The sequence below is a fragment of the Planktothrix rubescens CCAP 1459/22 genome, from assembly GCA_904830895.1.
Classification (GTDB): Bacteria; Cyanobacteriota; Cyanobacteriia; order Cyanobacteriales; family Microcoleaceae; genus Planktothrix; species Planktothrix agardhii.
Genome location: LR882958.1, coordinates 748,163 through 795,000 on the forward strand (window position 1 = coordinate 748,163; position 46,838 = coordinate 795,000).

Here is a 46,838-nt window from a genome sequence, read left to right on the forward strand (position 1 = left end):
TCCTTGGTAAAAATCCGGTAAACCCGGGCTAGTGATTTTAATTAAGGTTTGGGATAGGGAATTAAATATCCCATAAAAGGCTATTTTTTGTTTGAATTTTCTGAACTCTTGTAAAAACTTATTGTTCTCAGAAGGGTTCAAAATTTTATCAATAAAAGCTAGATAACCTTCCTCATAAACCGAGTCAGGACGTAACCAAGCCGTATGAAATTTCGCTTCTCGGACAGCTTTAATCGCAAACTGTTTGACCCGTTCTACAAATTCGGGATATTCGATTTCATCAAAGGGATAGGAACCGATTAAATTTTGATACAAGAAATATTCATCATTGCCATCAGGAATAATTCGTCCATTGGTTTCTGTTTTCTGATCACGATTTAATGCCATCCAAGTTCTAACTTGGGCTTCCCATTCATCAGGAATTTCAGAAATAACGTTTAACCTGGCGCGTAAATCTTCGCTGCGTTTAGTATCATGGGTTGAGGTGGTATTCATTGTGTGAGGCAAACTTTTTGCCCGTTTTTTATTAAATTGATGCAGGGTATCGGGACTAATCCCAAAATGATTTGGTGCGCCCCCGACTTCATTTAAAGAAACAAAACGGTTATAAACATAAAATAGGGTATCTTCCACTCCTTTTGCAGTTAATGGCCCGGAAAATTGTTGAAATTTCATCACAAAATGTAGCCATATTTTTTTGTTTTCCTTACTTAAATAGGGGTCATATTCTAGTAATAAAAACTTTTCAATTAAATTGAGTTCGTTAATCAGTTCAGGATGTTTTCCTTTGGCTTCTTGAACCGCAAACTGAACATAATATCGATCTGCTTCGCTGACTTGTCCTTCATTAATATAGGTTCGATAGACGGGAAAGCGAACTAATACTTCTAAAATTGCAGTTTGTAACCCATGTAAAGTTAAGTCTCGTCCATAACGATATTGACCAGCAATGCGTTTGAGTAATCCAGCTAAATTATCAGCATCTCCGGCTAAGTTGCGATCGGCAATTAAGCGTTTTTTAGCAATTAATAATTGTTTAAATGAGGCAGTTAACCCCGTGGCATCTCGATAAATTTGGCTAAAGCGATCTTCATTTTTGCCTTGACAAAACAAACTATTAACATAAATTAAAAATTCATAACCGGAAGTTCCTTCAATCGGCCAAGCGCTGGGTAATTCTTCCTCAATCTCTAAAATTTTCTCGACGGTTAGATAAACATTTCCGACTTTTTCTCGGATGGATTGTAAATATTGTAGCGGGTTATAAAGTCCATCAATATGATCAATTCTGAGTCCTGTAAATTTCCCTGACCTGACTAATTTAAAAATTAGATCATGGGTTTTATTAAAAACTTTTTCATCTTCTACTTTGACACTAATTAATTCGTTGACTGTAAAAAAGCGTCGATAGTTTAATTCTTCCGCACCCACTTTCCAATAGGATAATCGGAAAATTTGTTGAGAAAGTAGTTGATCTAAGTCGTTTAAACTTTCTGGATCGTCTGTTTTTCCATTCAAATATTCAATATTTTCATCAACAAATTTATTAATATCGGTATTTTCTTGATACAGTTCCCAAAGTAATCCTTTAGCAAATAACGCTTGTGATCGCCGATCTTGAATAGATTTTTCATTGGGAATATTTTTCAGAACATACAATACTCCTAACAGTTTAATTACATTCGGGTGTCTTCTTCCTAACCTTCCTTCTAATTCTTTGAGGCGATGACTGACTAAATAAGTGTAGGATTCAATTTTTAAAGGGAATTTTAGGCTATAATAATTTACATATAATACCTCGTCTTCGTAAGAAATAGTTAATTGTCCATTTTCTAAACAATTGCCATAAAAATCCCCTAATAAGGGGGCTAAAACCCGACCTCTAAGGTCATCATGGGGATGTTCCCAATCAATATCAAAAAAATCTAAATAATCCGAATCAGCACCATATTCAAAGATATCCGTTAAATATTTATTTTGGCTATCATAGGCCATGTGATTAGGGACAATATCCTGTAACCATCCCATTCCCTGATTTTTGATTTTTTCCATTAATTGATCAAAGTCTTCCTGTTTTCCCAGTTCTGGGTTTAATTGATTTTGATCAACAATATCATAGCCATGAGTGCTTCCAATTCTAGCTTTGAAAATGGGAGACGCATACAGGTCAGAAATTCCTAATTCATACAAGTAATCAATAATCTCGTTAGCATGATTAAAAGGAAAATCTCTATTAAACTGAATTCGATAGGTAGCTACAGGAATCCTCATAATAATTTTGAGATAAAGTTAAATTACAGATGATAATTTGATGTTAGCACTGATTTTTCATTCTGGTTATCTATCTAAAGATTGAAAATATTATTTTAGCTTGTAAATTTCAAATATGATTGGATTTTTTAACCCTTTGATTTTAACCTCTTAAACTTTTTTAGTTATCTGCAATATATTTGGGGTTTAGAAAATTTATGGCAAGTACCAATACAAGCTATGATGCGAGGAATTAAGTAGGTAGTCATAAATAAAGTAACAAGTTTGTTGTTGGGCTTTAGCCCTCCCTAGAGGGCTAAAGCCCAACAACGAAATCAATAATTATGACCACCTACTTAATAGACAGATATCTCGTTGGAATTCATTAAACCAAATAACAATTAAGTTTCATACAGGACAAAACTTTCTGGAACTAAGGTTAATTCGGAAGAATTAGTTAATGTTTCAGGTAAATTTGATCCTGAACCTAGCCATTTTTTATCGTTAGAATCTAAACGTTTTTGCCAAGTTTTACCGATTAAATTAGGACTGTAGGAAACCGGATTTTTGCTGAAATTAAGCAGACATAAAACCTGATGATCTTCAAACCAACGCCGGAAGACTAATAATTTATCTTCCTCAATACAGTGAACTTCTTGATGGGTGCGATCGCGTAATTTCAACGCGGGAATATTCCGCCTCAATCGGATCAATATTTGATATAATTCCCATAATACTTGATGTTTTCCTTGCCGTTTTAATTGCCAATTTAACTTACATTGATTAAAAGTTTCTTGACTTTGAGGGTCTGGAGAATCACCCGCTAGATGAAAGGCCTCAAATTCCGCTTTTCTTCCCTTTCGCACCCCTTCAATTAAATCCTGATCGGAGTGACTAATAAAATATTGAAAAGGTGCAGGTTCCCCATATTCTTCCCCCATAAATAATAGGGGAATATAGGGCGATAATAATACCGTTGCGGCGGCTAATTTTAACCCTTCATAGGAGATTAAAGCTGTTAATCTTTCCCCTAATAAACGGTTGCCAATTTGGTCATGATTTTGACTACAAACTAAGAATTGATGGGGGGGACAATCGGCCACCGACTCCCCATGAAAGCGTTTTCGATTCTGAGAATAATCCCAGGTATAAACAAAGCTTTCTCTATAGGATTTTGCTAACTGTTCGCAGCGACCATAATCTTGATAATACCCGATATTTTCACCCGTTAATACCGTATGAATAGCATGGTGAAAATCATCACACCACTGCCCATCTAAACCATAACCTCCTACGGCTTTTGAACGGATTAATTTACCATCGTTTAAATCCGTTTCAGCCATCAAATAAAACTTCCTTCCTTGCTGTTGAGAAAGTTGATTGACTTGTTCAGCTAATTCCTGTAAAATATGTTTAGCACCGAGATCAAAAATATTATCAGCCGCATCCAATCTTAACGCATCAATATGGAAATCCCGTAACCAATAGAGGGCATTTTCAATAATAAAATTCCTCACACCCTGACAATAGGCTTGATCATAATTAATCGCTGAACCCCAAGGAGTTTGATACCTTTCAGTAAAATAGGGGCCGAATTGTGCGATATAATTTCCTTCTGGGCCAAAGTGATTATAAACCACATCTAAAATCACCGCCATGCCTTGTTGATGGCAAGCATTGACCAACTGTTTTAACCCTTCTACCCCGCCATAACAATTCTGAGGAGCATAGAGATAAGTACCATCATAACCCCAATTGCGATAGCCTGGAAACTGACTAATAGGCATTAATTCAATCGCATTAATTCCTAACTCTAATAACTCCGAAATTCGAGGAATAATTGCGGTAAATGTTCCCTCTGGGGTAAAGGTTCCAACGTGCAGTTCATAAACAATTAATTCATCTAAGGAAATACTTTTCCAGTTGTTATCCTGCCAAATAAAGCAATTTTGATCAATCACTTCCGAGGCTTGATGAACTCCATCCGGTTGGGAATAGGATGCTGGATCGGGATGGTTAAATTTTCGATCTAATTGATAAAAATAACGGCTTCCTGGGGGGATATTTTCAACCGTTGCACGACCGTATCCCTGTTGATCAAATTCTAAATCAATTAACCGTTCTTCCGGGGATATAATCTTAACAGCAACGCTTTCACGCAAGGGCGACCAAACTTTAAATTCACAGCAATTGTTTCCTAAATAATTTGCACCGATTTTCATAAGAAATTTTGGGGTAAATTACAGTTCAGGGTGTAGAGATGGGTTTTTACTTGTTTCTACCTGGTTGATTTTTACAGGTAACTCCAGGGAATTTGCCTCTGCTGGTTGTAATAAATTGGCTTCTGGTTGAGATGGGGTAAAATCCTGAGAACCTTTGATTTTAAACTTTTCAGCCAAGGTTTCCCGTTGATTCACCAAATAGATACTTACTAATGTTAAGCCGACTCCCATTGATTGTAACGGACTGAGGACTTCTTGTAAAAAGAAATTTCCAAATAAGAGGGCAAAAACTGGGGTCAGAAACGTCAAAGAACTCAAGCTAGTCAGACTTCCACTAGATGCAAAATAGAAAAATAATCCGTAGGATATGGCACTGCCAAATATGGTAGAATAACCCATAGCCACCCAACCGGAAAGATCAATATTTTGCCACTGTTGAGTTTCTGAAATAGCCGATAACCCAAATAAAGGTAAACCCCCAATAATCATGTGCCATCCAGTGCCGACAACCGGATCAGCATAGCGACAAACCCACCGGACTAATACAGTTCCAGTTGCCATTGATAGCGCGGCTAATAACATTAATAATTGCCCACTATTAAACAATTGAGAAATATCAATAGAATTCACTAATAATTCCGCATTAAATAACCCTAAAATCCAATCATCGGGTAAACCAATAAAACTAATTCCCATAATGCCAATAGCTAACCCTAACCATCCCCAAAATCCAATGGTTTCTTGAAATAACCATAAAGATAAAATTGCCACGGCTAGGGGTTGGGAGTCGATCATCACCGATCCTAACCCGGCCCCGGTTCTAACTAACCCTTGGGCTAAAAATCCTTGAAATAAGGTAGCATCCACTAACCCAAAAATTGATATCCATAGCCATGCTTGCCAGCCCTTCGGTTGCGGACGCCCCGACAATATCCCCGCCAATATTACCAAAACCCCTGCGGGGACTAACCGAACTCCCGCCATAAAAAACGGTGTGGTATGGGGTAGGAGTCCCTTCATCGCCACCATCGCCGTCCCCCAAAAGAAGAAGGGGGCAATTAACAATAGGGGTTGAAAGGGTAATTTAGCCTGGGTTTCCGGCTGCTGCATTCGGTTCTCCATTGAGTATGTACTTTTATTAAGGAGTTTATACAATATTATGGACTTAATATAGTTTTGTCATTAACCATGATTTGGCCATTTAAACCCAGCTACCGCAAACAAATCGCCCGCATAGAAATTAATGGTGCCATTGGTTCAGAGACCCGCAAACGGGTGTTGGAAGACCTAAAAACCGTGGAAGAACGGAAATTTCCCGCCCTACTCTTGAGAATTGATAGCCCTGGGGGAACCGTTGGCGACTCCCAAGAGATTTATAGCGCCCTGAAACGGTTACAGAAAAAAGTCAAAATTGTGGCGAGTTTCGGGAATATTTCTGCCTCCGGGGGTGTGTATATTGGCATGGGAGCCGAACATATTATGGCAAACCCAGGTACGATTACCGGAAGTATTGGAGTAATTTTACGAGGTAATAATATAGAACGGTTATTAGAAAAAATTGGCATATCTTTTAAGGTGATTAAATCCGGGCCTTATAAAGATATTTTATCTTTTGATCGAGAATTAACTGAACCCGAACAACATATTTTACAGGAATTAATTGATACCAGTTATCAACAATTTGTGCAAACTGTTGCTGAGTCTCGAAACTTGAGTCATGACACCGTGAGGAGTTTTGCCGATGGTCGAATTTTTACCGGACAACAGGCGGTGGAATTGGGAATAGTAGACCGTTTAGGAACGGAAGAAGATGCCCGGTGTTGGGCGGCGGAATTAGTTAAACTAGATCCCAAAAAAACCGAGTGTTTCACCTTTGAAAAACCCAAACCTTTTGTGAGTCGATTTACAGGTAATAGTTTAACTCCAAATAGCATTATTGCGGCTAACCGTTGGCTAGAATTTGAGTTATCTACCAGTGGTTTACCCCTGTGGATGTATCGACCTTGACATCCGCCCCGCCGTGAACGGGCGGGGATTCCATCTATATAACGACTTTAACACTTAAAATTGTTGTGACGGTAGGGTGAATTATGAAGCGGGATGAGGTTCTCAGTATTTTGGCGCAGCATCGGATGGTACTAAAAGACTTGGGAGTCAAGTTGTTGGCAATATTCGGTTCTGTTGCCAGGGATGAAGCTAGACCTGATAGTGATGTGGATATTTTAGTAGAGTTTGAGGGTTCAGTTACATTTGACCGTTATATGGATGTAAAATTCTACCTCGAAGATTTACTAGAAACGCGGGTAGACTTGGTAAGTCAGCGATCGCTTAAACCTCTGATTCGCTCTACTGTAGAACAGGAAGCCATTTATGTCGCGTAGTATTCGCCTCTATTTGGAGGATATCCTCACTTCTGGAGTCAAAGTCAGACGGTACACACAAGGAATGAGCTTTGAGGATTTCCAAGCTGATGAGCGTACTTATGATGCGGTTGTGCGTAATTTGCAGATTATTGGGGAAGCAGTTAAAAATATTCCCCAGGAAATTCGTTTAAAGTATTCAGAGGTTGAATGGCGAAAAATAGCTGGATTACGTGATATTTTAGCTCACGCTTATTTTAGCATTGAAGATGAGATTGTCTGGGATATTGTGGAAACTAAAATACCCCCATTACTAATAATAGTAGAGCGAATTTTAGAGGCAGAGTTTAGGGATGAATAACATTATAAAAAAGGGAGAACGATCGCTATTTTAACTCAATCCCGTCTTTCAACAATACATCCCTTTTTATATCAGTTTTATCAGGGTTTCGGTGAGATTGAATTACTTTAACACTTGCATTCTGCCCTTAAATGTGCTAATAAAACATCAATAAACTAGAGTTTTCACGCAGAAACCATGCAAGCGCAAAACTTCAAACAAAAATTTAAGCACACGGTACAAACCTGCGTCGCCTCGGACGTCACCGCATTGTATGGGAGTATGCTGTTGCGAACCTCTAGTATATTCACCTGTCTAGCCCTAGCAACGGCCCATCCCTTAACCACACAAGCCGCCAGCGTTGTAGATTGGAAAATTGATCCCAATACGGGAATTGTCGAGGTCGAACTGCCGCCAGGGAATCAGCCCCAATTATCGGTTTATAACCTTCCCCCGCGCCTAATCCTAGACCTTCCAAATACGGAAGTTAAAGTGAATATTACCGAACGCTATGAGACAGGCGTTGTTAGTCAAGTCAGTTTAATTCAAACTAAACCGCAACAGGCTCAATTAGTGGTAGAGTTCACCCCCGGTATCACCATTGACCCCCAAACCCTCGATTTACGGCAAATTGGGATTGATAACCTCTGGGTCTTGCGTCCTACCCTACAAACCCTACCCCCCGAACCCCCTGTAACTCCTCCGAATAGCGTGGCGACCGCCCAACCCCAAACGACTCCAACTCCTTCCCCCACTCGAACTGCCACCGCTACTCAAACCACTGCCACTGTTAAACCGACCGCACCCCAAAAACCTCCTCAATATTCTGTCCGTCAATACGACCCCCGACAAACGGTTTTACCCAACCCCCAACCGACCAGAGATTCGAGTTTAGATGTGGTGCGGGTTCCGGTGAGTCAACCTCGCCAAGCCCAACTGTTCCCCACCGTTCCCCCACCTCCTCAAACCACCGCCTATCGCCCTCCTATTCAGGTATCACAGGGGTTTGCGGCGGCCCCCAATCCTCAATACAGTGGGACAGCATCCCTACCCCAAGCGGTTCCCTTTGGTCAACCTTTGCCCCCAGGACAGCGGCAATCCTATCTTAATCCTCGTGCTCCGGCGATTCTGCTTCCGACCGGAACCGATTTAACCCTACTTTATCCCACGGAAGATCAGGTGCGTTTAACCCGCCGTTCTGAACGTCAGGATGTGTTGTTATTACAGGGAGGAATTGTTGATAGTTTGGGCAATTATATTGTGCCGCCAGATACGCCGATTGTCGGAGAATTTGAAACCACGACAAAAGGTAGTCGGTTTATTGCTCAAGCAATTAATTTAGACGGTCGTAGTATCCCAATTCAAGGTCAATCGAACTGGATTCCAGGGTCATTAGAAGTCCGTCCTGAACGGGTAGGAATTGGTACGGGTGCGGGGAGTTTAGCCGGGTTTTTAATTAGTGGTTTTACCGGAGTTGGGGCTTTAGTCGGTGCAATTGCTGGGGCCGGAATTGGGATTGGGACTTCTCCCTCACCCACGACTTTACAACCTGGTCAAATCATTTCTATTCAGTTAACCCAAGATTTGACAACTCCTAATTTCTTTCTAGTCAATCAATAGGTTAATTGGGGATAAAACCCTAAATTCCCCTCCCCTGTCCCCCTTGCTTTCCTATATGGACTTACTCCGATCGCTTCCCATTGGACTATATTTAGAACAACCGATTACTGGGTTACATCGTCTTGATGCCCGGGTTAAGTTTATTTGGTTAATGAGCTTTTTAGTAGCTCCTTTATTAGCTAACCCGGAGTGGCGATTAGTCTTAGTTGGGTTATTAATTTTAATCACCCTATTGGCGCGAATTCCTCTGCGGGTTTGGAAGCGACAAATGGGCTGGTTACTAATGTTTTGTGGGTTACTCTTTCTGTTAAGTTGTATTATGCCCGATGGTTTGGCGATCAACCATCAACCTCGACTTCCTGAACAGGAATTAACCTTTAATCAATCAGGATCAACAGAACCCTTACCTCAACCCACTTCCTATAGATATGTCTTATTTTCCCAAGGGCCAATAGAAATTACTCGCTATTCCGTCGATTTAGCGATCAGGACAAGTACCCTATTATTTACCCTGGTTTATAGTACAAATCTATATTTATTAACCACCGCTTCTGAAGAAATTGCCATGGCTTTAGAAAGCCTCATGGAACCTTTAAGACGTTTAAAATTACCCGTTACAGAAATAGCCTTAACCCTGACTTTATCCCTACGATTTTTTCCCTTAGTTTTAGAGGAAATTCAAAATTTAATTCGTTCTGTCAGAACCCGTGCCATTAATTGGAAAAAACTAGGACTACGAGGAACTACCCAGGTCTGGTTAACCTTGGCGGAACGGCTTTTACAAAACCTATTATTACGTGCCGAACAAATTGCCAACGCTATGCAGGTTCGAGGGTTCACCAGTCCAGATCAACATCGGGTAGAATGGCATCAACTTCGCTTTAAAGCTTGGGATGGAGTCGCCCTGATTGGTCTAGTGGTATTCTGGAGTATCCGGTTAATTTGGGGAGGAGCAATTTGAAAGGGTTGATCCCTTGCCTACACCCGGACAAAGTTTACCCAATCAACCTAAAATAGTTCTGTATCCTAAATCAAGCCATTATTTGTTAGTTGTGAAATTGAATGACCACAGAAACTTACATGAATCATCCCAACTTTGGGTTATTGTTCAAAATATGCTCAGTTGAGGATCATCAAGAATTATTCACAACCCTTTACGCCCAGCGCCTATTTTTTTTAGTGACTCAGGGGCCACCAGGATTAAAATTTGAACCCATTAGTCGTTCTGATGCCAAACTTTTGCTGGAAATTCGTCTCAGAATGCTCCGCCGCACCGGACAGGGCGAGGAATATAAAAAACTCCAAGAAGTCCATCGTAATACGTTTCTTTAGCTAAAACCACCAACGGCCAAATTACTTAACATGACTGATTGGATCACCGAACAGATTGCTAAAATTCGAGGCTCTATTCCTGAGTCGGTGCGGTTAATTGCGGTAACAAAAACAGTTTCCGTTGAAGCCATGCGGGTCGCTTATCAAGCTGGAATTCGAGATTTTGCAGAAAATCGAGTTCAAGAAGCGTCGGAAAAATATCCTCAGTTACAAGATCTTAGCGATATTACTTGGCATTTAATCGGTAATTTGCAAACCAATAAAGCCACAAAAGCATTACAACTGTTTCAATGGATTCAATCGGTAGATAGTCTAAAGTTGGCTTTACGTTTAGATCATCTAGCCGGGGAATTAGGATGTCAGCCCCAAGTTTGTCTTCAAGTTAAAATTATCCCCGATCCTAATAAGTTTGGTTGGACTATCCCCGAACTTTTGGCAGAATTACCCCACTTAAACGACTGTCAGCACCTCAAAATTCAAGGCTTAATGACTATTCCCCCCTTGGGGTTAACCGAGTCCGAAACCCTGGATGTTTTTGAACGCACCCGGGAATTAGCAGAAACCATTCGACAACAGAATTGGACTAATATTAGGATGCAGGAATTATCAATGGGAATGTCGGAAGATTATTCTCTAGCAGTTCAAAAAGGTGCTACCATGATTCGACTAGGACGGATAATTTTTGGTCAAAGGAGGAGTTAAATACAACAATTCAGATTGACACTCCCACGGGTGAACCGCGTGGGATTCTCCTGTCTAGCCCCGATTGCTCGGTATTCATGGAGTTGCCCCCTACTGTTTCCAGAATTGCTTCACAGCAATATTAGAGGAGAGTACGAGACTCTGAGGAATGCCAAGTACCTCGTCCCAAGTAAAATAGGCGAGTCTTACACAAATTCAATATAACCTAGACCCTCAACCCCTCTAAACTGGAAGTTGAGTTGAAATTCTAAAATCGTCAGTGATGGAGAATAGACCGTGAACATTTTTAATAGACTAAAAGATTTTGTAGGGTTCAATGACTCTGTAGACTACGATTACGAATACGATGAAGCGGAGGGGAATCGTTACCAGGGTAACTATCCCCCCCCGCAAGAACAACCTGCCCCGGCTGTGGCGGCAGAAGACCCCCGGGTGTCTCGTCGTTCACAACGGTCTGTTGGATCTATTAATACTGGTGTAATGTCTGAAGTTGGAATCGGATCAACAATGAGTAATGTTATCGGAATGCCCGGCGCTCTGAATGGAATTTCTGAAGTAGTGGTGATGGAACCCCGCACCTTTGAAGAAATGCCTACGGCTATTCGCGCCCTGAAAGAACGCAAATCTGTAGTTCTAAATTTAACTTTAATGGATCCTGATCAGGCCCAAAGAGCCGTTGATTTCGTCGCGGGTGGAACTTTTGCCCTCGATGGCCACCAAGAACGGATCGGAGAAAGCATTTTCCTGTTTACTCCTAGTTGCGTTCAGGTCAGAACCCCAGGTGCTGGCGTTGTCCACGAAGGCATCCCCCAAGCCCGCACCCCCCGCACAAGCAACCCAGTAGCCCCCCCCTGGCAGCCTGAAAGAACCCAGGCTATTCAGTAAATTAACCGATGTAGAGGCGTTAATTTAAACGTCTCTGCAACTAAAAAAAACTTTCCATTATTTTTTTTTACCCATAACCTATTCGTAATTCGTAATTCGTAATTCCCTCATTAAATATTTATGTTTAAATTAGGTGTAATTGGTGGCGGGGTGATGGCAGAAGCTATTATATCCCGCCTAATTTCTGCTAAGATTTATCAACCTGCTGAAATTATTATTAGTGACCCACAATTAGAGCGTCGTAATTACTTAGCCCAACATTATGGTGTGGCGATCGCAGATAATAATAAACAAACAACCCAGGCGACAGCGGCCCTTTTATTAGCCATTAAACCCCAAATTTTTAGCGCGATCGCAACCGAATTAGCCGAGGCTGAAACCCTATCAAAAAATACCGTTATTTTGTCTATTTTAGCGGGAGTTACCTTAAATAAATTAGAAGCCGCTTTTCCTCACCATCCTGTAATTAGAATTATGCCCAATACTCCGGCGACTGTGGGGGCGGGGATCAGTGCGATCGCCTCTGGAAAATTGGTACAACCCTCCCATTTAGATATCACCAGAGGCATTTTTCAGGCCGTTGGGGACGTGGTAGAGGTGGCAGAGACGTTGATGGATGCCGTCACCGGATTATCGGGTTCTGGCCCCGCTTATGTGGCGATTTTAATTGAAGCCTTAGCCGATGGTGGCGTCGCCTCTGGACTGCCTAGAGCTATTGCTTCCCAATTAGCATTATCAACGGTATTAGGAACGGCCCAACTCCTATCGGAATCAAAGTTACATCCGGCCGAATTAAAAGACCGTGTTACCAGTCCGGGGGGAACAACAATTGCTGGGGTTTGTCAACTGGAAAAAGCCGGATTTCGTTCGGCATTAATTGAGGCCGTAAAAGCTGCAACTCAACGGTCAAAAGAGTTAGGAAGTTAGAATGTAGTAAGCCCTTTAGGGCTGAATGAGGCGTGAACCGGGCAACTATTCCAAACTCCCCTGTTTTCCTAAATGAATACTAAATGAATAATAGCATCGGCTTGAAATTGCGATCGCAACCAATAATAAAACGCCAAATAATCCGGTGTGGGTTCTCAATCCGGGGCATGATAATTCAAAAATAAAGTTAATCCCGATCCTGATCCCGATGTACAATATTGGGAGAAAAAGCAGGAAGACAAACTGCCATATATTCCGCACCATCTTCGGTCGGCGTACTATAACGCACCCATTCCCCTTTATTAGTAATCACTGCTTGTCCGGCTTGAATATCCATTTGACCGCCTTCATATTCGACTCGCAATAATCCTTTTAAAACGACTGTAAATTCATCAAATTCAGGTCGTTGTCCTGGTTCCATCCATCCCCCCGGAGAACGCATATAGGCAACACTTGCCGTGTCCGTTTGACTATTAACTCGTCCAATATATTCATCAATTAATTTGGGTTTATTTCCCGCCGCCGTAATCCGACTCGGCTGTTCAATAAAATCTGGCATAGTGATTGTATGACGAAAGTTTAAGATTTCATAATTTATACAAATTTTGACCGATTGTATCATAATTTGAGGTGACAGATCAATACAAATTTGCCACAATCAAGACTAGAAAAACGAGTTCTTAAGTTTTGACAGGGTTTGTATGCTTAACACAGTTCTTCGCAACCGTTATAAAATCATCTATTCCATTGCGAGTGGGGGATTTGGCGAAACCTACCTAGCGAAAGATTTAGATTTACCAGGACATCCCCAATGTGTTGTTAAGCAACTCAAACCTCAGTCTTCCAAACCTGGCATTTTAAATACTGCTCGTCGTTTATTTGAAACAGAAGCTCAAACCCTTTATCTGTTAGGAGAACATTCTCAAATTCCTCGTTTATTAGCCCACTTTGAAGAAAATAATGAGTTTTATTTAGTGCAAGAATTTATTGATGGTTGGGATTTACGTCAGGAATTGATCTCTGAATCCTATGGCGATGAAATCAAAGTTATTAATCTCCTCCAAGATCTGTTGAAAATTCTCGATTTTGTCCATGATCATAACGTGATTCACCGAGATATTAAACCCTCTAATTTAATGCGTCGCAATCAAGATCAAAAGCTGGTTTTAATTGATTTTGGTGCGGTCAAAAAAATTATGCTTGAAACTGCTAATTCTGAAGCAGTAATCCCCTCTAGTATTGCTATTGGAACTTCGGGTTATATGCCACCAGAACAAACCCAGGGTAAACCTCGATTCTGTAGTGATATTTACGCGGTAGGGATGTTAGCAATTCAAGCATTAACAGGAGTATTACCCCATCAACTTCCTGAAAATCCCCAAACTCATGAAATTCAGTGGAGATCCCTGCTGTTAAAAAATAATACTCAAACTCAACTTCCGCTTTTATATGATATTTTAGATAAAATGGTGCGTTATGATTTTCGCGATCGCTATCAAACTGTAACAGAAGTTTTACAAGACTTATCTGGATTAATAGATCCCACTCCTTCGGTTAAATCTTCGTTTCTACCCAACAAAATCAGAGAAGAATTAGAATATTTCCCCTCTGAGTTAAATAATCGTCAAACTCTAGCAACTATTGTTTTTACGGATGCCGTTGAATTTAGTGCCAGAATGTCTAAAGATGAAGTGGTGACTCTAACTTTAATCCGTCGTGATTTGCACCGAATGAGAACATTATGTCAGGAGTTTAATGGATTTGTAATTAAATCTACAGGGGATGGATTATTAATGTATTTTTCTAGTGCAATTCAAGCGGTTAACTGTGCAATTGAAATTCAAGAATATTTAGCAAAAACCGCACAAAACTTACCAGAAAATGAGGTTTTATTACATCGAATTGGCATCCATTTAGGGGATGTTTTCATTCAAGATCAAGATGTCATGGGAAATGGAGTTAATATTGCTGCACGTTTAGAAGGAAAAGCTCAACCTGGGGGAATTTGTATTTCTCAAGTTGTTTATGATGTGGTCAAACATAATTTAAACGTTCCTATTCGTTATTTAGGAGAATTAGAATTAAAAAATATTTCTGAACCTATGCCAAGTTATTTAATATTACCGACTTCATTTTCAATTCAAACTCCAGTAAAAATCCCAGTTAAACCTGTAAATCAATCTTTCCTTAAATCGACATCTCAAAATAATCGAGATCGACATATTTTACTTAATAAAGTTAAGAATTTTTGGGTAAAAGGAGTTTTAGAAACATCCTTATATGGTCGAGCAATTATAGAATTAGGTTTAGAATTTCGTTTAGATTTGGTTGAAAGACCTTGGGATATTTTATGGGGAACTCCTGATGATCATCAACAGCGTTTATCCCAAGGAACAAAAGTGAGTCAAAAGTTTTTAGAATTGGGAGAAGGACGATCACTTTTAATTTTAGGAGAACCGGGATCAGGAAAAACCACAACTTTATTAGAATTGGCGAAAGATTTAATTGAACACGCTGAACAAGATATTAATCAGTTAATTCCTGTGGTGTTTAATTTATCTTCTTGGAAAGGTGGAAAACAAGCGATCACTGATTGGTTAATTTCCGAATTGAATACTCAATATCAAGTGTCTAAAACCTTGGCAAAACGGCTAATTGAGTCGAATCAATTATTGTTATTATTAGATGGATTAGATGAAGTTAGTTTAGAAAATCGAGAAAACTGTGCGATCGCCTTAAACCAATTTTTGCAAAAAAATGGGGATCATGAAATTGTTGTTTGTAGTCGTATTGGCGATTATCAAGCACTCAAAACTCGCCTCAAATTACAAACGGCTATTTGTTTACAACCCTTAACTGTCGATCAAATTCAAGACTATTTTAATCGTGCAGGTTCAGAACTTACCACAGTAAAAGAGGCATTAAAAACCGATCTTATTTTACAAGAATTAACCAAATCTCCCTTAATGTTGAGTATCATCACCCTAGCTTATTCAGGAATTTTACCTTCAGATTTTTTAGAATTTAGTACCATTGAAGGCAGAAGAACCCATTTATTTGATACTTATATTAAACGGATGTTCTTACGTCGCCGTGTAAACAAACGCTATTCTCAGGAAAAAGTTATTCATTACTTAAGTTGGTTGGCTAAAAATATGGTAAAACACTCCCAAACCGTCTTTTCAATCGAATCTTTACAGTTAACTTGGTTAGATAAAAGTTGGCAAAAAGATATCTATACTAGCTTAGTGTATTTAATATTTAATCTAATTTTATGTGTTTTATTTCAAGTTATTTTATCCAGTGTTGTAACTTTATTTCGAGACACGATTCAGATTTCCAATGATTCTATTATAATTATTTTTGATGGTTTATTTTTGGGATTATTGAATGGTTATATATTGGGAACAATTTTTATTTTACTGAGGAAAAGATTGTCAAATTCAATCGGAGCTATTCTATTAATCTTAATTAATGGATTCACTCAATTTATATTGTGGATGATCATTTCACAAAATTCTATGGATTTTGGACTGATTGGCGGTTTGTCTGGCGGATTAATTGGACTGATTAATTTACAGTTGATTAATGATAAAATTGTTCCTACAGAGACGTTAAAATGGTCATGGAATCAGGCTAAAAAAAGTTTGACTAAAAGCTTATTTTGGGGATTAGGGATTGGAGCTTTCATTGGCATAACTTATACCTTTATTACGCTTTTAAATTTTGCTTTTACAATGACCTATAATAGTATTGATGAATCAATACCAACTTTTTCTTTTAAACTGGCAGAACAGCCTATTGTTCTTTTTGTTTTTATGTTAATTAATATTATAGTTTTTAGCTTAATTTTTGAAATCATTGGAGGAATCATCGGAGGAATTTTAGGAGGATTAATGGGTACAACTATTGAAAATAGGACTATCCCGAATCAAGGAATTTTTCAATCGCTTAAAAATGCAGTTATTTTAAGCGTTGTTTCTATAATATTTTTAGAAATTGTTGCTAAAATTTCAGGTTTTTACTTGCCAATTTTAAACGGAATTACATTAGGAATCTTAGTCGGATTAATAGGAGGAGGTGGCGCAGCTATTAAACATTTTATTCTGCGGTGTATTCTCTGTTTAAATCGATCTATTCCTTGGAATTATGCTAAATTTTTAGATGCCGCCGTCGGCTGGATATTTTTACAAAAAATTGGAGGGAGCTATATTTTTATTCATCGCTTACTCTTAGAACATTTTGCTCAATTAAATCGTTAATTCAACATGAAAAACACAACCAGATTATTAATTATTTTAAATATAACGTTAATCTCTATTGCCTTACTTTGGGTCATTGGGGGAAATATTTATGCTCAACAGCAAAAGCAACCTATCGATCAATATTGGGATAATTTCTTTGAAAAAAAAATTGAAATAGTAAAAACCAATCAATCAGCTTTAAAACTCGAAAAATTAAGATCTATTAATTTTTTTAACAGGTTAAATGATAGGGAAGCAATAAAGTTATATTTAGAACATCAACTAGAAAATCAGTTAAAAACTATTGATATTACTCCTCAAAAAATACATCATATTTTAACTGATTTTGAGCCTAAAGTAACGGCAATTCGCCATCAAATTTTAACGAGTGATCCTCCTCAGTGGGGTACTGAAATCTATTTGAATCAGACTCGGGCAACTCCTTTACCTAGCTTTTTGTTCTTTGCTAATTTACAACAATTTTTAGCTTTAGATAGTTTAGATAAAATCCGTTCAGGTCAAATTCAAGAAGTTTTAGATAATTTAGAACTCAGTTGGAGAATCCGAGAATCCATTAGAAAACAACCCACATTAATTGCTCAACTTGTTTCTATAATTATAGATTCTTATTTGATTGGTTTATTTCGTAAGCTCGATTATGTACCTCCTGAATGGCAAGATCGCATTAATCAGTTATTGAATCAGGATTACTATAACTCTTTTTCGATCAGTAATGAGATGGAAGTATGGGCTGCATATAATAGTTTATCTAATTTGTCAATTTACTTTAAACTTATCAATAAAGATGATAACCAATCCCAAAATTCCCAAAATATTTTTGCTCAATTTATTTATTTATTCCATAAACCTTACGGAACGTTTTCAGCGATTGATCTTTTTAGAAAAAGACATTTATTTTTTCAATCTATCCCTAATAAAAATTTTTGTGATTTTGATTCTGAGAAATTTAAAAAACAATATGAACAACCTCTAGCATCATGGAATTTGATGAAAGGTGAGGAATCATTATTAACAAATCAATGGCCAAAATTATTCAGAAGATTAATTAATTGGGAACTAACACTCAAGATTATACAAGTAAAGGAAATTGCTGCAAAACAAGGCAAATGGCCGGAGAAAGTTCCTGGACTAGAAACTTCAATTTGTGAAGATCGTCAATGGATTTATAAGGTTTCTCCTGATGGTAAAACCATGTCAATTTCTTATAGTAAACCGCCTTCTTGGTGGCAAAAGCCAAAAACAGGAACAGTTGACTACCCTTTAAGTTATAGTAGCCAACAGATTCCTCGACTGAAACATAAGGAATGAAAAATAAATAAGGTGACTAATTGAGCAATAGTTTACAGTAGATCAAGGTTTCTAGGGTTTAATTGTGCAAGTTATTTATTTTTCATTCCTAATATGGAAGCGGAGCCTGATATTAGCATAAGTTCAGAGTATTAGAAACGAGGGAATCACCCTAATTTTAGGATTGCATCTCTCTAATCAATTTAGCATAAGTTTCCGAAGGGCGATCGCCTAAATGATCCTCAATTTCCCTTTCTGTACCCCGATTAAAATTAATACTAAATAACCCAAATCTGGGCGTATAAGACCCCCATTCATAATTATCCGTTAATGACCAGTGCATATAACCTAAAATCGGAATATTTTCCTTTAATAATTGTTGAATTTGACGAACATGAGCTTCTAAAAATTGGCTGCGATGCAGTTGGTCAGAGCGATGAGTGGCGATACTATTATCCGGTTTTCGACGTAACGCCATGCCATTTTCAGCAATTAAAATTGGAAGGTTATATTCCTGAGCATAATATTTACAGAAAAAAGATAATCCTTCTGGGAGCGCTCGCCAGTCCCACCATTTACTCGTAATTCCCGTCATTAACCAATTTCTTAACCCTTTAGTTTTAAATTCAAAATCAGAAAAAGACGGTAAACGGAAGGTATGGGCAATAAAAGGATCATAATAATCAATTGCTAGATAATCATAAACCTTTGGGCGAGGAGATAACATTAATTCTTGCCAATAATAGTCTAAATGTTTAAGATCAAAAGTTCGATGACCAACCCAATTTCCCGTCCAACGAGTTAACCGTCCCAATTGATAGGGAATATCTTTTTTAAAGGGTAAAGAAGCTCGACGCAAAGAGGTTTCTAAATGTTTAGCTTGAGCATAAGCATAATCTCTGATTTCCTTGGGTTTTATTTCTTTTTCCTGTGCGCCCAACAAATCCCAAATTACTTTTTCTGACCAATATAAATCACTACAATAGGTGTTTAAAGTCACCATAGGTTTGTTCCAGCCATATTTTTCATAAATATCATGAATAGAGTTATAAGCTCGAATATGAGCAGCTAATAAATGATTATAAGCTCGCCACACCGCCTTAATTCCGGTAAAATTTCCGGCGGGAAATTGACCACTTAAATAGGTATTTAAAACTAAAATATTCGGTTCATTAATAGTAATATACCAATGAATTGGCGGTTGTTGATGATAGTCGGTTAAACGTCGATTAATATGGGTAACAGTTACGGTTACATAATCAATAAAACAATCAATGGTTTCTGCGGATAACCAAGCATCTATTCCTAACCAGGCGGGATGGGTAAAATGATGTAAGGTAATAATAGGTTCTAAGCCATATTGACGACAGGTGGCAATGCGTTCGGCATAGTCATCTAAGACCTTAAAATCATAATGGGGGGCGGGAGAAATTTCGGCGGTTGTTATCGGTTGAATCCGACTCCATTCTAACCCTAAGCGAAAGGAATTTAACCCTAATTTTTGACAATTAGAAAAATCTTCCGGGTAGCGCGTCCAAAATTCAGAAGCGTTTCCAGTCCTCATTACTTTGCCTTTTTGTTCACTTTCTGACCAGTTATTTTGAGGTTGTCCCACACCATTATAACCTCCTTCACTTTGATAACCCGATGTGGCAACGCCCCATAAAAAGTTACTGTTATTAGTCAAAATTCAATCTCCCTTTGCACCTAAAAACTATTGCCTATTGCCTATTGCCTATTGCCTATTGCCTATTGCCTATTGCCTATTGTAATTTGTGATAAAATATTCTCAGCAATATTCAGAGCCGCCCGGGGTTCTCCTAATTCTAAAGCGGATGCTTGCATTTGGGATAATCTTTCTGAGTGGTTTAACAGAAACTTTACACAATGGGCAACCATTTCTGGCAATCTTAACTGCACTCCCGCCCCCGCCGCTACGATTAAATCAGCATTCCATTCTTCTTGACCCGGAAATGGGTCTACAATAATCATCGGTTTACCTCGTGCTAAAACTTCACTAACAATTAATCCCCCCGCTTTCGTAATTACTAAATCACTGGCTACGAGTAAATCATCAACATAATCAACTAATCCTAATTTTAGGAGTTCCGTTTCTGGGGTGGAGTTTAATTCTGTTAAGGAGTCTAAAAGTTGTTCATTCCGTCCTGCTACTACAATTATAGTGCCAACTTCTGAGGTATTCATCAGTTGAGAAACCATCAAACGTACCCGCTTATAATGTAATCCCCCGCCAAATATTGTAACTACAGGTTTGTCGGTTTTGAGTTGATAACGTTCTCGAATTTCAACTTGAGATTTAGTTTCTAATACTTCAAGTTTAATCGGGATTCCTGTGACATGAAGAATAGCCGGGTCAACTCCTCGTTTAATCAGAAAATCCGTAGTTAAATCATTGGGTAAATAATAACCATCGACTTCTTTATTAATCCAACTACTGTGAGCAATTACATCTGTAATTACCACATAATGGGGTTTTGAAATCCGTTCTTCTTCTTCTAATAGTTGCAATAAACGACTAGGAATTTGCTGTACACAAACAATAGCATCGGGATTAATTTCTTCAATCAAATGCCGCAGTTTTCTAAAAAAAACCCGCTCTATTTTAGCCGTAACAATATTTAATTCTAAAGACCGTTCTAAATCTTCTAAATCTGTTCCTTCATAATAGGCGCGATAAATTTGAGGAGCTTTTTCGCTCAATTGTTTATAAATACTGGTAACGGCATTTCGATAAATAGAACTGGCATACTCTAAGGCATCTTCTACCGTAACGGTAACATCTGGAAACTGGGAAAAAGCCTGATTTAATGCTTGTGCGGCACTATTATGTCCAGCCCCCAAAGAAGAAGATAAAATCAAGATATGGGTCATAATGAATTAAGAGTTGTGGTTTTTGAGTAGAGTATTATTGAAGGTAATGGGTAATGGGTAATGGGTAATATTAATTGATTGTTCGAGTGTTCTAATAATGATTAAACTGACTCAACTGATAACTGATAACTGTTAACTGATGACTGATGACTGATGACTGATAACTGTTTAAAAAATTTTCCCTATGGATAGGGTTGAATTATCTTTCCATCGCTTCTACAGACTTAGGAACTCCTGCACTTAATACTTCATACCCCCCAGAAGTTACTAAGACATCATCCTCAATTCTTACCCCAATTCCGTGCCAACATTCGGGAATTTCCGGTTGTCCTTCAACGGGTTTAATATTAGGAGAAATATAGATACCCGGTTCGACCGTTAGTATTTGTCCTGGTTGCAATGGTTGAGGATTTTCACCCCATTGATATACCCCCACATCATGCACATCTAAACCTAACCAATGTCCGGTTCGGTGCATATAAAAAGGTTTATATTTTTCTTCCTTAATAATTTCCTCAATATCTCCAACTAATAACCCTAAATCCATTAAACCTTCCACCAATACCCGCACCGCAGTATCATGAATATTTTTATAAGGATTTGCGGGTTTAACTTGTTCAATAGCGGCTAATTGGGCTTTTAAAACCAGTTGATAAATAATCTTTTGTTCTGGTGTAAACTTACCCCCAACTGGAAAAGTTCTGGTGATATCTCCATTATAATATTGATAACAACATCCCGCATCAATTAATAGTAAATCATTATTTTGTATTTGACAATTGTTTTCCACATAATGCAAAATACAAGCATTTTTCCCCGATGCCACAATCGAAGGATAGGCAACTGTTCCCCCATTTAAACCAAAAATATGTTCGATTTCTGCTTGAATTTCATACTCATAACGTCCGGGTTGAGCAAATTCCCTAGCATGGTTATGAGCTTTCACAGAAATTTCTATAGCTTTCCGCATTAACTCTAATTCAGTTTCACTTTTAATTAAACGGATGGGATGTAAAATATTACAAACATCCTCAATAGCAGTGGGCCCTGTACCATGTTTAGGATAAACTTTTAATAGCCGTTGCCAATGTTTTAAAATCTTTTCATTGAATTTTTCATCCCGTCCTAACCGATAATAAATCCGGTCGGCTTTTTGTAAATATTGGGGTAACTTTTCATCTAATTCATTAATAGGATAAACTGCATCCGCCCCATAAAGTTCTTTAGCTTTTTCTACCCCCGTAATATACCCTGACCAAGTTTCTTTTACTGGGTCTTGCGGTTGCACAAATAAAACAAATTTATGTTCTTCATGGTGAGGGGCAAAAACAGCAACGGCATTGGCTTCATTAAACCCAGTTAAATAGAAAAAATCACTATCTTGGCGAAAATTATATTCCACATCATTGTGCATAACTGCCATGGGCGCACTTCTGAAAATGGCAGTTCCCTGCTTAATATTTGCCATTAATTGTTCCCGTCGTTGCCGATATTCTGTTTGAGTAATCATCCTTTATCTCTCCTAAAATTGTAGTGAGGCGTTCACGCCTCAGAAACAGAAAGCCCTTACAAGATTGTTCACGCCTTGTGAAAGACAGCCCTGAAGGGCTTACTACGGGTGATAAAAAACAAGGGTAAAGCATAGCTTAACCCTCGTTAATTTTAAGTTAATTGTGACTGAAATTGAGATTAAATCACAGCCGCAAACCGTTCTTTTTCAGGAACTTCTGTGTACTCAGACACAATTTGCCGAAATTCATCGCCGTCGATGCTTTCTTTTTCAATCAAAAGATCCACTAACCGATCAATTACTGCTCGGTTTTCCTGAATAATTTGACAGGCTCGCTGATAACAATGTTCGGCAATAGTACGAATTTGACTATCAATGCGAGAGGCGATTTCATTAGAATATTCCGTGCGAGTGGCAAAGTCCCGACCTAAGAAAACTTCCTGTTGAGATTCTAAGGACAATGGCCCCAAATCCGACATTCCGTAACGAGTTACCATCTGCCGTGCCATGCCCGCAACCTGCTGTAAATCGCCTCCAGCGCCCGTTGTAACTTCCGAATCACCAAAAATGATATCTTCAGCCGCCCGACCGCCCAAGGCCCCAGTAATCCGGGCTAGGATTTGGGAACGGGAAATCAAGCCTTGATCTTCATCGGGCATAAACCAAGTTAAACCCTGGGCTTGACCCCGGGGAATTAACGTGACTTTCTGCACCGGATCATGTTCTTTGATTAGGGTTCCAACGATCGCATGACCGACTTCGTGGTAAGCAATTAATCGTTTGCTCTTGCCATCAATTAAGGGGGTTCCTTCCATCCCGGCAATTACCCGATCCACCGCATCATCAATTTCGATCATGGTCATGCCTTCTTTGCGACGGCGGGCGGTTAAAATTGCGGCTTCGTTGAGCAGGTTGGCTAAGTCAGCCCCGGTAAACCCAGGCGTCCGACGGGCAATCGCTTCTAAGGAAACTTCCTCGGAAATTTTCTTATTGCGGGCGTGAACTTCCAATACCGCTAAACGGCCCTTAATATCCGGCGCGTCCACGGTAATTTGGCGGTCAAACCGACCCGGACGTAAGAGGGCGGAGTCGAGAACATCAGGGCGGTTAGTGGCGGCAATAATAATAATTCCGGTATTGCCCTCAAACCCGTCCATTTCCGTTAATAATTGGTTCAGGGTTTGTTCCCGTTCGTCATTTCCCCCGCCAATACCTGCACCCCGTTGACGACCAACGGCGTCAATTTCATCAATAAAGACGATACAAGGGGCGGTTTCTTTGGCTTTTTTGAATAGGTCACGGACGCGGGACGCGCCCACACCCACAAACATTTCCACAAATTCCGAACCGGAGATACTGAAAAAGGGAACTCCGGCTTCTCCGGCGATCGCTTTAGCTAATAAAGTTTTACCCGTCCCTGGAGGGCCAACTAATAATACCCCTTTGGGAATTCTAGCCCCGACTGCGGTAAACCTTTCGGGTTTTTTCAGGAAAGTAACGACTTCTTGTAATTCTTCTTTGGCTTCTTCTACCCCAGCCACATCATCAAATAAAACTCCGGTTTTAGCGTCCATTTGAAATTTAGCCTTGGACTTGCCAAAGTTCATGGCTTGACCGGGGCCACCGGGAACGTTATTGGAGCGACGGAATAAGAAGAATAGACCTGCAATTAATAAAATCGGGAAGATCAGATTTCCCAATAGTCCCCAGAGGGCGCCATCATTGCGAGGGGGGTGGGTATCAAAACTAATTTGGGACTCTCTTAACCGGGCGATCAATTCTGGGGCGTTATTGGGTAAGTCCACCCGCAGTCTTTGAACTCGGTTATCGAGTTGGGGATCGACCGCATCGACAATGGCCGTGCGTCCGCCATCATAGAGTTCTACACTGGTGACACGACCCGCATTCAGATAGTCTAAGAAACGACCATAGCTCATGCGGGTGCTGGCGGTGTTTTTGCCGAATTCTGCGGGGGCTGTGGCAAAAGCTCCTTGCCAGACAAAAAACCCGATGACTAAGGCGGGTAAAGTCCAAAGCAGTATGGTTTTCCAGGATGTTTTCATAAATTGCGTTGCCCTATGGTGTGGAATATAGAATTTGCGATCGCTTTTTGTTATTCATAATCTTAACTAAATTTAACGTAATATTTCAGTATCAGGCAACTGACTTCCTTAAAATTGTGGTAATAGCTAGGGATGCCATAGAATCAGACAATGGGTGCGTCCATCCGGTTTTCAACAAGACTTCCGGTAAGACCTCAATTTGATCAGAAAACTCAAAAGTTGTTATTTTCGATCATTAACTTGGTTTTCAATTGAGTACAACCCAGTAGCTATAATGATTACAGGGTTTAGCAGACTCGGTTGCTGCTGTAGTTCTCTCCAAAGAGAACCCAAAATCCCAGATTTTACTGATTGTTTGTTGTCGGTTTCTTGAAAGTAGGTAAAATTGGCAACAGATAAGGCATTATATATTTTGAATCTCCGTGAGGTAACATATTCCGATGCAAGAAGGTGGTAACAGACAGCCCGGACAACCAGTCGCCGCAGCCGCAGCGGCTGCAATGCTGAATCGGCAAACGCCGACAGCAGGCAAAAAAACGATTTTAAGTATTGATTTAGGACGGACATCGACAAAGGCTTCCACCAGTCGTAACCCGAATGAAGTCGTTTTTATTCCTTCCAATATCAAAGCACTGACGGTGGATACCGCTAGAGGCGGTGGCTTTGAGTCGAAAAATACCGATCCGCTTCTGGATATTTGGGTGGAATATCAGGGCATGGGTTATGCCGTGGGTCAACTCGCGGCTGACTTTGGAGCCAGTTTGTTCAAAGATGGTTCTGATTCCCCTTCCAAAGTTGATGATGCTTTAATTAAACTTTTTGCTTGTATCGGCTACTTCAAGTTACAAGGCGACATTGATGTTGTTCTAGGACTGCCTTTCTATTCTCAATCACAATTTGAGCAAGAGAAGGAACACATCACCCGATTACTCAGTGGCGGCCACGAGATGCTCTATCGGGGCGAAAAGATCTCCGTTAATGTTACTACGGTTCGGATCATGCCTGAAGGCTATGGCAGCTTGATTTGGCTGGAAGCTCAAGGCGGCCAAGGAGTTCCCAATTTTGCTGATCTCTCTGTGGCGATTGTAGATGTCGGTCATCAAACCACCGATTTCTTAACGGTTGATCGCTTCCGTTTTGCCAGGGGGGTTTCCCAAAGTGACACCTTTGCTATGGGTAAATTCTATGAAGAAGTGGCGAGTAAAATTGAAGGCGCCGATAGTCAGTCTCTATACTTACTTGAAGCTGTTCATAAACCCGCCGGAGAACGGTTATATCGTCCTCGTGGAGCCGTTAAACCTTTTAACTTAGATGATATTGTGCCGGAATTACGGAAAAATTTTGCCCGGGATTTATCCGATCGCGTTGTTAAATGGTTACCTGAACGGGTAACGGATGTGGTCGTAACCGGGGGCGGTGGCGAATTTTTCTGGGAAGATCTACAACCTCTGCTCAAAAACGCAGGTCTAAGAGCCCATTTAGTTCAACCTTCGCGTAAAGCTAATGCTTTAGGACAGTATGTCTACGGTGAAGCTCAGTTAGCCCGACGTTAATTTTCTTAGTTCAACCCGTCCTGAACTCAGTTTCACTGGGCAAGGGCGGGTTTAATTTTGGTTCTGGGGCATCCCGATTCTGATACACTAACAAAGGGTGATTCTGGTTAATTATTGTTTGGATCAAAATTTTCCAGGCTCCAAACTCAATAATGGGATAACTGTAGGTCTGGATTTATATTATGCTGTGGCCAAATCGCAAACAAACTCAGTCGGTAACATTCACGGAAGATGCCGCAGATCAGACATTATTAGATGCCATTGAACAGGAATTATCCCAGGCAAAGTATCAAACGTTTAGCAATCTTTGTAAACAAGCTCTGTGGCAATTCCTATTATTATCTAAATCCGAACCCACATCCCCACCACTAGCGTCGGAGACTCCTAACCCTAATTCACCTCAAGTTTTACCTATTTTACCTAATTTACAGCCCCTTGAAGAACGGTTATTCGAAATTAAAAATAAATTAACAGATTTAGAAAAAAAGGTACTAGCTGACGATGGAACTAAGATAGAAAAATTGGAGACTCAATTCCATCAGTTAACCCAACAAGTGACGCAATTACAAACATCAATTAACCAAAAATTAACTGAAATTGCCACAGGTTTAGAAACGGTTAAATCTCAACCTGTGATCATCATGGAGTCAAAACCTCCCCAACCAGAACCAGAACCCGTTTCCCAAGAAGCGATGGCAGAAGTTGATCCTTTACTTAAACGTTTAGGTTCTTTATTAGATGATTTTTAGGGAATAGGGAATAGGGAACAGGGAACAGGGAATAGGTAATAGGTAATAGGTAATGGGTAATAGGTAATAGGTAATGGGTAATAGGTAATGGGTAATAGAAAAAAAGAATGTACTTTTTATTATTTATGATTCCCCACTTTTTAGGAGAATAAACTCTCCTAATATTTGGCGTTGAGCCTCTAATAATTCTTTAATTCCTAGTTCAGCAAAATCCAAAATTTTATTGAGTTTTTCTCGATTAAAACTACCAGATTCCGCAGTACCTTGGATTTCAATAATTTCTAATTCTTCGGTCATTACCAAATTAAAATCAATATCGGCGGCCACATCTTCGGGATAATTCAAATCTAAATAGGGTTCTCCTTCTAATAGTCCCACAGAAATCGCAGCAATTTGATGACAGATGGGTAATTGTTGCAGTTGTCCTTTTTCAACTAATGTATTTAAGGCATCAACTAGCGCCACAAACCCCCCGGTAATAGCCGTAGTTCGCGTTCCTGCATCCGCTTGAATTACATCGGTATCAACCGTAATGGTAAATTCTCCTAATGCTTTTAAATCCACCGCAGCCCTTAAACTACGTCCAATTAATCGTTGAATTTCTTGAGTTCTTCCTGATAATTTTAACAATTCTCTCGGTTGACGTTGGTGTGTTGCCCCAGGTAACATTCGATATTCTGCGGTTAACCATCCCTGTCCTGTATGCTGTAAAAATTTAGGCACTCCCGGCTCAATACTAACGGTACATAAGACTTTTGTATCCCCACTTTTTGCTAACACAGAACCCGGGGGAAAACGAGTAAAATTCCGTTCAAAACTTACAGGACGAAGTTGATTTGGTTCTCTATGATCAGGACGTTTCCACATAATTAATTAAAAGTAATTGTAGTCAGCCCTTTAGGGCTGTATTATATTAATTGAGACGTTGACAAATCTCTTGATAAATTTGTTCTGGAGATTGCTCCCCATTAATATCTAAAAGACGATTGGTGAGTTCATAATATTCTAAAATGGGAACTGTACGTTGATAAAATAACTCAATACGACGTTCAATAATTCCCAGTTGATCATCAGCCCTTGAACGCTCTAAAGAACGCCTTTTTAATACCATTTCTGGTACATTAAAATAAATCGCCCAATTTAACTGTTGTTCTAAATCTTCTAATAAAAAATCCAATTCTTCCGCCTGAAATGAGGTACGGGGATAACCGTCTAAAAGCCAACCCTTCGCCACCGCAGGTTCTAACAATTGTTGACGGACAAATTGAATCATAATTTCGTCTGGGACTAACTCGCCTTTTTCTACATAGGGTTTAGCTTGTTGACCCAATTCCGTATCAGAAATGATCCTTTGTCTCAAAATCTGACCCATATCTAAGCAAGGAATACCCAAATCACTACATAACAGTTTGGCTTGAGTTCCCTTTCCTGCTCCTGGGCCACCTAGAATCACCAGTCTCACAATATTTAGCTCCTCCGATGTTCAAATTTAACCATTTTTTAAATCCATGATTTAATTTCCTCCTTTAACCATTCCCAAAACCGATGTCGGATTTAATAAAAATGATGCCCCTTTTTGAGTAATTTCTTCAGAAAGATGTATCTGTTTTAAGGTGACTAAGCCATCATTAATATATAAATCTCTTACCATCGCCTTGTCTCCAGAATTAAAAACAGTCTCATAAAAGACTTCCTTAATTCCTGTAGAAATAATTAATTTTAAACAGGAAATACAAGGTTCTAAGGTAACATAAATACTTCCCCCATTACAACAAATTCCATGTTTTGCCGCCTGTGCGATCGCATTTGCTTCTGCGTGAACCGCCCGGGAAGGTAACACCGAACTGGCATCACAGGTGCTTAACCCCGGATAACAATAGCCTTGGGTGGTACAGTGAATGGAACCAGAAGGCGATCCATTATAACCTGTAGCCAGCATTTGTCGGTCTTTAACAATTACTGCACCCACGGGAAAGACTAAACAGGTGGAGCGCGTAGCCACCAATTTAGCCATCATCATAAAATACTCATCCCAAGTCGGTCGCAGGGGCGGTTTATAGTTTTCTGGTAAGTCTTCCATGCTAATAAAATAATAGAAATTAGTGGGGTTTTGTGGAGATTAATCCCGTAGACCCAAATCCATTATCGCTTCTTTTGGTATCACTTAACTGTTGAACTTCTTGAATCTCTACCCGCAAAACCGGGGCGATCACCATTTGAGCAATTTTCATGCCTTTTGTAATATTAAAGGATGTTTTGCCATGATTAATCAAAATTACTCCGATTTCTCCCCGATATCCGGCATCAATAGTTCCGGGGGCATTCAGAACTGTGATTTGATGTTTTAAGGCTAAACCACTTCTAGGTCTAATTTGGGCTTCTGTTCCTGGGGGTAATTCAATTGCAATTCCGGTGGGAATTAATTGACTTTCTCCTGGGGAAATTGTGGTATTAGCGATCGCAAATAAATCCAATCCCGCATCCCCAATATGAGCATATTGAGGTAAAATTGCGGTTTCATTCAGTTTTACAATGTTTAATTTCATATTTAAAGGGAATAGGGAACAGCCCCCCCAAACCCCCCGTGCACGGGGGCTAGGGGGGGAGGGAACAGGGAATAGGGAATAACTGATGACTGATGACTGATGACTGATGACTGATGACTGATAACTGATAACTGATGACTGATGACTGAATTACGGTGCTAGTCGAGCTTTTCCGAGTCGAGTATGTTCATACCATTTAGCAATTTCTGGAACCCATTCTTCAACATGAGGCCAAATTAAATCACAGAGTTTTTGAATTTCTAACTGGGCATCTTTTTTAAACCGTAAATCCAGAAAATGTAATAACGCCCTCAAGGTAAAACTAACCACAAAATGTTGACGATAATCAAAGGGAACTTTGCCCCTGGCGTGTTCTTCGGACATTCCATTATCAATATCAATTTTATAGCGTTTTGCGGCTTCTAAACACCAGTTTAAATCCTGTTGACGTTGTTCAGGAGAATAGTAGTATTTTTTGCCTTGGCGATCGCTATAATTTCCCACAGGTCTTAAATAAAACGCATCTTCAATATTACCTTTACCCTCAGCTATTGCTAATACTTTCCCCGAAGTATAGCGGTAAGAGTTGTGAACAACCACCCCATTAGCAACAAAATTATGATGAGGAGCAGCCATGACTAAATCATAAGTTGGCTCTATTCCAACATATTCAATGGAAACAATTTTAACGGGATGAGCGCATAACGGATTTTTCTGATCCTGTTTATGATGTCTGGTATGACAAGGCGAACACAGAACTTCTAAGTTAGTTTGATCAAAAGCTAGTTCTGGATGCTGGGAAACTTCTAAAATATGATGGATAGAAAGCCTTCTTGTTCCTCCACATCGAGCGCATTTTTCACCCTTTTCTTCAAGAATTCGCTGACGGTTAGATTTAAGCCAATGATAAACCCGCTTTTCCACAGGTAAATCAGGTTTCCAAGACGGATGATCTTCTCCCTTTAGAATTGTACCATTTTCAACCCTTTGCGCTGTAATTGATCTCCCATGATTTGCCCTCCGTTCTCGTTCTTCTTCAGAAATATTAATCTTATATTTTAACCCTTGGTTCCATTGTTTTTTCTGCCAGGTTAACTCATAATAGTAAGCCCATTTTTTGACAGTTTCCACCGAACATCCAACCAGAGCCGCGACTTCTTTCGGAGTCAGTCCTTCAGAAAACTTTGACTCTAACCATTCTTTATTTTGATAAGTCTGATCTGCATTTTTTAACGGTTGACCATTAACAAGCACCTCAGAACCAACCCCAAGTTGAGCTAAAATCCGCCAACCATAAGGGGTTAATATTTTATGGTTTTGAGTACATTTCAACTGTTTGCCATCGGCAAGGGTGACTTGATAAACGGGATTAAACCCATTAAAAATGATATCCTCAATATGATTATAAGTAAAGGTATTATTATCTTCATTTAAGCTACGAACCCGCATTTTTTTAATCCGGTTTTTACAATCCCGTCGATAGAAACCTGGGGGTTCATCATTTCTACCCTTGATCTTACGTTCTCGAATTGCTTGCTCTCCATGATGCCAGAGATCATAAAGTTCACCAATCGTCTTTTTTAACTTTTTAGAACTTTCACCGTCAATATTGACAAAAGTAATAACAACCTCTGCCGAAAGACACTGAACATCAAAACTGATGCCGATCCGATGAGTTCTAGCTTGCTGCATAACACTATGGGGAAAATAACCACAACCCAAGACAATTTGACAGTGTTCTAAGGGCCCATAATGTCCCCTTTCCCCCGCTAATAAACGCTTGACAATAACCTCCCCAGCTTTTTCTTCAGACGGCCAAGATTCTCGTTCCGCGACAACAAACTGATCGCTATAATCTTGGTGCATGGCAGCATAAATAACTTGCTGAGGAAAAGGAGTTTTAGCAATAACTTCTACACGAAATCGATCCATTTATGATTAAATCTTTAATAGTTTAAGCATCTAATATTAAAGCACTAAATGGATCAATTTGATATATTTTAAGATTAATAACAGGATTCTTATTAATTATGCTTTCAGACAAATTTACCGCCGCCTTGGTTTACGCCACCGAACTCCACGCCAAGCAAATTCGTAAGGGTTCGGGAGTTCCCTATATTGCCCATCTATTGGGAGTTGCCAGTATTACCTTAGAATATGGTGCTAACAAGGAAAAATTCAACAAATTGGTGATCCCCAAACCGATCAATATTCTATTCAATTTCAAGTCCCCATTCACCATCGGATTCATCCAGGCGATCGCCTAACGGTCAAACTAGATTTTAACCAGATCTTAATTTTTGATTCCGCAACGGGTCAGACTCTCTATCCCTAAACTATTTGTGAGGTGCGTAAGGCGAAACTGCACGCATCACCAAACCTTTAATTTTGTATCTAAATGAACTGAAATTCTTGACAAACTATGATTTTTAGATTAGCTTATAAACATACTTCCTAGACTCAAAAAATAAGCAATTTAAACCGATAAATCAGTAAAGAAAGTTTAACTAATATTGACTTTTATTAAATTAGTAAAAATTTTTAAACTCTGAATAAAAAATATTTTATTTTCCTGATTTTGAATCATACTGAATAACAAATCTCTAGTCTATCCAAGCCGTAGGTTGTCCGGTGGGGAAAGCGGAATCGTTAACCATTGGGTTGTTTAATCCTCATCCTCATCCTCATCCTCATCCTCTATCCTACAGATCAGGAAAATTCCCCATCACCCTAAAACTAATATGATGCTTTTAAACCAACCTACTCTTAAGCAGAATGAGTCTGGAATTAATAATCAGTACGATATTTTTCCGATTAGTTGCTCAACCCTAGATGTCAGAGCATTAATCACTCAAATTTTAAATCACTATCCGATTGATACCGTCGAAAAATGTAAATTTTGGCATCGAGGATTAAGTGATGTTTATTCGGTAAAAACTCAAACTACGCGCTATTTTTTGAGAATTTCCCATCAACATTGGCGCTGTCAGGATGAAATTAATTTTGAGGTAGAATTGCTGGATTTTTTGCATGAATATCAACTTCCCGTTGCTTATCCGATCAGGACAAAAAATGGACAATTATTTTTTGAAATTAATGCTCCTGAAGGAAAACGATATGCGGTGTTATTTGTCAATGCTCCGGGTCAAATTGCGATCGGAGATTTGAATGTTAGCCAAAGTTTAAAATTAGGTGAAACCGTTGCTAAAATTCATCAAGTTTCTTTAAATTTTAGACCATCTGTTCAACGTCAACCTTTAACCTTAGATTATTTATTAGAGAGTTCATTAGTGGCGATCGCACCCTATTTAAAAAATCGACCCAAGGATTTAAACTACTTAGTAGAAGTTGTATTTCAACTGAAAACTCAATTACAAAAATTACCTAAAATTCCTCCCTTATGGGGGATTTGTTGGGGTGATCCCCATAGTGGAAATACTCATTTCACCACCGATGAACAAATTACCCTATTTGACTTTGATCAATGTGGATATGGGTGGCGCTCTTTTGATATTGCTAAGTTTTTACAAGTATCGTTACAGTCAGGACTCAGTAAAAAAGTTCGTGAGGCTTTTATACTCGGTTATGAAGAAATTAACCCCTTAATAGAACTAGAAAAAAGCCTGATTCAAGAGTTAACTGAAACGGCCCATATCTGGGCTTGGGCGATTAGTATTATTAACGCTGAACATTTTAATTATAGCCGTTTAGATACTTGCTATTTTACTCGACATTTAGAACAGTTAAAACGCTTACATTCTCCAGACTGGCAATAAAGAATGGGTAATGGGTAATGGGGAACAGAAAATTAGTTTACTATTAGTCGGGGAGAAATCCACAACTTATTTCAATAATGCGATCGCTGTTTAATTTAAAGGTAAGATATCTTCCTCCAGAAAATGAATATCCTAGAAATTGGTTTTCTCCATCAATATAAGGTTCTTTTTCTCCATAAACCTCTAATATTCGCTGGAGAGAATCCCCAACACGAACCTGATCAGGAGTTACTAAATTGGGATCGGTAGTGGTTAAAACCGCAATTGTTTCGTCTCCCACTCCCACAATTAAATTAGGATAGACCAGTTGGCGATAGGTTTTATAGTTCCCAGGAGGATATTTGCGAATTTGAAGCGGTGTTCCTAAAATATCTAATTTTGACGCTACATCTCCTAAACGGAATTGTCCTAAACCAAGTTCTTTTTCTGGTAAAGGAATAGCCATACTCGCAGAAGTTTTAAAGGGAATATGGAGATAATTATAACTCGGAATTAAACCTATTATTCCACTTGCTAATATGAGAAAACTCAGGATAAATTTTAGATGGTTTTGCATGGAATTTAATCATTAAATAGGATTTTAGCTGCTTCTTTGATTCTAACAATCGGTTCAACAGAACGGGAAAGATTTGGTAAAATAATTAAGGTTTGATCGGGAAATTGATCAGTTACTAATTCCTGTCCTATTTCAAAGCGATTCTGCACAATATAGCGTTGATTAATACCCTTTTCTATTAAAGATTCCGTTAACCTTTTTGCTTCTGCTACAATCGCAACTTGTCCTTGAATCACACCAATAAATTCAGTATAATTAGGATCTTGCAGTTTTTTCTGAGCTTTAACAACCCGTTGACGTAAATTCCTTAAACGTCCCATAAATTCAGTTCTTCCTAACACATTCTGATATTTAATCCACAGTTTAAAAATCCACGCTAACCATTCACTCATCGCCGTTGGCATTTCTAAAAATCGTAATAAATGACCCGTAGGAGCCGTATCTAAAATAATTAAATCCAGTTCATGACTTTCTAATAAATCCATCACTTCTACTAAGGATAACATTTCATCAATTCCAGGTAAGGATTGGGAAACAATTCGCCGCCAAGCCTCCGGGCCATAAGCTAATTTAAGCATAGCATTAGGATCATCTTTTTCGCCACTCATCATTTCTGCCAGTTCCCAAAGATAGTCTTCTCTAAACTGATTTAAAACCTGATCAGCGTCTATTTCTTGACCGAATAAATTAGGAGTAATTGCCATAGCTTCATGGCTTAATTTTAACCCAAAAGCATCTCCTAAAGAATGGGCTGGATCAATAGAAACCATCTGAATTTTTTTCTCAGAATAACGCCTAGCTATTTCCCAACCTATAGCAGCGGCAACAGTTGTTTTACCCACACCACCTTTGCCACCAACAATAATTAATCGTCTATTTTCTTCGATAAAATCACTCAATTTGGCTTGGGAGGTAGAAAATTCTAAGGGTTGAGAAGGAATAAAAGTTTGCTCCTCTAAATCTGCCGATATTATTAAAGGTTGAAGTTGGGAAAATAGGGTTTCTAAGGCTATAGTTCCCAAGGGTTCTGTTGAAAGTTCGGGAATCGTAAAAATAGGATGATTTTCCGCAATATTCTGAAATTGTTTAAGAAGTTTCTGCTGTTCTTGATACCGATCTAAATTTTGATTTTGGGAAACAATATGATTAATTAATAAACCCCCAACGGGAATATTTAAACCTTGGAGAGCCTCTAAAAAACGTTGGGTTTCTAACCAACTCATGGGTTCAGGAATAGCTACCACAAAACAAGCGGTTTTTTCTTGATCTTGAAGTCGAGATCTTCCAGAAGCTAGTTCTTCCTGCATTTCTTCTAAAAAAACATCCGCTTGATCTGATTGATAACGTCCGGTAAAAGATTGACTAATGGTGCGGTGTTTTTCTTGAAATAGGGTTAAAGATGCTAATAAACTATCCAAAAAATCCATTAATTCTAAGAGGTTTAACGCATGACCACTGGGAGCCATATCGACCACTACTCGATCCACAACTTGGTCATGAAATAACCGTTGAATTTCTAATAATCCCATTAATTCATCAATTCCCGGCCAGTCTAAATCCCAAACCGGGGTTAAATCTTCCCCTTCGACAAAACTACCCCGTTCTACTAATAATTCTAAAACCGCACCATAGCGAGTTTTAAACGCTGTTAATAAGGTTTCTGATTCTATAGCTCTAACTTTTAAATTAGGGAAATTTTTAATAAATTCAGCTTCATCAGTCACGGGAATTTGTAAGACATCCCCCAAGGAATGGGCGGGATCAGTAGAAATCAGTAAAATTTGTTCATTGGGAAACTGTTTCGCCCAATTGAGGGCAAACCCACAGGAAAGGGTGGTCTTTCCCACACCCCCTTTTCCACTCAATAAAGCTAGACTAAGAGTATTAGAATTAAACATCAAATTTATGATAAATTAACCAGAATTTGCTATATTGATATTGTAGCACTCTACCAAAAGTCCCAAACCCATCGACCTAAAAAGATTTAAGCCTTGAAACCCTTGGAATAGAATGGAGTAGTTGATTTTAAATCTTCAGCCCTTGTGTCAGTTGCCAAAGTGTTATACCCCTTGCAGAAAGTCCCGCCCCCGATCTCCCATAACAACAGGTTGAAGGGTTGACTAGACAGACCAGACACTTGAGACTCCCCCAACCATCTTAGCAGAAAGTCCCGCCCCCGATCTCCCATAACAACAGGTTGAAGGGTTGACTAGACAGACCAGACACTTGAGACTCCCCCAACCATCTTAATCTCAAACCCTTTGGAATCAACTGAGAATTAAACTGTCATACCAATCTAGCATAAAGCCGTCGTGGATTTTAGATAATTAAAGAGTCACCAGCAAATTTCAACCCCAGGGAACAGACTGAATCAATCGGTCAGTCTAAATATGAAGTTAATATTCATTATACCCTGCCTTTCCCTAGATTAAGCCATCAATCACTAACTTAGAAATCAATTAGGAGCTAAATACTATGTTGACCAATCCTAGAAAAAAATACACTTTGATCCTGTTATTATCCTTAGCGGGTGTACTCAATGCTGGCTCCGGTTTTGCCAGCCCAGAAGGGATAAGTTCTAGTCCTTTGAAAGTTGAACCCTTGAGTCATGGGTCAATACAGTATAGCCCCAATCATAAATCCATCTTGACTCACCCAGAACAAAGACGCACTTCTGAATGTTACGACAATGGTTTATGTTATAGAACCGAACGGGTCACACTAGAATAGGTAGGGCTTTGGGTTATGATGGGGAGTTAAGGTTAAACAGCCGATATCAAGATCAAGCGTCGGATGATCACCCCATCAAGGAGATTCATAAAAATGGCACTTTACCCCGTAAACGATACGATCAGTCATAATCATCAGCAAGTTCATACCTTAGCCAGAGCAATAACGAAAATGCAAGGCAGTTTTTCGTTATTGCTGTTGCGATGTAATTATGAAAGTTTGCGGGAAAAAATGGTCGCCGAACTCAAACAAGAATGTTCCCTGACTTTTACAGAATTTAAGTTAGCTCCTGGGAGTCAAACCCTATATGGTTCAATTAAAGCCGAACTACTAGAGCCTAATTATCCCTCGGTTTTAATGGTTTATGGTTTAGAATCCGTTGTGGCGATTGATGAAGTTTTGCATTCGGCTAATTTAGTTAGGGAAGCCTTTCGTAATTTTCCCTTTCCTTTAGTTTTATGGATTAATGATAAATTATGGAAAAAACTCAATCGTAATGCTCCTGATTTTACCAGTTGGGCAACAACCTATGAATTTTTACTCAGTTCTGATGAATTAATTGAATTTTTAGAGGAAAAAGTTTCATCCGTTTTTACAACGGTTTTAGAAGCAGGTTCAGAACGATTTTTACCCACAACTAATATTTTAGGCCCAGAATCAGGAACCGAACTACAAGCGGCTTATCAAGAACTGAAAAGTCGAGAAATTCCCATTGATCCGGTTTTGGAAGCTAAGTTAAAATGGGTTTATGGTCGCTATTTTTATGTTAATCAACAGGTGACTCTGGCGTTACAGCAATATCAACAAGCTTTAAGATTTTGGCAACAACAATCACCAACAGACTCAGAAATCCTCGGTGTTAATGGAATTTCAACTGGTTTTAAAGATGCTTCTAATCCTCTATTATGGGAAGGATTAATATTATTTCATATTGGTTTATGTTGGTGTTATTTAGCCGAACAACATCGTCATCGCAATGGTGATCGGGAATGGAAACAAGCCTGTGTTTTTCTTCAGCAGTCTATAGAAAAGTTTGAAACTGCTCAACGTCAAGATTTAGTTGCCAAGTTTCTAAATAAAATTGGAGAAGTTTTTATTCATTTAAGTGATTGGAAAAGTCTCCGAGAACTAGCCTTAAAAGGTCGCAAATTACATCAGAAATTGGGGAATAGTTTCCTGATTCCACTAGCCCAGGATTATGGATTTTTAGCCAATGTTGCTTTACAGGATCAGGATTGGCAAAATGCTAAAGAATTAGCTAATGTTGCCCTAGAAACTCTGATTTTAGTAGCAAAGGAAAATCCTGATAATCCCTGGATTGACCAATTAGAAAGTTTTTTCCTCTATGTGTTAGCCCAGGCTTTAGAAAAGCAGGGATTAAAAAAGGAAGCAATTCAAAAATTAGAACAGGCAGCAGAGACAATTAAAAAGACGCTTTTAACCGTCAATTTAATTTGGTTATATCTGCAAATTTTGAAGATGCTAAACCGCCTTTATTTTGGATTGAAAGATTATCAAGAAGCCTTTAAAATCAAGGAAGAATATCGCAATCAATCGAGTGCTTATGGGTATAATGCCTTTGTGGGAGCCGGACGATTACAACCTCGTAAACAAGCTCTGACTTCTACCTTAAATCCTAGTGAAATTACCGCCAATTTTACCGATGAAATTACCGCTTCAGGACGGGAAGAAGCGATTAAACATCTGTTACAAAGAATGGCTAGTAGTCATCATAAATTAACGGTGATTTATGGTCAATCTGGGGTAGGAAAAAGCTCAATTTTAGGAGCCGGATTAGTTCCAGCTTTGCAGCAAAAAATTATTGATGCGCGGATTAGCTTTCCTATTGTTATTAAAACATATAATTGTTTTATCATTGAGTTAGAACAAAAACTTATCGCGGATTTAGATGGATTGCACGGATTTCACGGATTATCTGTGCAATCTGCGGAGTCTGTTCAAATCGGGGTTACAAATTTAGATGGTGATTCGTATCCAGAACTCACCGAAGAACCAGAAAATCAAGATTATACTGAGAATTTAATTAGAGTAATTGAACAACTTAAAGAAAATGCTAGACAAAATTTATTGACGGTTTTAATTTTTGATCAATTTGAAGAATTATTTTTTGTTCAGTCTATTAGATTACAAAGGCTATTTTTTGAGTTTTTACAAGATGCCTTAAATTTACCATTTGTAAAAATCGTTATTTCCTTGCGAGAAGATTATTTGCACTATTTACTAGAAGGAACTCGCCAGGTTGATTTAGAAGCTATTAATAATGATATTTTAAATAAAGATATTATATTTTATTTAGGAAATTTTAGTCAAAAAGAAGCCAATAACGTTATTAAGAGTTTAACTGATCGCGCCCATTTTTATTTAGAAGATACCTTGATTCAAGCCTTGGTTCAAGATTTAGCAGGAGAAGCGGGAGAAGTTCGTCCTATTGAATTGCAAGTGGTGGGGACTCAACTACAAGCCGAAAATATTACTACTTTAGAAAGCTATCAAAAACAAGGCCCAAAACAAAAGTTAGTCGAACGGTTTTTAGAAGAAGTAATACGAGATTGTGGCCCAGAAAACGACGCCACGGCTCGTGTGGTTTTATATGCGTTAACCGATGAAAATGATACCCGCCCTTTAAAAACCCGCATGGAATTAGCCGAGGAGTTGAAACAAAAACTACATCGAGAGCAGGTTTTAGGCCCGTTAGATATTATCCTTTATATTTTAGAAAAGTCTGGATTAGTCTATCGAGATATTGGGGCTACGGTCGAATTTTATCAATTAGTACATGATTATTTGGCGGGATTTATTCGCCGACAAAATAGAAACGAACAAGAAGAAGTTATCACAAAATTGCAACAGGAAAAAGCCCAACTGATTCAAGAAAAAGAAATAGGCCAAAAACTCTCAGAAGAACAGGAAAAACGCCACCAAGCCGAAGCCAAAAATCGTCGTTTAGAACGATTAATGGGATTGATTGTAGGGGCGGTTGTAATTAGTTTTGCTGCTACCTTTTATATGAATGGTCAGAATGAAGTTAAAGCTAGAGTTCAAGCCTTAACTTCTGCTAAAAATGCCCTTTTATTAGCGGATCAACAAGATCAATTAGGAGTATTAAAAACCACCGTGCAGATTGGTCAAAATACCTTAAAAACCAAAGCTCCAGAGGAGACAAAAACAGAAATTTCCCAGGGATTAATGCAGATGATTTCTGGGATTCAAGAAAAAAATCGATTAGAAGGGCATACGGGAAGCATTTTAGGCGTTAGTTTTAGTCCCGATGGTCAGCAGATTGCCACGGCTAGTCTTGATCAGACCCTAAAAATTTGGAGCATTCAGGGTAAGTTATTAACTGAACCTTCCCAATTTCCCCATGAAAGTCCGATTACCAGGGTTCGTTATAGTCCCGATGGCAACATCATTGCCACCGCTACAGCAAGTATCAATAACACAGGTCAAAATCAAGTCTTATTATGGACAACAACGGGAACTCCCCTTCCGCAGAGTCCCATGAGACATCTAGCCGTGATTAATAGTATTAGTTTTAGTCCCGATGGCAAGAAAATAGTTACTTCTAGTAATGATAAAACAATTAAGTTATGGGCTTTAGACGGAACATTAATTCAGGAATTTAAAGGTCATGCGGATCGAATTTTTGATGCAGAATTAAGTCCCGATGGTCAAATAATTGCCAGTTGTAGTAAAGATGGAGAAATTAAAATTTGGTCGCTTGATGGTCAATTAATTCGCACAATTAAAGCCCATAATCAACCCGTTTATGATCTCGATTTTAGTCCTGATGGTAAACAAATTGTTTCCGCCAGTGGCGATCGCACCCTCAAACGTTGGGATACGGAAACAGGTAAGGAAATTAACACCCCGATTAAGGGTCATAACGATGATATTTTAACGGTCAATTTTAGTCCCGATGGTCAATTTTTACTCAGTGGTAGTCGCGATCGCACCGTCAAACTCTGGAATTTAAACGGGGTATTACTCAAAACCTTTACCGGACATCGAGATAGTATTTGGGGTGTTGAATTTAGTCCCGATGGTCAAACCCTGGTATCCGTCAGTGCCGATACAACCGCCCGCATCTGGGATCGGAGTCGAGATCCCTTAAATACGACCTTACAGGGTCATACAGAAGGGGTGTTGAGTGTGAGTTTTAGTCCCGATGGTCAAACTTTAGCCAGTGCGAGTGAAGATAAAACCGTGAAATTATGGGTCGCCACCAAACCTCTGCAATATACTTCACAGCCTGCTTCGATTTTGCCACATCCCCGTAAAGTCAACTGGGTGAGTTTCAGTCCGAATGGTCAAGAAATTGCCACCGCCAGTGAGGATAAAATAGTGCGACTCTGGACAAAAAAAGGTCAGTTGTTGCAAGCACTTTCCGGTCATGCTCAAGCAATTAAGGCTGTGACATTTAGCCCCGACGGTCAAACTTTAGCCAGTGCAAGTGAAGACAAAACCGTTAAACTTTGGAACAAACAAGGAAAATTGATCGCTACTTTGCTTCATCAAGATGCTGTTTGGGATGTCCGTTTTAGTCCCGATGGTAATACTTTGGCCACATCTGCGAGTTTTTTGGAAAGTCCTATCAAGCTTCCCAGTAACGCTATTACCCTCTGGACAAAAAAAGGTAAACAATGGCAACCAACCTTAGAATTACCCGCGAAAAATTCTGTCGCGACTTTGGCTTTTTTGGGCAATTCTCAACAAATCGCCGTCGCTGAAGGTGATATGGTCAGGCTTTGGAATCTTCAAGGAAAAAAACCACTCGCCTCCTGTCCTCTGGGACATAATGCTCAGGTACAAAGTTTAAGTTATGATTCCCAAGGAGCAATTTTAGCAACGGCCAGTGATGATAAAAAAGTCAGGCTATGGCAAATTAATGACGGTCTTTGGGACACATCGGCCTGTGATCAGGTTCAACCTTTAATTGTTTTACAACAGAATGATTTTGTGAATAGTATTAGTTTTAGTCCGGGAAATACTGGAATTCTAGCTATAGGCAAGGATAATGGCACCACGATTCTCTGGAGTTTAGAGAATTTAGACTTAAAAACTCAGATGCGAAAAAGTTGTAACTGGCTTTATGACTATTTCACCACCAACCCAACCCAATTACAGGGACACGATCAGGATTTATGCGATTCAGTAATCAGTAATCAGTAATCAGTTATTTCCAAATGTTAATAACATTAAACGGGCTGGATCAAGGCACACATACCAAGGAAAGGGCTGATCTTTAATGGCGTTCCACTTTTCCTTAAAAACCTCCGCCTGTACATGGTAATCCTGGGAACTAGCGGGGGTAGCATTGAATTTGAGAAACAAGGTAGTATGGTGTGGAGTTTCGCTAGTAGCAGCTAACCAGCAGGGATAAGTATTATCGCCCACCGTATCGGGAAAATCAGAATTTGTGGTGATCTTGATTTGGTGCGCGCGGATGCCAATATTGGTTAGAGAATTAGGAATTGCTTCGAGGACTTGTAAGGTCACGTCCCAATCCGTAGCAGTCACAGAATTAGCCCCCTGTATTACCGCCCGGGAGAAGTTTTTGCAGCCTGTAAGTTGAGCCACCCGAACGGTTTGGGGATGTTCAAAGATTTGATCCTTTGTCCCAGAAGCGATCGCCAGACCCCCAGACATGACCATTAAGTTCTCACACAATCGGTAAGCCTCCTCTAAGTTGTGGGTGACAAACAAGGTAATGCCCCGATATGAGGTAAGAGTGGCGAGGAGTTGTTGCTCCATTTGGCTACGGAGATGGGTATCAAGGGCGGAGAATGGCTCATCAAGCAGAAGTAATTCCGGCTCTATTGCCAAAGCCCTAGCTAGAGCTACCCGTTGTTGTTGTCCCCCCGAAATTTGGTGAGGGAAGCGATCGCCCAGTCCCTCTAGTTCCATAATGGTAAGCTGTTGAGTCACTTGTTGTTGGCGGAGGAGTTTAGGCAGGTGATCTAATCCAAAGGCAATATTTTGGGCTATGGTCAGGTGGGGAAACAGGGCATAGTTTTGAAACACCAAGCTCACCCGCCGTTGATGGCAGGGCAGGTTAATCTGCTGATCAGCATCAAACAGAGTCCGTCCATTCAAGACAATCCGCCCCCTAGTCGGCGTTTCCACTCCCGCCAGACAGCGCAGGGTCATACTTTTTCCCGAACCCGAACCCCCAAGAATCCCCAAAGTTTCCTGCCCGGCAGTGAAAGCCACCTTCAGTTTGAAGTTAGCTAATTGTTTTTCAATATCAACCAGTAAACAGTGATTATCAGTTATCAGTGTAGAGACGCGCCATGGCACTTCTCTACCAGTTATCAGTTGCTTATTATTTTTAGCCTGACTGTTTGTTAACTTTCCCCCCTTTGCTGCGGTGAAATTGACTGTCATCAGGCCGGAGAGGGAGAGGGACATAATGGCGATCGTCCACAGCCATGCTTCCCGGAAATCCCCAGCTTCAACGGCAAAGTAGATGGCCATGGGCATGGTTTGAGTTTGACCGGGAATATTGCCAGCCAGCATCAGGGTAGCTCCAAATTCCCCCAAAGCCCTAGCAAAAGACAGGGTTATCCCCGCTACCAGTCCAGGAGTCGCTAAGGGTAAGAGAATTTGCAGCAAAACCCGGACTTCGGAAGCCCCCAAGGTGCGGGCGACTTGTAGCAAACTACTATCGATTTGCTCAAAGGCTCCCAAGGTGGTTTTGTACATGAGGGGAAATGAAACTACCGTGGCGGTGATGACAGCGGCATACCAAGTGAAGACAATCGAGAAGTTTCCCCAAGACAGGAATTGACCGAGAAAGCCATTTTTACCAAATAGTAGTAACAGCAGAAATCCCACCACTGTAGGTGGCAAAATCAAGGGGGCAATCAGAAGCCCTTCCATCAGGGATTTCCACCGTCCTCGATAGCCCAACATCCCGTAGGCTGCGGCTGTTCCAAGAAAGAAAGTAGCGATCGTCGCTAGTCCCGCCGTTTTCAAGGAAATCCACAGGGGCGATAAATCGGTAGTCATAAGCGTTTAGATCTGCATCAATCTTTAGTTGGCAATGCCAAAACCGTATTTTTTGAACACATCTTGGGCGGGGTTACTGGTTAAAAATTGGATGTAAGTTTTGGCAGATTCCTGATTCTGGCTGGCTTTAATTACAGCGATCGGATAGATGATCGGAGAATGTAAATCCTTGGCGGCAGTGGCGACTTGTTTCACCTGCTTAGAGATTTTGGCATCGGTGAGGTAGACAATTCCCGCATCGGCATTGCCACTTTCTACGGCGCTTAAAACATTACGAACTGAGTTGCCATAGACAAATTTGGGGCGCAATTCTTCTATAATTCCTAACTTAGTAAAAACTTCTTCGGCATATTTCCCCGCCGGCACACTTCGGGGTTCCCCCATGGCAATTTTTCCTACATTAGAGTCGGTTAATTGTTCAAAACTGATGAGATTTAAGCTAGAGTTATTCGGCACAATTAAAACTAAACTGTTAGTTAAAAGTTGCCTCCGAGTATCGGTGAGAATGAAATCTTTTTTCTGAAGATTATCCATCTGTTGAGCGGCGGCGGAAATGATAACATCCACCGGTGCGCCCTGCTCAATTTGTTGTTGTAAAAGCCCAGATGCGGCGAAGTTATATTTTAATTCCACCTCGGAATTGGCGGACTTAAATAGGGGATTAATTTCTTCTATGGCATTTTGTAAACTAGCAGCAGCAGCAGTTAATAAGGTAGTAGTTTGGGATGTGACGGCTGGGGTGATAGTTTTGGTCGCTTGCGGAGGAGTGGCAGAAGGAGAACAGGCTCCTACAGACAATAAGACGGCAAAAACTAAGCCGATTAAAAAATATAAAATACGTTTAGGCATGGCTATTAATTTTATCTGTTTAATTATTAATAAAAAAAATAGGTGAAGGTTGACTCTTAACTGACACCCCGCACCTATCTTTTAACTTTAAACTTCTATATAGCAGATGAAGCAGTAGAACCAATAATCTCCTGAAATTGAATCATATCCTTATGGGGATCAACATGACTTACCTTCACTTCAAACTGTTCTCCAACTTCTACAGAACGACTAAATCGCATCGGTAACTCTAAAGCTAACTCCTCTAAAAAGACTAACCCTAAATCTTCCCGCAGCCATCGCAACATTGTGGCTTGCCAAATTTCATCGCTATTCCGGCGCAAAAACTCCAAACTCCAATAACGATTCGTTTCCCGTTCTACTTTGGACGCTTCCTTCACCGCCGGCCCTAAACTCATCACAATAGCCTGCATATCTTCTATAGAAAAAGGTGAGGCTTCACCTCGCAGATGGGCTTTAATTTGAAAATGAGCTAATAAATCACTATAACGACGAATCGGCGATGTCACCTGGGTATAAGTCTCTAAAGCCAAACTCGCATGGCGCGAAGGAGTCAAACCCACCTCACTACGAGGCATATAACGCCGCATAGTACAAGCTCTCACCGCCCCTGGTGGTAGCTGCATCAATTCCTCCTCCGGTGGTAATTCCGGTTGGGGTTGACTCCGATAAGGCAACGGTAAATTATGGGTTTGACCATAACGAGCCGCCACTTCTCCAGTTAAAATCATCATTTCCGCCACCATTTGGCGAGACGGAGAATCCTCTACAACCGTAATACTTATTTCTTCCCCGTTCACCTTAATCACCGACTCGGGCATATAAATACTAATTGCCCCGTTCGCATTTCGCCATTCCTTACGGCGTTTAGCCCACAGCGACAAAGCATCAATTTCCGGTTCCCCTTGGATGCCAATTTGCAACATCTCATCCACATCATCATAAGTGAGGCGATAGGTCGGTTTAATATTACTGACATGAATACTATAATCCTTTACCCCACCCGTTTCATCCAAAATCACACCAAAACTCAAAGCACAACAGACTTGGCCTTGAATTAGACTCATCGGCCCAGTTGCCAATTCCGAGGGGAACATCGGAACCATTCCGGTCGGGAGATAAACTGTTGTTGTCCGGCGGCGGGCTTCTAAGTCTAGTTCATCTCCAGGAGAAAGCAAACGAGTTGGATCAGCAATATGAATCCAAATCCGTCTTCGTCCATCCTCCAAAACCTCTAAACTCAAACCATCATCAATCTCACGGGTACTCTCATCATCAATCGTATAGACCTTAAGATGAGTTAGATCTAGGCGATCAGAATCCGGATCGGGCGGGGGAGAATCTAAGCAACGTCGAGCCACTTCAAGCACTTGAGTTGAGAATTGGGTGGGAATTTGACTCCGACGTAGGGATAGGTTTTCATGCAGACCCCATATCCCTAAGTCTACTAACAACTGCAACGCAGCTTGGGGTGTTTGAGAACGTTCCAAGGTTGCCAAAGTTTCTAAAGCAGGTGCGACATGGGAGGCATCTTCTCCATGCAGCGCCAAACGCTCTAACGCATCCAAACGGGTGCGATCACTATTTCGCCATTCTACCACGACCCCCGCTAGTCTATTTTGCACTCGCAACCAATATTCTTGAACGTCCCGTTGCTTCTGTTGTTCAACGTCCTGTTGATGTTTGATTTCAGCCACCTGTCCAGGAGAGCGAGGTTCGTAGCGTTCACCCTTCTGTTTGAAGTAGAGTTTATCATTTGATAACAAGACATAACTGGCATAACACTGAGGCGGACTCTGCTCAGAAAACAAAAGCAGAGCCATTTCTTTCGGGTCTACGGTTTCTCCTTGCTCCACTAAAATTTCCCAAGCCACCTCCAAACTTGACGGATCAAGATAAGGCTGCAATTCTTTAGTAAAAGCCCGGATATCCACAGGTTTGTATGTAGCCCCCGTTACCTCATAAGCAATTTGCCGCGGGTGAATTGTATGAGCTAGGAGGTTTTCATCAATAACGACCCAGTGTTTTTTTCCTTCAGGTCGATCCATCACGGCAAGACGACGCTCCCCGTGTAATCTAAGCTCAATCAGAGTACCCTTTTCCACAGATAAAATTAGCCTTCCTTATTGACGAAAGGCAACATTGCTAGGATTCTAGCCCGTTTGATAGCTTGGGTCAGATCTCGCTGCTGTTTGCAGGTAAGTCCAGTAATCCGACGAGGCAGGATTTTACCCCGTTCTGTAACAAATTTCCGTAACAGTTCGATATCTTTATAATCGATGGGAGTTCCGGGTTTGATCGGAGAAACTTGGCGACGGAAGTAGGTCATGCTGAAATCGATCCTCTATGAATTTTTAAAGTAGATTTAAGTAGATTTAAGAATTACCATCAGTGT

35 protein-coding genes and 3 pseudogenes (1 of these 38 cut by a window edge) are annotated in these 46,838 nt (G+C 39.8%); 17 read left to right on the forward strand and 21 right to left on the reverse strand.

All coding sequences use genetic code 11. From position 1 onward, the window contains the following. The 3 genes from treY to NMG86_RS03685 form a co-directional block, all read right to left on the reverse strand. Positions 1 to 2,271, reverse strand: partial view of a malto-oligosyltrehalose synthase gene (gene treY / locus NMG86_RS03675; RefSeq protein ID WP_026797038.1) — the 5' portion only. It extends 534 nt beyond the left edge of the window; only the first 2,271 of its 2,805 coding nucleotides appear in the window; its start codon is at positions 2,269 to 2,271; the stop codon falls past the left edge of the window. Positions 2,272 to 2,651: 380 nt separating this feature from the next. Continuing rightward, entirely contained in the window at positions 2,652 to 4,472 is a 1,821-nt protein-coding gene (gene treZ, locus NMG86_RS03680; protein WP_026797039.1) for a malto-oligosyltrehalose trehalohydrolase, read from the reverse strand. 18 nt (positions 4,473 to 4,490) lie between these two features. Then, the gene (locus NMG86_RS03685; RefSeq protein ID WP_026788714.1) at positions 4,491 to 5,582 is read right to left on the reverse strand and encodes a DMT family transporter; all 1,092 of its coding nucleotides are present in this window, start codon (positions 5,580 to 5,582) and stop codon (positions 4,491 to 4,493) included. Between the two features lie 78 nt (positions 5,583 to 5,660). On the opposite strand from NMG86_RS03685, the gene sppA reads away from it, so the two are divergent. The 9 genes from sppA to proC all read left to right on the forward strand — a co-directional run bounded on the left by sppA (position 5,661) and on the right by proC (position 12,638). Further along, positions 5,661 to 6,479 carry a signal peptide peptidase SppA gene (gene sppA / locus NMG86_RS03690; RefSeq protein WP_026788715.1) on the forward strand — a complete coding sequence of 273 codons (819 nt, stop codon included), beginning with the start codon at positions 5,661 to 5,663 and terminating at the stop codon, positions 6,477 to 6,479. Positions 6,480 to 6,562: 83 nt separating this feature from the next. After that, positions 6,563 to 6,853, forward strand: coding sequence for a nucleotidyltransferase family protein (locus NMG86_RS03695; RefSeq protein WP_026788716.1), 291 nt, complete (start codon positions 6,563 to 6,565; stop codon positions 6,851 to 6,853). After that, entirely contained in the window at positions 6,843 to 7,193 is a 351-nt protein-coding gene (locus tag NMG86_RS03700; RefSeq protein ID WP_026795786.1) for a HepT-like ribonuclease domain-containing protein, read from the forward strand. The genes NMG86_RS03695 and NMG86_RS03700 overlap by 11 nt, the downstream gene beginning before the upstream one ends. A 177-nt stretch (positions 7,194 to 7,370) precedes the next feature. Continuing rightward, positions 7,371 to 8,792: an AMIN domain-containing protein gene (locus tag NMG86_RS03705; RefSeq protein WP_081694440.1), complete on the forward strand. Its 1,422-nt coding sequence runs from the start codon at positions 7,371 to 7,373 to the stop codon at positions 8,790 to 8,792. Positions 8,793 to 8,847: 55 nt separating this feature from the next. After that, positions 8,848 to 9,753, forward strand: a complete 906-nt coding sequence (locus tag NMG86_RS03710; RefSeq protein ID WP_026797040.1) for an energy-coupling factor transporter transmembrane component T family protein — start codon at positions 8,848 to 8,850, stop codon at positions 9,751 to 9,753. A 101-nt stretch (positions 9,754 to 9,854) separates the two neighbouring features. Next, complete coding sequence (gene pipX, locus NMG86_RS03715; RefSeq protein ID WP_026788719.1) at positions 9,855 to 10,124, forward strand: transcriptional coactivator PipX; 270 nt, start codon at positions 9,855 to 9,857, stop codon at positions 10,122 to 10,124. Between the two features lie 30 nt (positions 10,125 to 10,154). Then, positions 10,155 to 10,826: a YggS family pyridoxal phosphate-dependent enzyme gene (locus NMG86_RS03720; protein WP_026788720.1), complete on the forward strand. Its 672-nt coding sequence runs from the start codon at positions 10,155 to 10,157 to the stop codon at positions 10,824 to 10,826. Between the two features lie 276 nt (positions 10,827 to 11,102). Next, complete coding sequence (locus NMG86_RS03725; RefSeq protein WP_026795788.1) at positions 11,103 to 11,711, forward strand: cell division protein SepF; 609 nt, start codon at positions 11,103 to 11,105, stop codon at positions 11,709 to 11,711. 114 nt (positions 11,712 to 11,825) lie between these two features. Further along, positions 11,826 to 12,638, forward strand: coding sequence for a pyrroline-5-carboxylate reductase (gene proC, locus NMG86_RS03730; RefSeq protein WP_026797041.1), 813 nt, complete (start codon positions 11,826 to 11,828; stop codon positions 12,636 to 12,638). A gap of 80 nt (positions 12,639 to 12,718) precedes the next feature. Here the strand turns inward: proC and NMG86_RS03735 are convergent. Both NMG86_RS03735 and NMG86_RS03740 read right to left on the reverse strand, forming a co-directional pair. Continuing rightward, positions 12,719 to 12,817 (reverse strand): annotated as a pseudogene (locus NMG86_RS03735) (cobaltochelatase subunit CobN); the annotation flags it as partial. Between the two features lie 8 nt (positions 12,818 to 12,825). Further along, the gene (locus tag NMG86_RS03740) at positions 12,826 to 13,197 is read right to left on the reverse strand and encodes a cupin domain-containing protein (RefSeq protein ID WP_026795790.1); all 372 of its coding nucleotides are present in this window, start codon (positions 13,195 to 13,197) and stop codon (positions 12,826 to 12,828) included. A gap of 142 nt (positions 13,198 to 13,339) precedes the next feature. On the opposite strand from NMG86_RS03740, the gene NMG86_RS03745 reads away from it, so the two are divergent. Continuing rightward, entirely contained in the window at positions 13,340 to 16,900 is a 3,561-nt protein-coding gene (locus NMG86_RS03745; RefSeq protein WP_052338623.1) for a protein kinase domain-containing protein, read from the forward strand. Between the two features lie 6 nt (positions 16,901 to 16,906). Next, positions 16,907 to 18,211, forward strand: a complete 1,305-nt coding sequence (locus tag NMG86_RS03750) for a hypothetical protein (RefSeq protein ID WP_026795791.1) — start codon at positions 16,907 to 16,909, stop codon at positions 18,209 to 18,211. A gap of 157 nt (positions 18,212 to 18,368) precedes the next feature. On the opposite strand, the gene NMG86_RS03755 is transcribed toward NMG86_RS03750, so the two are convergent. The 5 genes and pseudogenes from NMG86_RS03755 to ftsH2 form a co-directional block, all read right to left on the reverse strand. Beyond that, positions 18,369 to 19,193 carry a family 1 glycosylhydrolase gene (locus NMG86_RS03755; RefSeq protein WP_420884300.1) on the reverse strand — a complete coding sequence of 275 codons (825 nt, stop codon included), beginning with the start codon at positions 19,191 to 19,193 and terminating at the stop codon, positions 18,369 to 18,371. 30 nt (positions 19,194 to 19,223) lie between these two features. Next, positions 19,224 to 19,877, reverse strand: a pseudogene (locus NMG86_RS03760) (family 1 glycosylhydrolase); the annotation flags it as partial. A 62-nt stretch (positions 19,878 to 19,939) separates the two neighbouring features. Further along, complete coding sequence (locus tag NMG86_RS03765) at positions 19,940 to 21,082, reverse strand: MGDG synthase family glycosyltransferase (RefSeq protein ID WP_026797043.1); 1,143 nt, start codon at positions 21,080 to 21,082, stop codon at positions 19,940 to 19,942. A gap of 199 nt (positions 21,083 to 21,281) precedes the next feature. Beyond that, positions 21,282 to 22,592 (reverse strand): aminopeptidase P N-terminal domain-containing protein, encoded by a 1,311-nt coding sequence (locus NMG86_RS03770; RefSeq protein ID WP_026788730.1) that lies wholly within the window; start codon positions 22,590 to 22,592, stop codon positions 21,282 to 21,284. Positions 22,593 to 22,771: 179 nt separating this feature from the next. Then, positions 22,772 to 24,655 carry an ATP-dependent zinc metalloprotease FtsH2 gene (ftsH2, locus tag NMG86_RS03775; RefSeq protein ID WP_026797044.1) on the reverse strand — a complete coding sequence of 628 codons (1,884 nt, stop codon included), beginning with the start codon at positions 24,653 to 24,655 and terminating at the stop codon, positions 22,772 to 22,774. A gap of 440 nt (positions 24,656 to 25,095) precedes the next feature. On the opposite strand from ftsH2, the gene fcmB reads away from it, so the two are divergent. Both fcmB and fcmC read left to right on the forward strand, forming a co-directional pair. Continuing rightward, the gene (gene fcmB, locus NMG86_RS03780; protein ID WP_026797045.1) at positions 25,096 to 26,208 is read left to right on the forward strand and encodes a filament morphology actin-like protein FcmB; all 1,113 of its coding nucleotides are present in this window, start codon (positions 25,096 to 25,098) and stop codon (positions 26,206 to 26,208) included. A gap of 182 nt (positions 26,209 to 26,390) precedes the next feature. Beyond that, positions 26,391 to 26,957, forward strand: coding sequence for a filament morphology membrane protein FcmC (gene fcmC, locus NMG86_RS03785; RefSeq protein ID WP_026797046.1), 567 nt, complete (start codon positions 26,391 to 26,393; stop codon positions 26,955 to 26,957). A gap of 123 nt (positions 26,958 to 27,080) precedes the next feature. Here fcmC and rph read toward each other — a convergent pair whose 3' ends face one another. The 5 genes from rph to NMG86_RS03810 all read right to left on the reverse strand — a co-directional run bounded on the left by rph (position 27,081) and on the right by NMG86_RS03810 (position 31,435). Continuing rightward, a complete protein-coding gene (gene rph, locus NMG86_RS03790) occupies positions 27,081 to 27,827 on the reverse strand; it encodes a ribonuclease PH (RefSeq protein WP_026788734.1) in 747 nt (248 codons plus the stop codon). A gap of 43 nt (positions 27,828 to 27,870) precedes the next feature. Next, entirely contained in the window at positions 27,871 to 28,419 is a 549-nt protein-coding gene (locus tag NMG86_RS03795) for an adenylate kinase (RefSeq protein WP_026788735.1), read from the reverse strand. A gap of 51 nt (positions 28,420 to 28,470) precedes the next feature. After that, a complete protein-coding gene (locus NMG86_RS03800; protein ID WP_026788736.1) occupies positions 28,471 to 29,037 on the reverse strand; it encodes a deoxycytidylate deaminase in 567 nt (188 codons plus the stop codon). A gap of 19 nt (positions 29,038 to 29,056) precedes the next feature. Next, positions 29,057 to 29,503 (reverse strand): dUTP diphosphatase, encoded by a 447-nt coding sequence (gene dut, locus NMG86_RS03805; RefSeq protein WP_026797047.1) that lies wholly within the window; start codon positions 29,501 to 29,503, stop codon positions 29,057 to 29,059. A 150-nt stretch (positions 29,504 to 29,653) separates the two neighbouring features. After that, on the reverse strand, positions 29,654 to 31,435 hold the full coding sequence (locus NMG86_RS03810) for an FAD-dependent thymidylate synthase (RefSeq protein ID WP_026788738.1): 1,782 nt from the start codon (positions 31,433 to 31,435) through the stop codon (positions 29,654 to 29,656). 98 nt (positions 31,436 to 31,533) lie between these two features. On the opposite strand from NMG86_RS03810, the pseudogene NMG86_RS03815 reads away from it, so the two are divergent. Together NMG86_RS03815 and NMG86_RS03820 are read left to right on the forward strand one after the other, a co-directional pair. Beyond that, a pseudogene (locus NMG86_RS03815) lies at positions 31,534 to 31,680 on the forward strand (phosphohydrolase); the annotation flags it as partial. 564 nt (positions 31,681 to 32,244) lie between these two features. Then, on the forward strand, positions 32,245 to 33,279 hold the full coding sequence (locus tag NMG86_RS03820; RefSeq protein WP_026797048.1) for a phosphotransferase: 1,035 nt from the start codon (positions 32,245 to 32,247) through the stop codon (positions 33,277 to 33,279). A 43-nt stretch (positions 33,280 to 33,322) separates the two neighbouring features. On the opposite strand, the gene NMG86_RS03825 is transcribed toward NMG86_RS03820, so the two are convergent. Together NMG86_RS03825 and NMG86_RS03830 are read right to left on the reverse strand one after the other, a co-directional pair. After that, positions 33,323 to 33,835 carry a hypothetical protein gene (locus tag NMG86_RS03825; protein WP_026797049.1) on the reverse strand — a complete coding sequence of 171 codons (513 nt, stop codon included), beginning with the start codon at positions 33,833 to 33,835 and terminating at the stop codon, positions 33,323 to 33,325. Between the two features lie 5 nt (positions 33,836 to 33,840). Further along, entirely contained in the window at positions 33,841 to 35,733 is a 1,893-nt protein-coding gene (locus NMG86_RS03830) for an ArsA family ATPase (protein ID WP_174236017.1), read from the reverse strand. Positions 35,734 to 36,310: 577 nt separating this feature from the next. Here NMG86_RS03830 and NMG86_RS03835 point away from each other — a divergent pair. Both NMG86_RS03835 and NMG86_RS03840 read left to right on the forward strand, forming a co-directional pair. Continuing rightward, entirely contained in the window at positions 36,311 to 36,565 is a 255-nt protein-coding gene (locus NMG86_RS03835; RefSeq protein ID WP_042156392.1) for a hypothetical protein, read from the forward strand. Positions 36,566 to 36,658: 93 nt separating this feature from the next. Beyond that, positions 36,659 to 41,755, forward strand: a complete 5,097-nt coding sequence (locus tag NMG86_RS03840; protein ID WP_026797050.1) for an nSTAND1 domain-containing NTPase — start codon at positions 36,659 to 36,661, stop codon at positions 41,753 to 41,755. Here NMG86_RS03840 and modB read toward each other — a convergent pair whose 3' ends face one another. The 4 genes from modB to rpsR form a co-directional block, all read right to left on the reverse strand. Beyond that, positions 41,756 to 43,594 carry a molybdate ABC transporter permease subunit gene (gene modB / locus NMG86_RS03845; RefSeq protein WP_026797051.1) on the reverse strand — a complete coding sequence of 613 codons (1,839 nt, stop codon included), beginning with the start codon at positions 43,592 to 43,594 and terminating at the stop codon, positions 41,756 to 41,758. Positions 43,595 to 43,618: 24 nt separating this feature from the next. Further along, positions 43,619 to 44,443, reverse strand: a complete 825-nt coding sequence (gene modA, locus NMG86_RS03850) for a molybdate ABC transporter substrate-binding protein (protein WP_026797052.1) — start codon at positions 44,441 to 44,443, stop codon at positions 43,619 to 43,621. Between the two features lie 95 nt (positions 44,444 to 44,538). Then, positions 44,539 to 46,548: a ribonuclease catalytic domain-containing protein gene (locus NMG86_RS03855; RefSeq protein ID WP_026797053.1), complete on the reverse strand. Its 2,010-nt coding sequence runs from the start codon at positions 46,546 to 46,548 to the stop codon at positions 44,539 to 44,541. Between the two features lie 8 nt (positions 46,549 to 46,556). Then, positions 46,557 to 46,772, reverse strand: coding sequence for a 30S ribosomal protein S18 (gene rpsR, locus NMG86_RS03860; protein WP_026788747.1), 216 nt, complete (start codon positions 46,770 to 46,772; stop codon positions 46,557 to 46,559). Positions 46,773 to 46,838 lie beyond the last annotated feature (66 nt).

Coding starts and splice junctions, on each gene's coding strand:
- treZ (WP_026797039.1), bottom strand. CDS start 4,472: ATGAAAATCGGTGCAAATTATTTAGGAAACAATTGCTGTGAATTTAAA.
- NMG86_RS03685 (WP_026788714.1), bottom strand. CDS start 5,582: ATGCAGCAGCCGGAAACCCAGGCTAAATTACCCTTTCAACCCCTATTG.
- sppA (WP_026788715.1), top strand. CDS start 5,661: ATGATTTGGCCATTTAAACCCAGCTACCGCAAACAAATCGCCCGCATA.
- NMG86_RS03695 (WP_026788716.1), top strand. CDS start 6,563: ATGAAGCGGGATGAGGTTCTCAGTATTTTGGCGCAGCATCGGATGGTA.
- NMG86_RS03700 (WP_026795786.1), top strand. CDS start 6,843: ATGTCGCGTAGTATTCGCCTCTATTTGGAGGATATCCTCACTTCTGGA.
- NMG86_RS03705 (WP_081694440.1), top strand. CDS start 7,371: ATGCAAGCGCAAAACTTCAAACAAAAATTTAAGCACACGGTACAAACC.
- NMG86_RS03710 (WP_026797040.1), top strand. CDS start 8,848: ATGGACTTACTCCGATCGCTTCCCATTGGACTATATTTAGAACAACCG.
- pipX (WP_026788719.1), top strand. CDS start 9,855: ATGACCACAGAAACTTACATGAATCATCCCAACTTTGGGTTATTGTTC.
- NMG86_RS03720 (WP_026788720.1), top strand. CDS start 10,155: ATGACTGATTGGATCACCGAACAGATTGCTAAAATTCGAGGCTCTATT.
- NMG86_RS03740 (WP_026795790.1), bottom strand. CDS start 13,197: ATGCCAGATTTTATTGAACAGCCGAGTCGGATTACGGCGGCGGGAAAT.
- NMG86_RS03745 (WP_052338623.1), top strand. CDS start 13,340: ATGCTTAACACAGTTCTTCGCAACCGTTATAAAATCATCTATTCCATT.
- NMG86_RS03750 (WP_026795791.1), top strand. CDS start 16,907: ATGAAAAACACAACCAGATTATTAATTATTTTAAATATAACGTTAATC.
- NMG86_RS03755 (WP_420884300.1), bottom strand. CDS start 19,193: ATGGTGACTTTAAACACCTATTGTAGTGATTTATATTGGTCAGAAAAA.
- NMG86_RS03765 (WP_026797043.1), bottom strand. CDS start 21,082: ATGACCCATATCTTGATTTTATCTTCTTCTTTGGGGGCTGGACATAAT.
- NMG86_RS03770 (WP_026788730.1), bottom strand. CDS start 22,592: ATGATTACTCAAACAGAATATCGGCAACGACGGGAACAATTAATGGCA.
- ftsH2 (WP_026797044.1), bottom strand. CDS start 24,655: ATGAAAACATCCTGGAAAACCATACTGCTTTGGACTTTACCCGCCTTA.
- fcmB (WP_026797045.1), top strand. CDS start 25,096: ATGCAAGAAGGTGGTAACAGACAGCCCGGACAACCAGTCGCCGCAGCC.
- fcmC (WP_026797046.1), top strand. CDS start 26,391: ATGCTGTGGCCAAATCGCAAACAAACTCAGTCGGTAACATTCACGGAA.
- NMG86_RS03800 (WP_026788736.1), bottom strand. CDS start 29,037: ATGGAAGACTTACCAGAAAACTATAAACCGCCCCTGCGACCGACTTGG.
- dut (WP_026797047.1), bottom strand. CDS start 29,503: ATGAAATTAAACATTGTAAAACTGAATGAAACCGCAATTTTACCTCAA.
- NMG86_RS03810 (WP_026788738.1), bottom strand. CDS start 31,435: ATGGATCGATTTCGTGTAGAAGTTATTGCTAAAACTCCTTTTCCTCAG.
- NMG86_RS03820 (WP_026797048.1), top strand. CDS start 32,245: ATGATGCTTTTAAACCAACCTACTCTTAAGCAGAATGAGTCTGGAATT.
- NMG86_RS03825 (WP_026797049.1), bottom strand. CDS start 33,835: ATGCAAAACCATCTAAAATTTATCCTGAGTTTTCTCATATTAGCAAGT.
- NMG86_RS03830 (WP_174236017.1), bottom strand. CDS start 35,733: ATGTTTAATTCTAATACTCTTAGTCTAGCTTTATTGAGTGGAAAAGGG.
- NMG86_RS03835 (WP_042156392.1), top strand. CDS start 36,311: ATGTTGACCAATCCTAGAAAAAAATACACTTTGATCCTGTTATTATCC.
- NMG86_RS03840 (WP_026797050.1), top strand. CDS start 36,659: ATGGCACTTTACCCCGTAAACGATACGATCAGTCATAATCATCAGCAA.
- modB (WP_026797051.1), bottom strand. CDS start 43,594: ATGACTACCGATTTATCGCCCCTGTGGATTTCCTTGAAAACGGCGGGA.
- modA (WP_026797052.1), bottom strand. CDS start 44,443: ATGCCTAAACGTATTTTATATTTTTTAATCGGCTTAGTTTTTGCCGTC.
- rpsR (WP_026788747.1), bottom strand. CDS start 46,772: ATGACCTACTTCCGTCGCCAAGTTTCTCCGATCAAACCCGGAACTCCC.